Source organism: Vibrio kagoshimensis (genome assembly GCF_050337535.1).
Lineage (GTDB): Bacteria > Pseudomonadota > Gammaproteobacteria > Enterobacterales > Vibrionaceae > Vibrio > Vibrio gallaecicus.
Map to the genome: position 1 here is coordinate 57,672 of NZ_JAKJSZ010000021.1, position 45,225 is coordinate 102,896.

The following is a 45,225-nucleotide window of genomic DNA, read 5'->3' on the forward strand; positions in this document are numbered from 1 at the left end:
TCAGGTATTATTCTTAAAGCTATTGGCATTCCAGTATCTATGTTTACCGTAATCTTTGCGATGTCTCGTACTATCGGTTGGATTGCACACTGGAATGAAATGCATAGTGACCCAACAAACCGTATTGGCCGACCTCGTCAGCTATATACAGGTAAAGAAAAGCGTGAATTCCAGCCTCTTCATGAACGCGAATAGTTGTTTACACAGTAGCTAGAACTAAAAAAGGTTGACGTTATCGTCAACCTTTTTTTTCCATTCTACTCATAGTCACGTTAGTAGAGATAGCGCTGTTAAGATTAGTATGGCTTATACCGGATTATCGATATCAATGAACACAACGTCTAAATCATGCTCTTGAGTTAACCATTCACCTAATGCTTTTACACCATATCTTTCAGTTGCATGATGCCCTGCAGAGAAGTAATGAATATCTTGCTCACGAGCAGAGTAAGTCGTTCGTTCTGAGATTTCTCCAGAGATAAACGCATCTAAACCGTTAGCGGCTGCAAGCTCAATATAGTCTTGCCCGCCACCAGTACACCAGCCAACAGTTGTAATCAGTTTATGCTCATTTTCTGTCGAAATATGGAGCGGATGACGGTTAAGGACTTGGTTAATTTTTTCCGAGAATTCAGCCCCGGTCATTGGCTCTTTTAGCTTACCAAACATAGCGACCGATTGTGGATGCCCTTCTAGCCCGCCTTCAACTTCAATATCTAACAATTCAGCTAATTTTGCGTTATTACCTAGCTCTGGGTGGATATCAAGTGGTAAGTGGTAACCTAGCAAATTAATATCGTTTTTAATCAGAGTGCGAATTCGCTTCCCTTTCATTCCACGGATCGATTCCGGTTCACCTTTCCAAAAAAAACCGTGATGAACAAGCAATGCGTCAGCATTCAGTTCAACCGCTTTATCAATCAACGCTTGTGAAGCTGTAACTCCTGTTACAATCTTTTTAATTTGCTGTACACCTTCGACTTGCAAGCCATTTGGGCAGTAATCCTTAATTTGTTGAGGCTGTAGCTTTTCGTTAAGAATTCTTTCTAATTGTAAGTTATTCATTGCTTGTTCCAACATGCATATTTAATAACGTGGTTATATCAATTTACAGTTAAAATGTCGAAAGCCGATCATTAAACTCAATGAGGAATATATGACACCAATACAACGTTTTTATCAATGGGTCATTGATTCCCCACCCTTGCTAGAACTTCACCCTCCTATATCCGATCTTAGTGTCTTTTCGAGCAGTCAAAGACTGGATGACACACATATCTACCAAGGGAACCCTCGTCTTGGTTTTTTGTATCAACACCTTTGTGAACAAGTAATTATCGCATCTCCAAATCACTCGATTAAACATGACGAGATACAGATTAATGTAGATGGCAGAACATTGGGAGCTATTGACTTTATTGTCGAAAACCAGCAATCGAACTTACTGGAACACTGGGAAGTTGCCATTAAATTCTATTTACTCCATGAAGATATTTGGTTTGGGCCAAACTCTCATGACCAACTTGATAAAAAACTCGAAAGAATGCTCAACCACCAATTGGCGATGTCTTCATCTAGTGCCTTTGTTGAACAATATCCTGAGCTAAAAACCAACTCCGAACATTTGTTGATGCAAGGTCGTTTATACATAAACCCATTCTTAGAACAGAGTATTCCAACAGAGTGTTTAGGCTATAAAATAAACCCAAGTCAAGTTAATGGGTTTTGGTGTTATAAAAGCCAAGTGCATTTAGTTGAAGAAGGTCTCTACCCTATAAATAAAGATCAATGGGCTGCTGGTATTGACAATTTTGACGGAGAACCTATCAAAGAGTTTGATGATCGGTTCATCCATGCTCAAACGAATACAGGACAGTTCTGGTTTGTTATGCCTGAAAGTTGGCCCCACAATTAAAGCTATTGGAGATATATAAGATTTAAGTCATTCTCATCCCAATAAAAAAGGGCTGATGCTTTAACATCAACCCTTTATTGAGGTGACACCTCAATAAGCTACTGAATCAAATTCAACTATAGGCCAGCTGCAGCAAATACTTGATTAACGATCTCTTGAGCTTCTTCTTCGATTGCTTTTAGGTGTTCTTCACCCTTAAAGCTTTCACAGTAGATCTTGTAGATGTCTTCTGTACCTGATGGACGAGCAGCAAACCAACCATTCTCTGTCGTCACTTTAAGTCCACCAATTGCAGCACCATTACCTGGAGCATGCGTTAAGCGAGCAGTGATTGCATCACCAGCAAGCGTCTCAGCTGAAACCATCTCTGGAGATAGCTTCTTAAGTACGTCTTTTTGCGCACCATTAGCAACCGCTTGGATACGGTTGTACTTAGATTCACCGTGTTTAGCAGCAAGATCTTCGTAGTATTCTTGTGGATTCTTACCGGTTACCGCTGTGATTTCAGCAGCAAGTAGACAAAGAATTAGACCATCTTTATCTGTAGACCAAGGTGTACCGTCTTTACGTAGGAAAGATGCACCTGCACTTTCTTCACCGCCAAAACCAAATTGACCGTTATACAAGCCATCAACAAACCATTTGAAACCAACTGGTACTTCACACAATTCGCGACCAAGGTCAGCGACTACACGATCGATTAGAGCACTTGACACTAGTGTTTTACCCACAGCAACGTCTTTCCCCCAACCTTCACGGTTGCGGTATAGGTAATCAATACAAACCGCTAAGAAGTGGTTAGGGTTCATCAATCCTTTTGGTGTAACAATGCCGTGACGGTCGTAATCAGGATCATTACCAAATGCCAAAGCATACTCATCTTTCAGTGCTAACAAACCAGCCATTGCATAAGGTGATGAACAGTCCATACGAACAACACCATCTTTATCTAAAGACATAAATTGGAATGAAGGATCTACAGCTTCACTGACTAAAGTTAAATCTAAGTTATATGCCTTACCAATCTGACGCCAGTAATCAATACCGCTGCCGCCAAGTGGATCAACACCAATCTTAATGTTCGCTTTCTGAATAGCTTCCATATCCACTACGTTTACAAGATCAGCAACGTATGGGGCAACTAGGTCAACTTCTTTAACTAATTCTGATTGCTTAGCTTGTGTAATAGGAGTGCGTTTAACACCTTGCATCTCTTCAGCAATAATAACATTTGCACGGTCTTCAATTGCTTGAGTAAGCGCAGCTTCAGCAGGACCACCGTGTGTTGGGTTATATTTAATGCCGCCATCTTGAGGTGGATTATGAGAGGGTGTAATAACAATACCATCTGCTTTTTTAGTATTAACTAAATTATGCGTAAGAATTGCATGTGACACACCTGGAGTTGGGGTAAAACCGTTATTGTCTTGAATTATAACTTCAACACCATTTGCCACTAACACTTCGATTACTGTAGAAAACGCAGGCTCGGAAAGGGCGTGTGTATCTTTACCTAAGAAAAGTGGGCCAGTTGTGCCCTGCTCTGCTCTAACTTCTGCAACAGCTTGTGCGATTGCAAGAATATGGTTTTCATTAAATGTTGATTTGTCTGCTGTACCACGGTGACCTGAAGTACCAAAGAGTACTCTATGATCTGGGTTAGTCGCATCCGGTTGCTGTAAAAAATAGTTCGCTACTAAAGCCGGTATATTATGAAGATCTTCCTGCTGAGCTTTTTGCCCAGCACGAGGGTGCATAGCCATTTTTTGACATCCTTATATATAAAATTTAAAAACAAAAAAACCTCATAATATCGACTATTTAAGGGACATTATGAGGTTTAAATCAGATTTCTTTAAATTGAACCTGTTACTTTTTCTATCAATTCCGCTTGGAAATTCATACGACTCATTAGCTGATCAACCATTTGTCTCTTACGACTTGTATTATTGTTGGTGATCACCCAAAAATTACTGCATGGGATAGCCTTAGGTTTCGTCGTGTTTCCGTTTGCTAAAAGTGTTTCTTCATTTTCAGCAAAATATACACGCTTTCGACCTTTCACTTGAGATGCTTCAGAAAAGCTACTCGGGTCGATTTTGTATAAAGTTGATAAAACCAACATGAATCGATCAATCGCTTTTTTAAGAGACGCAAATTCATCTGAAATCAAAAGCGAGCGCATTTCTTTTACGCCATCTAGCTTCGCCGGTGTAAAACCAGCGTCTTTGCTAACAATAATTCCTTTAGGCTCAACTACTTCCTCAACAGGATTAAGTTCACCTTGGCTATCAATTTTCAATAAGCGACGCAGAATATCTGAAGCGCTTTCGCCAATATGTTCTGTCTGACCCGCAATATAACGGTATAGGTCCTCATCAACCTCAATTGTTTTCATTCGCTTTTCACAATCTCAATGTTTAAACTCTGAGGGATTATAGCGAGATCCGCGAGGATACTCTACGATAAACCCACCATGAATAAGATAAAATGTCAGCACAGCTCAACTATAAAATTGAAGGTGAAGGTCACACCATTGTATTGATCCACGGTTTATTCGGTAATTTAGACAACCTTGGGCTTCTTGCTAGGGATCTAAGAAGTGATCACCAAGTGCTGAGTATTGATCTAAGAAACCATGGACAATCTTTCCATAGTGACCAACATAATTACCTTGAAATGGCACGTGACGTCGTCAATTTACTCAACACACTTGAGCTGACTGACGTGACGATTATCGGGCACTCGATGGGTGGAAAAGTCGCCATGGCTTTGACCCAACTAACAACAATTAGACAATTAGTTGTGTTAGACATGGCTCCCGTTGCCTACCAACAGCACCGACACGACAACGTCTTTGCCGGCCTTCAAGCTGTGATCGAAGCAAAGCCCGTATCTCGCTCTGGAGCACTAACAGTGCTCGCTAAACATATCGAAATCGACGGAGTTCGCCAATTCTTAACTAAATCGTTATTCAAATCAGAGCAAGGTATCATGGAATGGCGCTTTAACGTGGCGTCATTACTCTCCAATTACTCACGGATCATTGGTTGGGAACCGATCGATAAAACATCGGTCAAAACCTTGCTAATAAAAGGTGGGGATTCTGATTACCTAACAGCTGAGCACCAAGCCGCAGTTCAACAACAATTTTCTAACGCAAAAGCCCATGTAATCGCAAATACCGGTCATTGGCTCCACGCTGAAAAGCCAGCAGAAGTTCTTCGTGCAATTAGAAAGTTTATTGTTTGAGAGCGATCATTTAATGGAAAACTAGGGCGATATTGATGCATGATATTGCGAACTTGGTTACAACAGCGCATTAACTTTATTGTTTAAGAATGATATAGTGCGCGCAAGCAAAATTGGTATATAGGAATCCCATGCTTTACGACTACATAAACGTCATTGAATCTATTGGGTTAGACCTTTTATTCGCCGGGATCTTTTTCTTGATCGGTATGGCGATTAAAGACGTTCTAAAGCAAGGCAATGTTCCCGTTTTTGGGCGTCGAATCGTATGGTTAGTGCTCTTTCTAGGATGTGCCGGATTTATAGCCAAAGGGTTAATCCAGCTCAGTTGGGAAGGGACAGGGATCGGTTGATTATCCTAACTCCTATTATCACCAACAACAGACACAATTAAAGGTAATTATTCTATGGCAAGTGTAGGTCTCTTCTTTGGTAGCGATACAGGTAACACTGAAGCTGTTGCTAAGATGATTCAAAAGCAGTTGGGCAAACAGCTCGTTCAAGTTCAAGACATTGCTAAAAGCAGCAAAGAAGATATTGATAATTTCGATCTGCTACTGCTAGGTATCCCAACGTGGTACTACGGCGAAGCACAATGTGATTGGGACGACTTTTTCCCTGAACTTGAAGCTATTGATTTCTCAACTAAGCTTGTTGCTATTTTTGGTTGTGGTGACCAAGAAGATTACGCTGAGTACTTCTGTGATGCGATGGGCACTATCCGTGATATCGTTGAAGCAAAAGGCGGAACTATCCTAGGTTATACTTCAACTGAAGGTTATGAGTTTGAAGCATCAAAAGGTTTAGTTGAAGGCGATGACAGCCAGTTTGTAGGTCTTTGTATTGATGAAGATCGTCAACCAGAACTTACTGACGAGCGTGTATCTAACTGGGTTAAACAAATCCATGAAGAAATGTGCTTAGCAGAACTTGAAGACTAATTTGTCTTTCTCATTATTTTAAAAGCCTCCTAATTGGGAGGCTTTTTTATATTCAGTGCTTAAACTTCCACAGCTGTATCTGCATCTTGCTCTCTAAACTGAGGTTTCTTTCTTACGTACAGCTTTCTCTGCACCTCAGATACAACATTCCCATCTTTATCTTTTATATGGATGATGAACTCGGGAAAGCATTTATCACCTGAAGTCGTTTTACTGTAAATCTCTTCGAGTTGACCTTGGGTTACCTCAAAGTCTGCATATAAATCGGATTGTCCAGGTTTGATAAAGTTGATACTCGCTTCCTTATCCCAGACGTAGTACTGCTCACCAAGTATCCCCATCAACATGAGTGAGTAAACAGGATCGGTCAGTGAAAAAATACTTCCCCCGTATTGAGTCCGGTTAGCATTTTTATTCCACCAGCGTAATTTTAAACGCATGTTCACAACTCTAAAGTCGTCGCTGATATTTAAGATTTTTATACCAGCTCCCCAAAAAGGAGGCCAGATATTCAGGGCAAAAGTAACTATACTGGGTTTATATATCTTCGCTAATCGCTTGTTCATAACGACATTCCATGTCTATCGAGAGGTAAAATACACCCAGCAAAACTGGTCATACCTCCACTATAAGTGAGATACCTCTATTTTACAAAACCATATTATCAAACTAACTAGTAACCCTTTGAACTTCGTGGTTTATTGTTATCACTGAGTGACCTATAATGTTAGGAATATTGAATTCTGTTAATTGCTGCAGATCATCAACAGGAAAGTATATGTCAGACAATAATCAAGCGCTAAAGGATGCAGGACTTAAGGTCACTCTTCCAAGGCTAAAAATTCTAGAAGTATTACAACAACCAGATTGCCAACATATTAGTGCTGAAGATTTGTATAAAAAGCTGATCGATTTAGGGGAAGAAATCGGTCTAGCGACAGTATATCGCGTCTTAAACCAATTCGATGATGCTGGTATTGTTACCCGTCACCATTTTGAGGGCGGTAAGTCTGTATTTGAACTATCGACTCAGCATCACCATGATCACCTTGTGTGCCTAGACTGTGGCGCTGTAATTGAGTTTTCAGATGATCTTATCGAAGAGCGTCAAAAAGAAATTGCTGAGCGCTACAATGTTCACCTAACGAACCATAGCTTGTACCTTTACGGCAAAAGCTTAGGTGGTGACTGTAAAGGCAACCCAGACGCACACAAACCAAAAAAATAATAACGGTTAGATGCTGATTCAGCTTTAAGCTCAATTCGTCAAATAATAAAAATGCCAGCAATCAATTGCTGGCATTTTTTCTAATAAACATTTGTTTAAGCTAAGGGCTTACCCTTCAGCTTTACCCCAAGTGTCACGTAAACCTACAGTTCGGTTAAATACTAGCTTGTCCGAAGTTGATTCTTTATTATCAACACAGAAGTAGCCAGTACGCTCAAACTGGAAACCTTGCTCCGCTTTCGCTTGCCCTAAACTAGACTCAACAAATCCATTCAGTTTAACTAACGAATCTGGGTTAAGTGTTTCTGCAAAGTTATCCGCAGCTGCAGGGTTAGCTACAGTAAACAGACGATCATATAAGCGGATTTCAGCTGGTAATGATTTATCAGCAGATACCCAGTGAATAACACCTTTCACTTTACGACCGTCAGCAGGATTCTTACCTAAAGTCTCATTATCGTAAGAACAGAAGATAGTCGTGATATTACCATCAGCATCTTTCTCGATACGTTCAGCTTTGATCACGTATGCACCACGTAGACGAACTTCTTTCCCAAGAACCAAACGTTTGTACTTCTTGTTTGCTTCTTCACGGAAGTCATCACGTTCAATCCAAATTTCTCGAGTAAATGGAACTTCACGAGTTCCCATCTCTGGGTTATTTGGGTGGTTAGAAACCGTTAAAGTTTCAACTTGATCTTGTTCAAAGTTTTCAATAACTACTTTAATTGGGTCAAGTACAGCCATTGCACGAGGTGCGTTTTCATTTAGATCATCACGAATGCAAGATTCTAGAGAGCCAAATTCGATCATGTTCTCTTGCTTAGTCACACCAATACGCTTACAAAACTCACGAATTGAAGCTGAAGTGAAACCACGACGACGTAAACCAGAAATAGTAGGCATACGTGGGTCATCCCAGCCTTCAACTAAGTTTTCTACAACTAGTTGATTCAGTTTACGTTTAGACATAACCGTATATTCAAGGTTTAAACGGCTGAACTCGTATTGGCGAGGTTGACATTCAATAGTGATGTTATCCAAAACCCAATCGTATAGGCGACGGTTATCTTGGAACTCTAATGTACAAATAGAATGCGTAATACCTTCTAATGCATCAGAAATACAATGCGTGAAATCGTACATTGGGTAAATGCACCACTTATCACCGGTTTGGTGATGATGTGCAAAACGTACACGATAGATAACTGGATCGCGCATAACCATGAATGAAGAGCTCATGTCGATCTTAGCACGCAGACACGCTTTGCCTTCTTCAAAAGCGCCATCACGCATTTTTTCAAATAACGCTAGGTTCTCTTCAGGGCTACGATCACGATACGGACTCGCTTTACCAGGCTCTTTTAGAGTTCCACGGTATTCACGGATCTGCTCAGGACTTAGCTCATCAACATACGCTAAGCCTTTATTAATTAATTCAACAGCGTAGTTATAAAGCGTATCGAAGTAGTTTGATGAATAACAAATATCACCAGCCCACTCAAAGCCTAACCAGCTCACATCATTCTTAATTGACTCAACGTATTCAACGTCTTCTTTCTCAGGGTTTGTGTCATCGAAACGTAGATTACATTGTCCCTGATAGTCCTGAGCAATACCAAAGTTCAAGCAGATAGACTTAGCGTGACCAATGTGCAGGTAGCCGTTAGGCTCCGGCGGAAAACGAGTATGCACGCTAGTGTGTTTACCATCCGCTAAATCTTTATCAATAATTTGGCGAATAAAATTCGATGGACGAGCCTCAGCTTCACTCATCTATAGCACCTCTATATATGGTTTAGTATTGTCAGAAAATCGGCTTTCGAGCTTCACCCTACCCACGCTGACTTAATGTCATATTCAAAGGAGGTAAAGCCTGAAAGATCATTGTCGCTAATCATCCACAATTCTGCGTGTTTACACAATAAGAACCATCGTATTCTTGTGATTAATTCTTCTATTCGCTGAAGAACACGCCAAATCAGCCTGATCCAGAGATAATAAAAAAGCCTCCCAAGGGAGGCTTTATAATTTAATCTTCTTAAAGTTTACACAGCTTATATTAAGCGTGATTGAAACTAAGGAAGTTTAACATCAGATAGGTCTTCACCAGCACCGATAGCTTTCATTTCGCCAGCAACGATTTCAGCTAGTGGACCAAGGATAACCTGAAGGTTGTTCTCACCTAGTTTAACAACACCTTTAGCGCCTAGTTTCTTAAGTACAGCTTCATCAGCGATTGAACGGTCTTTAAGAGTTAGACGTAGACGAGTGATACATGCGTCAATTGAAGTTAGGTTTTCGTGACCACCTAGAGCTTTCAGGTATTGACGTGCAACTTCGCCTTTTGGAGCGTCACCAGCTGGAGCTGCAACTGCTTCGTCATCATCTTCACGACCTGGCGACTTCAAATTGAAAGCACGGATTGCGAAAGAGAAAGTAAAGAAATATAGAGCACCGAATCCTAGACCAATCAATAGTAGAGTGAATGGTTTAGTTGCTAGACCCCAGTTCAATACGAAGTCGATAAGACCAGCAGAGAAACCGAAACCGTGCAGAGTTCCAAACATGTTTGCCACTACTAGAGACAGACCTGTAAATACAGCGTGCATTGCGTATAGAGCAGGAGCTAGGAATACAAACATGAATTCAAGCGGCTCTGTGATACCTGTAAGGAATGAACAGAATGCAACTGAGAACAATGCGCCACCAACTTGGCTACGTTTTTCAGCAGGAGCAGCTAGGTACATTGCAAGTGCAGCACCAGGTAGACCGAACATCATTACTGGGAAGAAACCGTTCATGAATACGCCAGCGCCTTTATCGCCACCGAAGAAACGGTGTAGGTCGCCAGATTTAACTGTTTCAGTCACTTCTTTAACAACAGTAGTAATCTCTGGTGTTACTGAGTTAGCGAATGTGAATGTGTGCTCTTGACCAACAACTAGAGTTTTAGCTAGAGAAGGGTCAACACAAAGTTGAGTGATGCTAGCGAATGCGCCTTGACCAGCAACGATGATTTCTTGACACGTACCCATACCGAACCAGAAGTATGAGTTTAATACGTGGTGTAGACCTACAGGGATAAGTGCACGGTTAAGAGTACCGTAAACGAATTGACCGATAGCACCAGACGTTGAAACTGCGTGAGCTAGAGCATCTAGACCAGATTGAACACCCGGCCATACCACACCAGACACAGCACCTGCCACTAGAGCAAATAGACCGGCCATAATTGGTACTAAACGTTTACCGGCAAAGAATGCCAACCACTCAGGAAGTCGTGTTGCATGGAAAGCGTTGTATGAGTGACCAGCAATGATACCTGCGAAGATACCACCGAAGAATGACATATTAACGTCTGCGTTAATTGTCGTTGCTGTAGCAGTTAATACGAAGTAAGCAACTGCACCAGCAAGACCTGCTGCGCCGTTACCGTCTTTAGATAAGCCAATCGCGATACCTAGACCAAATAGCAGTGGAAGGTTGCCAAAAATTGCGCCACCAGCTTGTGCCATAAATGGAATATCAAGTAGATCGCCTTGACCCAAACGTAATAGAAGCGCCGCAATTGGAAGCGTTGCGATAGGTAGCATTAATGCCTTACCAAGCTTCTGTGCATATCCTAGAATATTCACTTGTTGTTTCCCCCTATAGGATTTTTAGAATTCGTTTGAGAAACTTATTTTAGTCACTCAATTTAGTCCTATTCAGTGTATTGCATTAATTTTGCTCCGCAAATTAAAAGCTTACCATTTGTGATCCTAATCACCAGTTTTTGCCAAATCCCAAGGTTTTTGCTAGCGAGATCATAAAACTTATTTTATCATTCAAAAAAATGAACATTTGTAGTTAAAATTTCAGTCATGATGTATTGCTCTAACCCAGCTTGAGCCGTGGTAAACCACCGCATCAACGCCTATAGATGATGCCTAAAAATAGAATGCAAACAAATTTTTTCACAATATTTTTCAACAAGTTAAATTGGCGCCCCATTAATTCGGTCGCTTGCTAGAAAGATAAATCGTTACGTAAATGATGTTCGAAAACTAAGTTCCTATTCACGTAATGTATATAAATTTAAAGATCTCTCGAAATAAGGATTAGCTGACTATGTACGCGCTAAGTAACTGTAAAATCTACACTGGTAGTGACATTTTAACGGACCACGCCGTTATCATTGAAAATGAACTTATAAAATCAGTCTGCCCTGTAGCTGATTTACCAAAAAATATCGAAATCCATGACCTTAATGGTGCAAACGTAAGCCCTGGTTTTATTGATCTACAACTGAATGGTTGTGGTGGCGTAATGCTAAACGACGAAATCACAGCTGAAACAATGCAAATTATGCATAAGGCTAACCTTCAATCAGGCTGTACTAGCTTCCTTCCAACACTGATCACATCTTCCGATGAAGACATGCGAGCTGTTATTGCAGCCGCTCGTGAGTACCACAATCAATACCAAAACCAATCTCTTGGCTTGCACCTTGAAGGTCCTTACTTGAATGTTGCAAAAAAAGGCATTCACAGCGTAGACCACATTCGTAAATCTGACAGCGAAATGATCAGTCTTATCTGCGAAAACAGCGATCTGGTAACTAAGGTAACTCTGGCTCCTGAACAGAATGATCCTGAACATATTGAGCGATTAAGAAAAGCTGGAGTTGTGGTATCAATTGGTCATACAAACGCAACTTATGCAGAAGCACGTCAAGGTTTTGAAGCAGGCATCACTTTTGCTACACACCTTTTTAATGCCATGACCCCAATGGTTGGACGCGAGCCTGGTGTTGTCGGTGCTATCTACGACACTCCTGAAGTGTATGCTGGTATTATTGCTGATGGCTTCCACGTTGATTACGCAAACATCCGAATTGCTCATAAAATCAAAGGTGAAAAGCTCGTATTAGTGACCGATGCCACAGCTCCTGCAGGCGCTGACATGGAATACTTTATTTTTGTCGGTAAGAAAGTATATTACCGTGATGGTAAGTGTGTTGATGAAAATGGCACACTAGGCGGCTCAGCTTTGACCATGATCGAAGCAGTACAGAACACTGTCGAGCACGCTGGTATCGCTTTGGACGAAGCTCTACGCATGGCTACTTTATATCCTGCAAAGGCAATCGGTGTGGAAAGTAAATTGGGTCGAATTAAAAAAGGCCTTGTTGCTAACCTAGCTGTTTTTGACCGTGACTTTAATGTTCAAGCGACTGTTGTTAACGGACAATACGAGCACAATTAATAATGAATGGCGGACAAATAGGTAACGTAGATTTAGTTAAACAGCTAAATAGTGCAGCTGTATATCGACTGATTGACCAACAAGGTCCTATCAGTCGCATACAAGTGGCTGATGTAAGTCAACTAGCACCTGCTAGTGTTACAAAAATTACCCGCCAACTATTAGAACGCGGTCTAATAAAAGAGGTCGCGCAGCAAGCGTCTACCGGCGGTAGGCGCGCTATTTCTTTGACTACGGAAGTTGAGCCATTTCACTCAATTGCCGTTAGGCTTGGTCGAGATTACATTCAATTCAGCTTATATAATTTAGGCGGAAAAGAGCTCGCTTTCTCCCAACAAGAACTCGATTACACCAATCAATCTGACCTTACACAAGGTCTGGTTAATCACTTGAAATCATTCATCGATGCAAACCAAATTTACATTGATCAACTGATTGCCATCGGCATTACCCTCCCAGGGCTAGTTAACCCGACAACGGGCGTGGTTGAATACATGCCAAACACTGACATCGATAACCTCGCAATGGGCGATATCATACGTGATACTTTCCATGTAGCTTGTTTTGTTGGGAATGATGTTCGCGGGATGGCTCTAGCTGAACACTACTTTGGTTCAAGCAAAGATTGCCAAGATTCAATTTTAGTGAGTGTTCACCGAGGAACTGGTGCAGGCATTATTGTGAATGGTCAGGTATTTCTTGGGTTTAATCGAAATGTAGGTGAAATTGGTCATATTCAGATAGATCCACTGGGCGAACAATGCCAATGTGGTAATTTTGGCTGTCTAGAAACGGTTGCTGCAAATCCAGCCATCATTGATCGAGTAAGAAAGCTGATTAAACAAGGTTATGAATCTTCATTAACTGAACTGGATACAATAACCATCCACGATGTTTGTGAGCATGCACTAAACGGCGACGAGCTTGCGAAACAAAGCTTAGTACGAGTAGGCAATCAACTCGGAAAAGCAATTGCGATGACCATCAACCTGTTTAACCCTCAAAAGGTTATTATTGCAGGTGATATAACTCACGCTCAAGACATTGTTTTCCCAGCAATAAGACGTAATGTAGAGAATCAATCGTTAACGGCTTTCCATAGCGGATTACCTATTGTAGCATCTGAAATCGACAAGCATCCGACAATGGGCGCTTTTGCTATGATTAAGCGCGCAATGCTCAATGGCGTTTTACTGCAGAAGTTACTCGAAGGCTAGACTATTATCTGATTACTCACGGGTCGTGTTTGTATAAACACGGCCCGTTTTTTTAAGCTAGGGAACAACAATAATAACTTATGGAACTTATTCTTATATCAACAGCGTTTATAGCTGGTTTCATCGCTCTTAAGTGCCACCTCCCTCCACTTGTGGGTTTTTTACTCGCGGGGTTTGGGCTTTATGCTGCGGGTTTTCAAACCAATGACACCATCATCACTCTATCTGACCTAGGTGTTACTCTCCTACTCTTTACCATTGGTTTAAAACTGGACATAAAAACCCTTCTCTCAAAAGAAATTTGGGCTGGTGCCACAGTACATAATCTACTCTCTACCCTCTTTTTTGCCCTGGCTTTATTTGCGTTTAAATTTCTTGGTGTTTCGGCACTGGTCAACATGTCCACCGAACAAATAGTTCTGCTTGGCTTTGCGCTTTCCTTTTCTAGTACAGTTTTCGCAGTCAAATCACTACAAGAAAAAGGTGAAATGAATGCTACCTACGGCACCTTAGCGATTGGTATTCTGGTCATGCAAGATATCTTTGCAGTGGTCTTCCTAACCGCATCCACAGGGAAGATTCCTGAGTGGTACGCTATTGCGCTATTCGCACTTCCGCTTCTTCGCCCTATTTTTTATAAAGTACTAGACTGGGTCGGGCATGGGGAGATGTTAGTTCTCTTCGGGATCTTCTTTGCTTTAGTCGTCGGTGCTGGGTTATTCGAATTGGTAGGAATGAAAGCAGATTTAGGTGCGCTCGTTTTAGGTATGTTACTGGCTGGTCACTCTAAAGCCTCAGAACTGTCTAAATCACTGTTCAACCTCAAAGAGTTGTTCCTTGTTTGTTTCTTCTTAAATATTGGGTTGTCGGATCAACCTACAGTCCAAGGCTTTGCTCTTGCTCTTCTATTTTTATTGCTACTTCCAATTAAAGGCATTTTATACTTTTGGGTTCTCAATAAGTTTAAATTTAGAGTTCGAACATCGCTATTAGCTTCTCTATCCTTATTTAACTACAGCGAATTTGGGTTAATTGTTGGTGGGCTTGCTTTCAAGATGGGATGGATGTCAGGCGATATACTTGTAGCAGTCGCAATTGCGGTCTCCCTTTCCTTCATTATTGCAGCTCCGCTAAATAGGGCAGGTCACAAGCTTTACCAGCAATCAGGCAAATGGTTAAAAGAGCACGCGGCAGAAAACCTTAACCAACGGGATCAATTAATCGATCCAGGTCGCGCTCAAGTTTTAATCTTAGGTATGGGGCGTATCGGCACTGGTGCTTATGACGAATTGAGATCCCGTTACGGAAAAGTAAGCCTAGGAGTTGAAGTCCGTGAAGAAGGTGCCCATGTTCATAGAAGCCATGGTCGAAATGTAATATCAGGCGATGCAACCGATCCAGATTTTTGGGAGCGTATACTTGATACTGCTAATGTAAAGCTCGTTATTCTAGCGATGCCGCACCACCAAGGTAACCAAATTGCCTTAGAGCAGCTTCAAACCCGTCAATTCAAAGGGCAAATTGCTGCCATCGCTGAATACCAAGATCAGCTAGACTCACTGAAAGAACAAGGCGTAGATGCAGCATTTAATATCTATAGTGAAGCTGGTAGTGGTTTTGCTCGACATGTCTGCGATCAACTCCAACCGCAAATCGTTAAGCTTTAGGCTTCAGGCTTCAGGCTTCAGGCTTCAGGCGAAAATACCTCATTAATTTATCTTTTTAGATTAATTTTTGAGGTATTTGGTCAACCTCCGCACAGAAAGTTGATCTCATCTAACAAAATGGCATTTTAATTAAATAAATTCTAATCAAACGTCTTTTAAATAATTATTTTATTGATATTCGGTTGCTTTTTTTAGTCAGAATGGCAAATTGAATACAGTTGATTTAGAAATTATTTAAAAGGAAGTTCTATGTGTTCAGTATTTGGCATTCTTGATATTAAAAGTGATGCTGCAGCACTTCGCCCTGTTGCTCTTGAGATGTCTAAAAAATTACGTCATCGTGGTCCTGATTGGTCTGGTATTTATGCTGGTGAGAAAGCAATTTTAGCTCACGAACGTCTTGCTATCGTAGGCTTAAATAGTGGTGCTCAACCTCTATACAGCCAAGATAAGAAACACATCCTTGCAGTAAATGGTGAAATCTATAATCACAAAGAACTTCGTGCTCGCTATGAAGATAAGTACCATTTCCAAACAGACTCAGATTGTGAAGTTATCTTAGCGCTTTACCAAGAAATGGGCGCCGATCTTCTAGAAGAATTGAATGGTATTTTTGCATTCGTACTTTACGATGAAGAAAAAGATGAGTACCTGGTGGGTCGTGACCACATCGGTATCATCCCTCTTTATCAAGGCTATGATGAAAACGGTAACTACTACGTTGCCTCGGAAATGAAAGCACTAGTACCTGTATGTAAAACAGTGAGTGAATTTCCTCCAGGTAGCTTCTACAGCTCAAAAGATGCTGAACCTCAACGTTACTACACTCGTGATTGGAACGAATATGCCGCCGTTCAAGGTAACAGCACTAGTAAAGAAGAACTTACTGAAGCACTAGAAGCAGCCGTTAAACGCCAGCTAATGACAGATGTACCTTATGGTGTACTTCTTTCTGGTGGTCTTGATTCATCAATCACGTCTGCAGTAGCTAAACGTTATGCCGCTATGCGTATTGAAGACGATGAGCAATCTGAAGCTTGGTGGCCACAATTGCACTCATTTGCTGTCGGTTTAGAAGGCGCTCCAGATCTGATTGCTGCGCGTGAAGTCGCAGATAAGATTGGTACTGTTCACCACGAAATGACTTACACCATTCAAGAAGGTCTGGATGCTATCCGTGATGTTATTTACCACATTGAAACATATGATGTAACAACTATTCGCGCTTCAACTCCAATGTACTTACTTGCTCGTAAAATCAAAGCAATGGGCATCAAAATGGTACTTTCTGGAGAAGGTGCTGATGAAATATTTGGTGGTTACTTATACTTCCACAAAGCACCAAACGCTCAAGAGTTTCATGAAGAAACCGTACGTAAGCTCCTTGCTCTGAACATGTTTGACTGTGCTCGTGCAAACAAATCACTTGCGGCTTGGGGTGTTGAAGGTCGTGTTCCATTCTTGGACAAAGAGTTCATTGATGTGGCAATGCGCCTCAACCCTGAAGACAAAATGTGTGGCAACGGTAAGATGGAGAAACACATTCTACGCGAGTGTTTCGAAGACTATCTGCCAGACTCAATTGCATGGCGTCAAAAAGAGCAGTTCTCTGATGGTGTTGGCTATGAATGGATTGACACATTGAAAGCAACTGCGGAAGCTAAGGTTACAGATCAACAGCTAGAAACGGCAGCTTTCCGATTCCCATACAACACGCCAACGACAAAAGAAGGCTATGCTTATCGTGAAATCTTTGCTGAGCTATTCCCTCTTGAATCTGCAGCAGAGTGTGTTCCTGGCGGCCCTTCAGTAGCTTGCTCATCGGCAAAAGCAATTGAATGGGATGAGTCATTCAAAAACTGTGTTGATCCTTCAGGTCGTGCAGTTCAAGCCGTCCATAACGATGCTTACTAAAGTTTAATTCATTAAAAATACAAAAGGCGCTTATTAAAAGCGCCTTTTTCATATTTAAAAATTACATTGTTAGTAAATATTCATTACGAACGAAATGTTAGCATGCGAACGCCAAATTTTGAGTTTCAACGCTAACGGGAACCACTTGGCTAATCATTTTAACCAGAATAATCGAACGCATTTCACCATCTTTTTCTTGGTATAGCGCTTCCATTCCAGCAAATTGTCCATTAGTCACCTTCACCATATCACCGTAGCTTGGTGATATATTTAATTCCGTACAAGAAAGCTTTTCTTTCTTTTCTAACTGCTTAAGTTCATACAGCAAATCGCCTTGAACTTCATAAGGTACGGAACCAAATTGAATAAAGTCCACAACACCTCTTGTAGAACGAATAGTCGTAAAACTCGGACCGTTCTCATAATCAAAGCGAACAAACATGTAAGAAGGGAATAACGGTTCTTGAACGACCTTTTGCTTTCCTCTTACTGTTTTTTTGACATCAATTTGAGGATAAAAACACTCTATATTTTGATTTTCTAAGTGTAATTTTGCTCTACATTGATCTCCACGCTTACAGTATAGTAAATACCAACGTTTCATATATCTAAGCCATTTATTTATTTATATTCTATTTAACACCACCAACTATACAGAATGACGTATCTGAATAATTTTGGAGATACTAACCCACTGTACTCTCGAATTCTACGGTTAAGTTTTATATTTATCTAATGAAATTATGAAACAAGCTGCTTCATCATATCAATGTGTTGATCGCTATCATTTAAACAACTGATATAACTAAATCTTTCACCACCAGCCTCTAAAAATATTTCTTGGCACTGATCAGAAATCTCTTCTAATGTTTCTAAACAGTCGACTGAAAATGCCGGAGCCATAATATCTAATTTTTTGATTCCACGCTTTGGAAGCTCTTCCAGAGTTTTGTCTGTATAAGGTTTTAACCATTCTTCACGCCCAAAACGCGACTGATACGTCATCCCTATCTGATCCTTATTTAGCCCTAATTCTGCCGCAAGTAACTCGGTCGTTTCTTCACAATGATTAGGGTAGATATCACCTTCATCGGCTAAACGTTTAGGAATACCATGATAAGAGCACAATAAATAATCCCCTCGACCATTACTTTCCCAATGCTCTCTAACACTCGCTGCTAAGGCTTTGATATATAAAGGCTGTGAATAGTAATCACGAATGAACTGATAGCTAGGGAGCACCGGAAGTGTTTTAAAAGCTTTAGTTAAGCCATCAGAAACTGCGGCTGTAGTGGTTCCTGAATATTGAGGATATAGAGGCAAGACAATAACCTCTTCAACCCCTTGAGACATAAGTGTCTCTATACCAGATTTTAAGCTGGGATTCCCGTAAGTCATTCCAAGAGCCACTGGCATATCTAGCTTCGCTTGTAACTTTTCCACCTGACGTAGTGAATATACAAGTAACGGTGAGCCATCATCCATCCAAACTGACTGATACAACTTTGCAACTTTGGGAGAGCGAATAGGTAAGATTACACCATGGAGTATAGGACACCATAACCAACGAGTAAGGTTCACTACACGTTTATCATGTAGGAATTCACCTAAAAACTTCCTAACCGCGGCAGGTGTTGCTTCATCTGGTGTGCCAAGGTTAACAAGCAAGACACCCTGTTTTTTATTATTTTCCATATTTACCTAAGACGATCACTGATGAATATAAAATCCATACAATTTAAAAATAAAAAAGCGACCAAAAGGTCGCTTCTAATATATCAAATTATAAAACTGGCTGTTAGCCAATTATGATAACGCTTTCTCAAGTTCAGCACTAACTTCTGCAACTTGCTTAGTACCGTCAAATTTAAGGTACTTAGTATTGCCAGCTTCCGCTTCTTTACCGTAGTAAGAGATCAGCGGTGCTGTTTGCTCATGGTAAACACCTAAACGAGCACGTACTGTTTCTTCTTTGTCATCATCACGAACAACAAGGTCTTCACCAGTAATGTCATCTTTACCTTCAACCTTAGATGGGTTGAAAACAACATGGTATGTACGACCTGAAGCTAGGTGAGCACGACGACCCGCCATACGCTCAACAATAACGTCATCAGCTACATCAAATTCAACAACGTAGTCAACTGTAATACCCATTTCTTTTAAGCCATCAGCTTGTGGAATGGTGCGAGGGAAACCATCTAAAAGGAAACCTTTCTCACAATCATCTTGAGCGATACGCTCTTTGATAAGACCAAGAATGATTTCATCAGACACTAGTTGACCAGCATCGATCACAGACTTTGCTTGCTTACCAAGCTCAGTGCCCGCTTTGATAGCAGCACGAAGCATGTCACCAGTAGAAATTTGAGGTACACCAAATTTATTCATGATGAAGTTAGCTTGAGTACCTTTACCAGCACCTGGAGCACCTAGAAGGATGATGCGCATGTTGAATCCTCTTATAAAAAATATGATTTATACCGAAGCTCACTATTAGCAAACACTCACAATTAGCATTACTAGTATTCAGTAACACCGGGCAACTCTCAAAAACTGAGAACGCATGAAATGGCTAACAATAAGTTCTAGCGGTAAGTTTCGGTATAATGTTTAAAGTAAAATTGGTTTAACTTGGAAAGAAAAACTTAATCTAAACGTCTATTTAGGTCGGCATTCTACCACATTAATATTCAGTTTTGCTGAATTTAAGACTAAAGAATATATAAGTATGGCAACCTAATAAAGTTGCCAACCAGAATAATCTAAAACAATACAATATCGACGATAATCATCAAAAAAGCCCGTAATAACGAGCTTTTTATTGACCAACTAAAATATTGTATGATTAATTAACCTTTAGTCAATAGGTTATTAATTGCACCTAAAAATTGAGATGGGTCTTCCATTGAGCCTTTTTCAGCTAGCATAGCTTGACCTAGAAGCACTTCAACCCAGCGACCAAATGCTTGCTCGTCAGCTTCATCAGCCATCTGTTTTACCAGCGCGTGTTCAGGGTTAATTTCAAAAATATACTTAACTTCTGGGGCTGCTTGACCTGCAGCTTCAAGAAGCTTAGCCATCTGTGTGCCCATTTCAAAATCATCTGTCACGACAACTGCCGGAGTATTCGCAAGCTTAAACGTAGTTCGAACTTCTTTAACACGCTCACCAAGGTAAGACTGAGTACGTTCAACAACAGATTTAAACTCTTCTTCTGTTTCTTTCTGCTTTTCTTTTTCTTCTTCACCTTCGAACTTACTTAAATCCAAGCCTGCTTTAGTGATAGATTGGAATTGCTTACCATCGAAGTCCGTTAAGTAGTTCATTAGGAATTCATCGATACGATCAAACATAAGAACAACTTCAATACCTTTCGCTTTAAACTGCTCTAAGTGAGGGCTGTTTTTTGCGGCTGCGTAGCTGTCTGCTGTTAAGTAATAAATCTTATCTTGCCCTTCCTTCATACGCTCAACGTAAGAAGCAAGATCGACAGTTTGATCAGAGGAATCAGCATGAGTCGATGCAAAACGTAATAGACCGGCAATCTTCTCTTTGTTACCCATGTCTTCAGCAGGGCCTTCTTTCATGACTAAACCGAATTCTTTCCAAAATTCTAGGTACTTTTCATTGTCATTCTTAGCCATGCGTTCAAGCATAGTAAGTACACGCTTAGTACATGCACCACGAAGCGATTGAGTCACTTTGTTATCTTGTAAAATTTCACGAGATACGTTTAGTGGTAAATCATTTGAATCAATCAAACCACGAACAAAACGCATGTATGAAGGCATGAATTGCTCTGCATCATCCATAATGAATACGCGTTGTACATAAAGTTTTAGACCACTTTTATGATCGCGGTTCATCATATCCCATGGTGCTTTCGCGGGAATATAAAGTAGGCTTGTGTAATCGTTTTTGCCTTCAACTTTATTGTGGCTCCACGTTAGTGGATCAGCAAAGTCATTAGATACATGCTTATAGAACTCTTGGTACTCTTCTTTTTCGATATCAGACTTATTACGAGTCCATAAAGCCTGAGCTTTATTTATCTGCTCCCATTTTTTCTCTTCAGTATCTTTGCCTTCTTCATCCTTTACTGCTGTTAAGATTGAAACAGGAATACCGATGTGATCAGAGTACTTACCAATAACCTCACGTAAGCGCCATTCATTTAAGAACTCTTTACCATCTTCACGCATATGAAGAATGATATCGGTGCCGCGAGACTCTTTAGTAATATCTTCAATCGTGTAATCGCCTTCACCAGCAGAAGACCATTGAACAGCTTGATCATTTGCAGCACCAGCGGCACGAGTACGTACAGTTACCGCGTCAGCAACAATAAATGCAGAATAGAAACCAACACCAAACTGACCAATTAATTGTGAATCTTTGCTCTGGTCATCTGATAGCTTTGAGAAAAAATCAGCCGTTCCTGATTTAGCAATCGTACCTAAATGTTCAATAACATCATCACGGCTCATACCTATGCCATTGTCAGAAATGGTTAAAGTATTGGTTTCAGCACTGAAAGAAAGCTTCACACCTAAATCAGCATCACCTTGGTATAAATCACCATTTGATAAAGCTTGGAAGCGAAGCTTATCGGCAGCATCAGATGCGTTAGAAATCAATTCACGAAGGAAAATCTCTTTATTTGAATACAATGAATGAATCATTAAGTGAAGTAATTGTTTTACTTCAGATTGAAAGCCACGAGTTTCTTTATTTTGCGTTGCTGTTTCGCTCATTTTTACTCCAAAACATCTATACTGATAATAGTAATTCGAGATTCAGCCCACCTTGCAGGGCTGACATATGTTCATTAACATGAGGATGACAAATGTAAATTCAAGGTCAAAAAACATAAAAACACTGTTTTTTTGTTTTGTTTTGATTATGCTTGCCTCGCCAAACTATAAAAGAACATCAAACAAACCTGAATATGAATTCATTTTGAAGCGGTTTTCACTCCAGGTTATGTATGAGCAATTAAGAATCATCTCCAATATAGAAGAATTCAATGAGTAATATAGGCACTAAGTTTATTCTCGCACAACGGTTTGTATTTGACCCAAACAGCAACTCGCTAGTTGATCAAATGAATGACAGTGACGTCGTTCGTCTTGGCAGTAATGAAAGCCGCATTCTACTTATGCTGTCAGAAAGGCCGAACGAAGTCATTACCCGTAATGAACTGCATGAATATGTATGGCGAGATCAAGGCTTTGAAGTGGATGATTCAAGCCTAACTCAAGCCGTATCAACATTACGTAAGATGCTCAAGGATTCGACAAAATCACCTGAATTTGTCAAAACTGTGCCCAAACGAGGCTACCAATTTATTGCGAGTGTTGAACGTTCTGCACCTCTTTCTTCTAGCGACACTCCAATCAATATAGACACCTCTATATTAGGTAAAAGCCTAGATAAAGAAATCGAATTTTCTGAGCCCGAAGCACAGGAAGTTGAACGACCAACAGCCCAACATGAATCACAACACGTAGCAGAAAGCGTTCTAGAGGCACCAAAGGTTGGGACTCCAGCAAAAATAATGGCTCAAGAAAACCCATGGCTTAGCCGTGGTATTATTTTGTTTGCTCTTTTACTGCCTATATTGGTGCTTGCTTTTACCACGCCTGCTCAATCAGATTTTCGAACGTTATCAACCGTGAACTCAGTTGATATTTTATACCCAATGAATCACCCGACTTTAGATTCATGGTTACCTGCGATAGAAAAATGTGTAGTGCATTATACGAATGAGCACCAAGGTGAACTCAAACCATCACAAGTGATTGCTACTGGTGGACAAGGTAATCAGCTAGTGTTGAATTATGTACACTCTCAAGAGCATTCAAGTGAAAATATTACTTTGAGAATTTTTGCTAACCAAACCGATTTAAGCACAATATGCAAAGGAAACCACTAGTATGAAATTGAAAGTATCTCTACTAATGCTTGTGGCTTCAGCAATTCTAAGTGGTTGGTTATATTGGGGAAGCGATGCGAAAGTAGAACAGCTTCTCACATCCCGAGAATGGCAGTCTAAGATGGTTACCTTACTGAATGAAGTCGTTCAAGAAGATGCTATTGGTCCGCTGCGCCGTGTTGAATTACAGTCAAATGCAAAGTATTTACCTAATGGTACTTACATACGTATATCTGTTGTGCACTTGTTTGTAGAGGAAAGCGAAACGCCAAATATCATCAATATTTCAGAAACAGGTCAGTGGGATATTAATGATAATTACCTGCTCATCTCTCCAACTGAATTTAAAGATGTCTCATCTGCACAAAGTAAAGACTTTACTCAAGACCAACTAAAACTGATTACTCAAGTAATTAAAATGGACGCGGAGCAAAGCAGAAGAATTGATATTGTTAACCAGAAGACGTTGTTACTGACTAGCTTAAACCACGGCTCTACCGTGCTCTTTTCAAACTAGTATTAAAGCTTCTAGATAAAATATTAAAAGGTCAGCGATTTGCTGACCTTTTTAGTTTTATTTTTTGGTATTAACTCAATCGTCTAAAGAACATTACGATTAAAGACGCCCTGAAATCAGTGACTCATTTGCTAAACTGAATACTTCAAAGCATCCATCTTGATAAATACCATAGCTTGCTGGATGTCCTTCTCGCGGAAAAGTCACTGAGCTAGGGTTGAATATGAATATTCCAGATTGATATTCCGCTACAGGGATATGAGTATGCCCATGTGCAAGTACATCGCCCTCTTTTAGAGGCGGTCTCTTACCACTATTAAATAAGTGCCCATGTGTTAAAAATAGACGACGACCTGATTCCAACAATACCCACGCATAATCAGACATCATTGGGAACGACAGCAACATTTGATCCACTTCGCTATCACAATTACCGCGCACTGCGATAATTTGATCAGAATACATATTTAACGCTTCTGCCACTTGGGGCGGGTTATACCCTTCAGGAATCGGGTTTCTTGGACCGTGATTAAGCGTATCACCCAATAAAATCAAATGATCACAACCTGACTCAACATATCGCTGAAGTACTTCTTTTGTTGCTGGCAACGAACCATGCAAATCAGAGGCAAAGAACAATTTCACGCTTACTTCTCCCTAAAATTAGTCAGGTCATTGTATTCGTATTCCTGAGAGTAAAAAAGTCAGAGTTTATAGATCACCTTTAGCCATACCATTAATCACAATATTATTGTAACTAACCATTCCAATGATCTTACCCTCAGAAATAACTGGCGCCCGGCTAATACCGAAACGTTCAAATAACCGAGCACAATATTTTACATTCATATCAGCTGAAACAGCCAAAGCTGGCTTAGTCATAATTTCATAAATATTAGTGCGCTTTGATGAACGGTTCTTCGCCAGTACTTTCTTAGCAATGTCATTCATCAGCACAATACCGTATTCATCATCGTCATGACGCTTATCAACAATCAAAGCCTTAACCTTATGATTTCTGGCTAACTCTATTCCTTCATGAACACTTGTTAAGCCATCCACAAGAACATATGTGTTTGCCATTACGTCTCTCACGCGCACTTTTTCATGAGTTGTCATAGCTCCCCCTCAACAACTTTCGTTAACGTTTCTACTTGGTGTGCCACACCAACAGCATCTTCAATATCAATCTGCACGGCAATACCTTGACCTGACTCTTTATCAAATTCACCAACCTCTCCTATTCTCTCTAAAATATGCCGAGATAGGTGCTCTTCCACCACAAACAGCAACACATCTTTTTGTACCTCTAGTGTCAGCCCAAAGAAGGTGCGTTTTTGGTTTAAGCCTTGCCCTCTCGCATGGTTAATGACCGTTGCACCAGTCGCTCCGGCGCTCCGTGCTGCATCAAGTACCATGTCTGTTTTACTGTCTTCTACAAATGCCAAGATAAGTTTAAAGCGCATCTCTTTTCTCCTTAGCGGCTCGAGAGTTGTTTAACCATTGAGTTATCTGTGCGTAACTCATAACGGAAATAATGGGGAATAAACTGGCAAAGGCAATCAAACCAAAGCCATCAATAACAGGATTTCGTCCAGGAACCGTAGAGGCAAGCCCGAGCCCTAAAGCCGTGACAAGAGGAACCGTTACTGTTGATGTTGTGACACCACCTGAATCATAAGCCAGTGGGACAATCAGTTTAGGAGCATAAAATGTTTGTATCACCACAACTACATAGCCAGTAATGATGTAGTAATGAATAGGATCACCTGCCACAATTCGATAACTCCCCAAAGAAATACCAAAAGCCACTCCAAGTGCAACAGCAATTCTCAAGCCATTAACGCTAATACTGCCACCAGAAACTTGGTTGGCTTTTATTGCTACAGCAATTAATGAGGGCTCTGCAATGGTGGTACTAAATCCAATAAAAAAAGCGAATAGATATACCCAGTAGTAATCAAACCAAGTAAGGACTAACCCAGAACTTATTTTAAATTCAGTCAGAAATTCAGGCTCTGTCAACTGCATAGCCATTGTCTCCCCCAGCGGAAACAGTGCTAATTCTAGCCCGAGTAAAAATAGCGAAAGTCCAAGAATCACGTAAAAGAAACCCAGTAAAACCGTGCCTAGGTTCTTAACTGGCTTCCTCAATACAGCAAATTGAAAACCAAAGATAATCGCCGCGATAGGAATTACATCGCTTACAGTGCTAATAAAAGTTGCGATGAACTGATTAAGACTGATCATGTCATCACCATTCCATAAATCATTACAAACATCATTGGCAGTAACGAAGCAAAAGCGATCAACCCAAAGCCGTCAACCATTGGGTTTCTACCTTTAATTGCAGAAGCTAGCCCTACACCTAAAGCAGTGACTAATGGAACAGTAATAGTAGAGGTAGTCACTCCCCCTGAGTCATAAGCAATCCCAATAATATTTTGTGGAGCAAATCCTGTCAGGATCACGACACCTATATAGCCACCTATGATCATGTAATGAATTGGCCACCCTTTTAGAATTCTTAAAACACCAAGTAAAATAGCTAAGCCAACTGAAACAGCGACAGTCAACCTAAGTCCGTCTGCATAATTTTCCATGTCATGCTCATTGTTTGGAATAACACCACCTTCAGCAGCCACCTCTGCTGCTTCTGCAGTAACAGCCGTTAAAGCGGGCTCTGCTATCGTGGTACCAAACCCCAAACAAAAAGCAAAAATTAGTAGCCAAAACACACTTCCTTTTCGAGCAAAGGATTGAGCCATAGATTCCCCTATTGGAAACAGCCCCATTTCAAGCCCAAAAATAAAAAATGTAAGCCCAAGCACCACCAGAATTAATCCAAATAAAATAGACAATAAGTTTGGCAATGGCTCTTGAAGTACCACCAACTGAAAAAATGCAATAACAACAACGATCGGTAGCAGATCCCTAAAACTACCTAACATGGCTTTTAGTAAAGCGAGCACTGCTGACATTCATTCTCCTTAAATGGCTCTACATACTTATAGTAATTACGTGTTTTTATTAGTGAGCCAATTCCTATAACGCAGAGTAATCATGGCAAATAGTCATCAGCAATGGTGTGACGAACCTAAAGCGCTAAGTAACCCCTATTATTTTTTATTGTAAATGTGATGTTTAGAGGGGTTTAAAAAGTGAGCAACCGTTCTAGAAGCCTAATACTGCACTATCACAATAATGAAACTAATTGATCGTTATAGTGAAAGTGACGTATTGAATTAGCCAATCAAAACAAGCCATGTCTATAATTAAAAAGATTGGGAGGGATTTATGAAGATATTGTTGACTGGCGGGACTGGATTTATCGGTTCTGAACTAATAAAAAGCTGGAATACACACGAGGTAACTTTACTCACACGTGATCCAAGTAAAGCTAAGCAAAACCTTAGCCATATAAACCAAAATAATATTCGCTACATTCAATCACTAGATAATTTGAATGATCTCAACGGGTTTACCGCAGTCATCAACTTAGCCGGGGAACCAATAGCCGATAAAAGATGGACCGCTACACAAAAAGAAGAAATTTGTCATAGCCGTTGGAATATTACGGAAAAAATCGTCTCGCTTATTCACGCAAGTACTGAGCCGCCTGAAGTTTTTATCAGTGGTTCTGCCGTCGGTTATTATGGTGACCAACAAGAACACCCTTTTGATGAAAGCCTGCATGTTTATCACATGAACTTTCCTCATCAAGTTTGTTCTCATTGGGAAGATATCGCTAAGCGCGCCCAATCAAACATGACTCGCGTCCTTTTACTCAGAACAGGAATCGTTCTGGGCAAGCATGGCGGAGCACTTCAAAAAATGCTGTTACCTTACAAATTAGGGCTAGGTGGTCCTATAGGCTCTGGAAAGCAATATATGCCGTGGATTCATATACTCGATATGGTAAGGGCCATTAATCACTTACTTGCCACCCAACATGCTCAGGGAGAGTTCAACTTATGTGCTCCTCACCCTGCGACTAATAAACAATTTAGTCAAACCTTAGCCAAACAGCTCAGAAGACCTCATATTTTATTCACACCTAAATGGGCAATGTCACTACTCATGGGTGAGTCTTCTTGCCTACTCTTTGACAGCATAAGAGCAAAACCAAAGAAGCTGACAGAAATGGGGTTTATATTTAGTTACTCAAGAGTTGAACCAGCGTTAAAAAATTTATTACAACACCCTAATTAATTCTTTATTCTAACAAGATGCTTATTACTTGATTTAGGTTCATTTTGTGAAGAAATCCATTTTAATTACAGGTTGTTCAAGCGGTATTGGCTATACCACAGCTCACTACCTCAATAGTCATGGTTTCCATGTTATTGCCTCCTGCAGAAAGTCCGAGGATGTTCAGCGGCTTCAAGAAGAAGGGTTAACTTGCATTCAACTAGACCTTACCTCTGAACAAAGTATTGAAGAAGGTGCGAAACAGGCTATCTCTCTATCTGACAATGGTTTATATGCTCTCTTCAATAATGGAGCGTATGGGCAAGCCGGTGCACTAGAAGATCTTCCTACACAAGGTCTAAGGGAGCAATTCGAAACTAACTTCTTTGGCTGGCATCACCTTGTGCTGCAAATTCTTCCTCATATGCGAGAAAATGATAAAGGACGAATTATCCAAAATAGCTCTGTACTAGGGTTTGCAGCAATGAAATACAGAGGGGCATATAACGCGTCTAAATTTGCTATTGAGGGCTGGACGGATACTTTAAGGCTTGAACTACATAGCTCAAACATACACGTATCAATAATCCAACCCGGTCCGATTGAAACTCAATTCAGGGCAAATGCGCTACTATCTTTCAAACGCTGGATAACCCCATCAGATAGCTATCATAAAGCGGCTTATGAACAACAATTACAAAGGCTTTCAAACACAGGTTCCAACAATGCTTTCGTTCTTCCCCCTGAAAGTTGCATCAAGCCTGTTATGCATGCTCTTACTGCGAGTAAGCCCAAACTAAGGTATCGAATTACGACACCGACAAAAGTGTTTTCAGTATTAAAGCGAATTCTACCAAGTCGCTGGCTCGACCCCTTATTAAGAAAAGCGGCTTAAAATCCATTAAAATAAATTACATTTTTACACGAAGATTCACAGAATTAGATGTAACGATGTAATTTTTCCGTAACAATAAGATGTCAATATCGAACCTGAGCTATCCATGCATCCATTATGTGAATAGAAAGGAAATCAATGACATTAAACTTACTAAATTGGGTTGGCGTGAGCGTTGCTATAACCTTATTTATAATATTTTGAATAGTTTACCGCTTATCTCATCACGCCTCTTTACTGCCGAATTACTTAATCCATTAATAAATCTATCTTTTACGCTACGAAACTTATGAGCTGGAACCCTACTTCCCGCAGAGTTTCGTAGCCTCATCGATTTCATCTCGTTATTTCTTTCACCCTATTATTCATTACCTTCTAGCTCATAGTGATAAGAAATACATAACGTTAAACTTGAAGTTATTGAAAGCTCACCCCATATTTGCAGCGTACCCATAAAATATTCAAGGAACGTCAATGCAATCTCCGCATATTGTTGAACTCAATGAACAGAACTTTCGCCAAATTTTAGAAGGTTCAATGCAGGCACCTGTACTCATTCATTTTTGGGCGCCGATGAGCCAAGAAAGTGCGCAAATCATCCCAGAGCTTCAAACACTCACACAGCAATATAATGGGGCTTTCACACTTGCTTTACTCAACTGCGAACAAGAACAAGCAATTGCGGGACAATTTGGTGTACAAGCTTTACCGACAATCGCATTGTTTGTGAATGGTCAGCCCGTTGATGGTTTAGGTGGTCCTCAATCCATCGAAGCTATAACTGAAATGCTAAATAAACACCTGCCAAGCCAAGATGAACTTGCATTACGCCAATCTCTAGAACTCATGCAAGCTGGAGATTACACTCAGGCACTCGCGGGCATGCAACAATTACCCGAAGAGCTTTCAAAAAAAGGCGAAGTCAAACTTGCGATTGCAGAATGCTTATTAGAAACACAACAATTTGATTTAGCAGATACACAACTTCAAACTATCCCTCTCGAATATCAAGATAATTACTATAAAGGGCTAGTTGCTAAGCTTGAGTTACATAAACAAGCAGCTGATAGCCCAGAAATCCAAGCATTGGAAGCAGCACTTGCGTCTAATCCTACTGATGAGAAATCAGCATCAGAGCTTGCTCTGCAGTATCACCAAGTTAATCGTAGTGAAGAAGCATTAGAGCTGTTATGGGGCTTCTTACAAAAGAACCTCAATGCTCACGATGGCGATATGAAAAAAGCCTTCATGGATATTTTAAGTGCGCTAGGACAAAGTAATGCATCAGCAAGTAAATACCGTCGCCAACTGTATTCACTACTTTATTAATCATCAACCAAGTTAATTACCAACCAAGTTAATCACCAAAAATATGAACTAAGCTTCATTTAAACTTGACCGAATTGTAAACAAGAATATTGGGTCATCTATTCATCGGAATTATGAGTAATGGGTTATAAAATCAATGTTTTATAACCCATTTCTCATTTATAAATTTGCCCATAAAACCAATTTAAGCCAATATCTCTTTAATAACTATTAATTAAAAGGATATTGTATGGCTATTGATACTTTAATAACTATCGGCGGCTTTATTGTCGTCGCGGTTTTATTTATTTTCTCAGGTGTAAAGACGGTACCTCAAGGTAATAATTGGACCGTTGAACGCTTTGGAAGGTATACCGTCACCCTAAAGCCAGGGCTTAATTTAATCATCCCTTTCATTGATCGTATTGGTCAAAAGATCAGTATGATGGAACGTGTTCTTGATATTCCCGCACAAGAAGTTATTTCTAAAGACAATGCAAATGTCGTTATTGATGCTGTATGTTTTGTTCAAGTCATCGATGCACCTAAAGCTGCTTATGAAGTGAATGATCTTGAACATGCGATTCGCAACCTAACTCTGACTAACATCCGTACCGTTCTTGGCTCAATGGAGCTAGATGAAATGTTAAGCCAGCGAGACATGATCAATACGAAACTTTTGACTATCGTCGATAGCGCAACGAACCCATGGGGTGTCAAAGTTACTCGTATCGAAATTAAAGATGTACAACCACCAGCAGATTTAACTGCCGCGATGAATGCACAAATGAAAGCAGAACGTAATAAGCGTGCTGATATTTTAGAAGCGGAAGGCGTTAGACAAGCTGAGATCCTTAAGGCTGAAGGTCATAAACAGTCAGAAATTTTAAAAGCCGAAGGCCAGAAACAGGCTGCAATACTACAAGCTGAAGCCCGTGAACGTGCTGCTGAAGCTGAAGCTAAAGCAACAGAGATGGTATCAACGGCTATTGCTCAAGGTGATATGCAAGCGGTTAATTACTTTATAGCTCAAGGCTATACCGATGCTCTAAAATCTATCGGTCAAGCAGAAAATGGTAAAGTGATAATGCTTCCACTTGAAGCTACCGGTTTAATGGGGTCAATTGCCGGTGTCGCTGAAATGTTTAATCAAAAACCGGACTCTCAAAATAAGGGGTAGGTATGGTCGAACTGTTAGAACAAGTTAACCACTGGCATTGGTTAGCTTTCGGGCTCGCGTTACTTTCTGTCGAGCTTTTAGGAGCCGCGGGCTATTTTCTATGGCTAGGTATTTCAGCCATGCTAGTTGGTGTACTTGTCGCTGTCTTACCTATAGGCTGGCAAGTTCAGTGGCTATCTTTCGGTAGTTTCTCTTTAATAACAACTTGGTTATGGTGGAGAAGGCAACTTTCACAAGACAAAGCTTCGGATAAGTCTCGGGATTTGAACCAAAGAGATAAACAATTAATTGGAAAAACAATCCGGTTAGATGAAGATATCATAAAGGGAAATTGTCGCGTAAAGCTTGGTGATAGCTCTTGGTCTGCAATCTCAAATGAAGATTTAAAAGCTGGTACAGAAGTCGAAATTACCGATGTAGACGGCATTGTGCTTACTATTAAGCGATTAAGCGATTAAGCGATTAAGCGCATTCTCAAGAAAGTGGCACTCAGTGTCACTTTCTTGTTAAAGAATCAATAATTGGGCATTCACTATTTGAGTCACCAGGACATAACTTGACCCATTCATCCAAAGTTTGTTTTATTGCCTGTAAATCTGCAATTTTTTTATTCACTTCCTCTAGTTTCTTCTTAGCTTTTTCTTTCACTTCTGCGCTTTCTCTGCATGGGTTATCCGCAAGTTCAACTAGCGCTTTACATTCATCTAGAGAAAAGCCAGCCCTTCTTGCTTTAGCAATAATACCTAACTGAGTAACGTGCTTTTCATTGTATATGCGATAACCGTTATCTGAACGAAGTGGTGTTGAGATGATCTTTTTATCCTCATACATCCTTATCGACTTTGCTGATAAGCCTGTCTGAGAAGCGATTTCACTGATATTCATGCTCATAAAAACTCTGATTAACTTAGATCTTCTTACTGGTGAATTTAAAACTATGCATACACACAGTCAATTTTTTCTAAGAACTATGAAAAGCGTGCTCAGTTACGAGCTAAATAACAACGAGTTGAAGATTAAAAAGCAAACAACGTTACTTTTTAATAAGTTAAAAATTTAATATGTAAAAATAAGTTCACTATTATTACGGCTCGCTTTCCATCACTAAACAAAAAAACCTATTATCTAAAAGAAACAAGAACAGAAAACAAGAACTTATTAATTCAAAAAAAACAAGAATTGTTATCAATTAATTTGACGATAGCCCCTCCCCCTCTACAATATTTATAACTGACTCGCAAAGTTGCCTTTCAGAAAATTAAACTAAAGGGGAAAATTATGACTAAGTTTCTAATTATTTTAGCTAGCGTATTATTTTCATTCCATGTCAGCGCTTCAAATAATACGAATTCAGTCGGTGGGACTCAACTTGGTCCACTAGTAAACTGTGAGCTAGAAAGTGGCGACATGAAATATATTCCAACAGAAATGTGCCGTATTAGTAAAGGTAAGGCTAAATAACACGACTCTAATATTAAAAAAGGCAAGCTCTCTGAGCTTGCCTTTAGAATACTGATACCGTTTTAAACTTATTGAACAATAGCCCATGACAGGAATGCTTTTCTTTTCGATTCAGATAGCTTGCTATACATCTTCTTTATACTCTCTACATCATCAGTATCAGCTAGCGAGAATTGAACAGATTTAGTACTGCTTTCTACTGTTGACACAGCTTTATCAGCGCTAGAAGTCGCTGCCACTGCACTATCCGCATAGCTAAAAGAGTACTCTCTTTCACTGTTGTACTGCACAAGCTCTTCGTCAAAATCTCTTATGAGACCTTTACCCGCGACTAAATAGCCCATATGGAAATCAATTTTATTTCCTTTACTATCTAATAGATTCACTGTTGGTTTTTTATCAAAATCACCAACTTGTTCAACTGAATCAAACTTTTTGCCAGCTTGAACTGTTAATTTTTCATCATGAGCTTCAAATGTTATCACGACAGGTTGTGACTTAAACTTAATAAATTTTCCTTGCTCTCTTATCAGTTTAGAAATGCGGACAACAAATTGATTAGCTCCATCTTTTAGCTCTGTCGTTTCTAGTTGGGTCGCTAAGTTATTAACACCATCACCATTAATAATTAAAGCTTCAATTCCCTGTTCAAAATACACATCGACAGCAGAAAAAGCACTAAATGATGTCATCATCGTTACGGCAAGAATTGATTTTTTTAATAATTTCATTATTTAGTCCTTTTAGAGAAAATGCGAGCACCACAATTGGTGCTCGCAAAGGCAGAAATTTAAATTTACTTCAAGGCAAGATTAGAAGTAGTATTCTGCACCTAACAATAGGCGAGTGTTATCAGCACTTTCATCGCTACCATTAAAATCATAGTTACGAATATCCATGTACAAGTACGTGCTTGGTAGTAAGTAACCTAGACGACCTGTAATTGCTGTATCACCAGTATCACCAGCTACACCGTCAGCTTCATCTGTAGAAGCGTAACCTAGTTTAACAAGCATCTTATCTGTCAGCATGTATTGACCAGTTGCAGAAATTGCATTTTGACCATTACCATCGTAATCCATCATCTTATATGCACCTGTAAGTGTCAGCTTACCTAGGTAAAGGCTACCACCAACAATTGCATAAGAGTGCTCTTTAAATGCATCAGCTGCTGTTTGATCTTCTGAGTCACCACGCATGTAGTAACCAGCGTGTAAAGCATACTTATCTTGAGTGAAATACGCTGCAAACGATGAAATCATTTCAGATGTAGAGCTTTCCATACCAGAGAAAGTTGCGTTTACTTTAACAGGACCGAAAGCTGCAGATTCTAAACGAATCATATTATCTGCACGATCTTGGTAACCTGCACCTAGGTCATTGTTCCAATCGAAAACGTTACCTAGACCTGGGTTTGAGTGTGGCCAATCGACAAGGTCAAATGCAGCGTGCGTTTGGCGACCAAACTTAAGTGTACCAACATCGTTGAAAACTAGACCCATGAATGTATCACGACCACCAAGGATACCTTTTGAATCATCCCAAGAGCGGTCAGCATTTGATGCCCAACCAGATTCGATTTGCCAGATTAGGTCTGGACCGAAATCTTCATAAACGTGCTTGCCTTTAAAGCCAATTTTTGATTCAACGCCTACAGTGTTATTTGTATCAGTTGCAGAATCCTTGCTATCAATCGTCATATTGTAAACTGCGGCAGTACCGTAGATTTCAAAGTTTTCGCCAGCTAATTGAACTGCTGCACTAGCAGAGCCGATTGAAGATGCTGCAATTACTGCACCTAGTAGAGTACGTTTAAAAAATTTGTGTTCCATGGAAAAACTCCTAAAAAATTGGATATAGCTATTTTTATATTTCTCACCTTAAGTTGGCCGCCGAAGGGAGAAACATTATCTCTTTCATTTTGAGAACCTATTATCTTAATTCATAAATTCTCTAACTCTGTCCTGCATACACCTCGTGCATCCATGAAACCCAGACTAACTTTGCGACAAAAAATATCAACCAGAACTTAATTCACATCTAAAAAAATATGAGCAACTCCAAATTTTCATCAACTTAGTGATCCAAGTACACAATAAACAGAGCGATGTACTTTAAATATATATAAACCTTAAAAAACAACAATTTAGATATATGCAAAGCTAAAATTCAATTGAAGTGCGTCGCATTATTTTTATTTTATTTATTGATTATCCTTAACATAGATAGTGATCACGTAATAAAAAGCTCACGTATTATATGGCTTAATTTATTGAGCGAATTTTGTACTTTTATTTTAAGTCTAAAAATAAAAAAGGCACCACTAAGTGGTGCCTTTTTAGAAGCATGGAAAATGTATTAATTAATCATATCGAGCAAGTCTTGCTCAGTTTTAATGTCTATTCCTAGCTCCTGAGCTTTAGCCAGTTTCGAACCCGCAGCTTCACCAGCAAATAAAATATCCGTTTTCTTTGAAACGCTGCCCGTTACTTTGGCACCCAAACTCTGCAATGCCGCTTTGGCTTCTGAGCGACCGAGTTGGGATAATGAACCAGTAAGTACCACCACTTTACCTTCTAATGGTAGTTCAACACCTTCATCAAGCGATACGATTTCAGGCCAGCGAACACCAAGCTCAATCAGCTCATTGACTACATTTTTATTTTTTTCTTGCGAGAAAAAAGATGTGATATGCTTCGCAACAATATTACCTATATCTGAAACTTCGAGTAAAGAATCGTGTGTCGCCAATGAAACAGCATCTAGGGACTTATAGTGTTGAGCTAAATTCATCGCTGTTGCTTCCCCGACTTCACGAATGCCGAGTGAATAGATAAATCTTGCCAATGTAGTTTCTTTAGCGGTATTCAGCGCATTAACAACATTTTGAGCAGATTTAGGTCCCATACGATCCAATACAGTTAGTAGACCTGCACTTAATTTGAATAAATCCGCGGGAGTCTCAACCATTTCACGATCAACAAGCTGCTCTATTACTTTTACTCCTAAACCATCCACGTCTAATGCTTTTCGTGAAACAAAATGCTTAAGGGCTTCTTTGCGTTGAGCTTGGCACACTAATCCACCACTACAACGGGCAACAGCTTCCCCCTCCACTCTTTCCACCGAAGAGGAACATACAGGACAGGCACTTGGAAATACGATGTCTTGAGCATTTTCCGGTCTACGTTCAACATTAACAGATACAATTTGGGGAATAACATCTCCCGCTCTTCGGATAATAACGCTATCACCAATCTTAACGCCAAGTCGTTCAATCTCATCAGCATTATGCAGGGTTGCGTTGCTAACGGTTACGCCACCTACAAAAATAGGCTCTAACTTCGCCACAGGAGTAATCGCACCGGTTCGACCAACCTGAAACTCCACATCATTTAAAAGCGTGATCTCTTCTTGCGCTGGAAATTTGTAAGCAATAGCCCATCTAGGAGCTCTTGCCACAAACCCTAAAGTTTCTTGCGCTTTAATACTGTCAATTTTAATCACTACACCATCAATTTCATAAGCTAAAGCATCACGACGGGTCATGATATCTTGATAGTAAGCCTTCACATCATCGAGAGAGCTTAGTTGCTTAGTTTCAGGGCACATTGGGAGTCCCCAACTTTTAAGTTGCAGAAATCGATTGTAGTGGCTTCCAGATAACTCCGCGCCTTCTACGACTCCGACGCTATAAGCATAAAAGCTTAAAGGGCGAGTCGCGGTAATTCTTGAATCTAGCTGCCTTAGACTACCTGCGGCAGCATTCCTTGGGTTTACAAACGCTTTCTCACCTTTTTTAATTGCAAGCTCATTTAACTTATCGAACCCAGCTTTAGGCATGAAGACTTCCCCCCTAACTTCGATTCGTTCGGGCCAACCTTCACCTTGCAGTTTTAAAGGGATTGCGCTTATTGTTCGGACATTTTCGGTAATGTTCTCACCTGTCGCTCCATCACCACGTGTCGCAGCTTGAACCAATGTACCCTGTTCATATAGAAGGCTAACGGCTAAACCATCCAGTTTTGGTTCGCAACAGAATGTACTTAAGTCTGAAGTCGGAGCGCGGTCAGACATTCGCTTATAGAATGAATCCAGATCACTATCATCAAATGCATTATCCAGTGACAGCATTGGAATCTCATGGCTTACTTGACTAAAGCCATCAAGTGGCTGCCCGCCAACACGCTGGCTAGGAGAGTCAATGCTGATGAGCTGCGGATTCTGCTTTTCAATTTCAAGTAACTGCTGCATTAACCGATCATACTCTGCATCAGGTATTTCAGGACTATCTTCCACGTAATAACGGACAGCATGGTAGTGCAGTGTTTCTTTGAGCTGTTCTAAGGTAGCTTGAATGGATTCTTTCATAATATTCTCGGTATATATCTAAACATCAAAAAGGGCTCCCTGAGGAACCCTTTTCTCTTTATGAATTTTACAGCGATTATTTTCTAGACTGTGTACCAGTATAGTCACTATGTACTGATATTGGAGGTAATATGGCTTAACAATACGAAACTACTTAGTCATAAAGTCTCGAATCTGTTTTCTGTAATCTGATAAACGATTTGGTGTCATCAAATTACGAGATTCATCTAACACATTCCCACCCATGTCATCTGCAATTTTTTGAGCAGCACGTAACATTACGTTGAAATTTTGGTCCGCTTCTCCGAAGCAAGGTAAGGTCATAAAGAATGAAATACCTTTCGTAGAGAAGTCTGCTCGATTGCCATGCTCTAAAGTACCTGGCTGCATCATATTCGCCACACTAAAAATCACTTTAGGTGAATCAGCATTTCCTGCATAACAATGATAAATAGCCATCTCACCATAAGTCAGGCCATTATTTTCCATGCTACGGAACAATTCAGTTCCAATAAATGGTGCCTCACCCGCGCAATGAACATTTAAGATAATGACTTCTAATTCCGGTTCTTCGTCTTTAACCGCACTTTCTTGAATGGTGCCTTCTTCTGCATCACTCACTTGGTTTTCGTGTGCCAGCGGAGTACTCACTATATGAGGAGACTCTGAACCGAATACATCTGCAGGCTGAGGTTGCTCTGTTTGCTTAATTCCACTCTCAACCATTTCAGACGAAGGGCTGGCAACCGATTGAGATGGTACTACATCGTAAATGCTCTCAGATGCGTTATCTTCGAAGGTTTCAGGAGTATCTGTAACACTAAATGAAGGTACTTCATCAGGTTCAAATGATTTTTTAGCATCAACGCTTTGAGGGCTCATTAATACATCTGAATCAATAAGAGGATCTGCTGTAAACTCAGGCGTAGCAAAATCAGGTTCTTTACGCTCTTTCCTTATTATTTCAAAATCATCTTCAGGAGCAAATGAACGGCTAGGTAAGTCTTCTTGGCTGTCAAGTTCACCGTTATCAAGCTTACCCAACGGTTTATCACCAAACTTTGCTTTTCCTTCTTTCTTACTCGTCCATAAGCCATGGAACAATAATGCGGCGATAGCTAAAGCGCCTACAATAATGAGTACAAATCGCAATTCCTGCATTTTTCGCTCTCAGCTGCCCCAGTTAACTAGCTTATTAAAGCTGTTACTGAGTTAAGTTAATTTGGCTAATCTCACTACTCTACCAAATGTAGTGACTGTTTTAGAACAATTTAATGAAAGAAGTTCATCAGATGATGTGATTTTCACCACGCTTTTTTTCTTAATTCTGGTCGAGTACACTATATCTGTCCGCAAATTAACCAACATATTGAATATGCATACTGAATCTAAACGACATTCTGGCTTCGGCTACTTTATATATGGCCTTAAAATAGCCTTATCCCCAAGTATTCGTAAGTTTGTGCTCCTGCCACTACTTGCTAACGTCTTACTTGTAGGTGGTGCTCTATTTTATATATTTTCCAACTTGAATATCTGGATAGAAAGTTGGATTGGTGGGTTACCTGAATTTCTTTCATGGTTATCTTATATATTATGGCCATTACTGACTTTAACTATCTTAGCTACTTTCTCTTACTTCTTTAGCACACTCGCTAATTTTGTCGCCGCCCCATTCAATGGGCTTCTAGCAGAAAAAGTAGAAGAGATGCTTAGCGGAAAAAAAGTAAATGATGATGGTTTGCTCGACGTCCTAAAAGATACACCAAGGATCCTAGCGCGTGAGTGGAGAAAACTTGTCTATGTGTTACCTAAAGCTATTGGTCTCTTCCTTCTATTACTGATTCCAGCTTTAGGTCAAACTGTCGCGCCATTTCTATGGTTTATTTTTACTGCATGGATTTTAGCGATTCAGTATGCTGATTATCCATTTGATAACCATAAAATTAGCTTTGATGACATGAGAAACAATTTGAAACAAAAACAAGGAAAAGCCTATAGCTTTGGTATGTTGGTTTCATTATTTACAACCATCCCAATTCTTAATCTAATTGTTATGCCTGTTGCTGTTTGTGGTGCAACTGCAATGTGGGTGGGTGAATTCAAAGATCAAATTAAGCGTTAATCTACCTTCCCTAGATGTCCAACATCTAGGGATAATCCTGCGTCTTCGCACCACATCTCTATATGATATAACTTTTTAATCCTTTTACCTTTTTTTCATCTATTCTAATCTCTTTTCAAGATCAAAAAACATTAAGAGACACTAGACGGTATTCCGATTGATATACTACGTTTAGTTCTATCATTAAATGAAGGAACATCAGATGAGCAAAATCTACGAAGACAACACTCAAACAATTGGCAATACTCCCCTAGTCCGCTTAAATAAAGTAAGTAAAGGTAAAGTATTAGCAAAAATTGAAGCTCGTAACCCTAGCTTTAGTGTTAAATGCCGTATTGGCGCAAATATGATTTGGGAAGCAGAAAAAGCAGGTACTTTAAAAGAAGGTATCGAGCTGGTTGAGCCGACAAGTGGTAATACAGGTGTTGCTCTAGCTTTCGTTGCTGCTGCTCGTGGTTACAAGCTAACACTAACAATGCCTGAGTCTATGAGCTTAGAGCGTCGTAAACTACTAAAAGCTTTAGGTGCTAACCTTGTGCTGACTGAAGCTCCAAAAGGTATGAATGGCGCTATCGCAAAAGCAGAAGAAATCGTTGCAGCAGATCCAGACAAATACTTACTACTACAACAATTCAACAACCCAGCAAACCCTCAAATTCATGAACAGACTACTGGCCCTGAAATTTGGGAAGCTACTGACGGCGAAATTGACGTGTTTGTAGCCGGTGTTGGTACTGGCGGTACAATCACAGGTACAAGCCGATTCATCAAAGGTGAAAAAGGCAAAGCAATCACTTCAGTTGCAGTTGAGCCAGCTGAATCTCCAGTGATTGCACAAGCTCTAGCGGGTGAAGAAATTAAGCCTGCTCCTCATAAGATTCAAGGTATCGGTGCTGGATTTATTCCTGGAAACCTTGATTTAGAGATTATTGACCGCGTTGAATCTGTAACATCTGATGAAGCAATTGAAATGGCTCGTCGCTTGATGGAAGAAGAAGGTATCCTGGCTGGCATATCTTCTGGCGCAGCCGTTGTTGCAGCTAACAGACTAGCGGAACTTCCTGAATTTGAAGGAAAAACTATCGTTACCGTATTGCCAAGCTCTGGTGAGCGTTACCTAAGTACAGCCCTATTTGCTGGCATTTTCACGGAGAAAGAGAACCAGCAGTAATATGTGGTCAAATCAATTTTTACTCCAAAAAAGCCCCTATTAGGGGCTTTTTTGTTGATCCCTGCCTCACCTTTGGTAATATCACATCTGTTTTATTTTTCGCTTCAAAATAAAAGAAGCAATAAACAGATTTTCGAAGGTTGTGAGTATTCAAAAAAGAACACCATAGCTGGAAAACTTTTAACCAGTTTCATTTCTGACACGAACAAAACTCTTCGGCTCTAGCAGAATTGAGTCAAAGAAGTTAAGCTGAACTGGTTACAAACTTACAAAAAATAAATTAATTGGGGTATATAAAATGTACGAGAAGCAAGTAGAAATCACAGCAGAAAATGGTCTTCACACTCGTCCTGCTGCACAGTTCGTTAAAGAAGCAAAATCTTTCGATGCAGACATCACTGTGACTTCGAACGGCAAAAGCGCTAGCGCAAAAAGCCTTTTCAAGCTACAAACTTTAGGCCTAGTAAAAGGTACTAACGTAACTATTTCTGCTGAAGGTCCTCAAGCTCAGCAAGCTGTAGACCACCTAGTTGCTCTTATGGATCAACTACACTAATCCGGTCTCCTCTTTTCAAAGCCATTTTGCATAGCAAAGTGGCTTTGTTCGAAATAGAGACGAATAAGCACGACTTATTGTCAGCAGCTTAAAGTCACACATTCTCCCGTTTACAGTTGAACAACTAAGGTAAGGCTATGATTTCAGGCATCCTAGCATCTCCTGGTATTGCTTTCGGTAAAGCACTACTACTTCAAGAAGATGAAATTGTCCTAAACACTCAATCTATCTCAGACGATCAAGTTGAAGCAGAAGTTCAGCGTTTTTTTGACGCTCGTAACAAATCTTCTCAACAACTTGAAGTTGTAAAGCAAAAAGCACTTGAAACTTTTGGCGAAGAAAAAGAAGCAATCTTTGAAGGCCACATCATGCTGCTTGAAGATGAAGAGCTAGAAGAAGAGATTTTAGCACTCATCAAGAAAGACAAAATGCACGCAGACAACGCGATCTACACAGTGATCGAAGAGCAAGCTGTTGCACTTGAGTCACTTGATGATGAGTACCTAAAAGAACGTGCGACTGATATCCGTGATATCGGTACTCGCTTCGTTAAAAATGCACTAGGCATCAACATTGTGTCTCTAGCAGATATCAATGAACAAGTTATCCTAGTTGCTTACGACCTAACGCCATCTGAAACTGCGCAAATCAACCTAGACTACGTTCTTGGTTTCGCTTGTGACATCGGCGGTCGTACATCTCATACTTCAATCATGGCACGTTCACTTGAGCTTCCAGCTATCGTTGGTACTAACGATATCACTAAGCAAGTTAAGAACGGCGACATGCTTGTGCTAGACGCGATGAACAACAAGATCATCATCAACCCTTCTGACGCTGAATTAGCAGAAGCTAAGAAAATCAAATCTGATTTTGAAGCAGAAGCGGCTGAACTAGCAAAACTTAAAGACCTACCAGCTATCACTCTTGATAACCATCAAGTAGAAGTTTGCGGCAACATCGGTACAGTTAAAGACTGTGACGGTATCCTGCGCAACGGTGGCGAAGGTGTTGGTCTGTACCGTACTGAATTCCTATTCATGGACCGTACTGCACTTCCTACTGAAGAAGAGCAATATATTGCTTACAAAGAAGTAGCGGAAGCAATGCACGGTGAGTCAGTGATTATCCGTACAATGGATATCGGTGGCGATAAAGATCTTCCATACATGGATCTTCCAGAAGAAATGAACCCGTTCCTAGGCTGGCGTGCAGTACGTATCAGCTTGGATCGCCGTGAAATCTTACGTGACCAACTACGCGGCATTCTTCGTGCATCTGCACACGGTAAGCTACGTATCATGTTCCCAATGATCATTTCTATTGAAGAGATCCGTGAACTGAAAAAAGCAATCGAAGAGTACAAAGTTGAACTTCGCGCTGAAGGTCACGCATTCGATGAAGACATCGAAATTGGCGTAATGGTTGAGACTCCAGCAGCAGCAGCAATCGCCCACCACCTTGCTAAAGAAGTAGCTTTCTTCTCTATCGGTACTAACGATCTAACGCAATACACTCTTGCAGTTGACCGTGGTAACGAGATGATTTCTCACCTTTACAACCCACTATCTCCAGCGGTTCTTCTTGTAATCAAGCAAGTAATCGATGCTTCTCATAAAGAAGGCAAATGGACAGGTATGTGTGGCGAGCTAGCAGGCGATGAGCGTGCAACTCTACTTCTTCTTGGTATGGGTCTAGATGAGTTCTCTATGAGCGGTATCTCTATCCCTAAAGTTAAGAAAGTAATCCGTAACTCTAACTTCGCAGAAGTTAAAGCTATGGCTGACGAAGCACTATCTCTACCTACAGCTGCAGAAATTGAAGCTTGCGTAGAAAAATTCATCGCTGAGAAAACTCAGTAATCACCAAGAGCTTAATAAAGTTAGACGGCTTAAAAATAGTCGTCTAATTTGTTAGATTGGTATAGTATATTCTACAGAATAAAACTAAACGTTAGGAGCATGACACAATGGGTCTGTTTGACAAACTGAAAAAGCTTGTATCTGATGACAGCGCTGATGCTGGTGCAATCGAAATCATCGCACCTCTTTCTGGCGAAATCGTAAACATCGAAGATGTGCCAGATGTAGTTTTCGCTGAAAAAATTGTTGGTGACGGCATCGCAATTAAACCAGCAGGCGACAAAATGGTAGCTCCTGTAAACGGTACTATCGGTAAAATCTTCGAAACTAACCACGCATTCTCTATTGAGTCTGACGATGGCGTTGAGCTTTTCGTTCACTTCGGTATCGATACTGTTGAGCTAAAAGGTGAAGGCTTCACTCGTGTAGCTGAAGAAGGTCAATCTGTTAAAGCTGGTGACACAATCATCACTTTCGACCTAGCGCTTCTAGAAGAGAAAGCTAAATCAACTCTTACTCCTGTTGTTATTTCTAACATGGACGAAATCAAAGAGTTAAACAAACTTTCTGGTTCTGTAACTGTTGGTGAAACTCCAGTTCTTAAAGTAACTAAATAATCTAGTTCCTTTAAAATAAAACGCTGCCCTGAGCAGCGTTTTTTGTTTCTAGAGCAATCTAACCCAATAACTAACCTAGTAAGCTTAAAGCTGCTGTCGGATTTTGATTCGCTTGGGCATAAAGTGCAGAAGTCGCTTGCCCTAAAATTTGCGATTTCACTAACCGAGTCGACGCTCTTGCATAGTCAGTATCTCGGATACTACCTTCCGCTACCGATATATTGCTGTCCATGCTAGTCAAGTTATCTATTGTTCTGCTTACTCCATTTTGAAATCCACCAATTTCACTACGGTGACCATCGACATACTTTAAGGACGCATCTACAACCGCGATCCCTAACTGAGCATCTCCTACATTTGATAGGTCTAAGTCATCTAGCCCAATAGGCTCTGTATCTCCTATTGCTAGGCTATTAGCAAAACTACCAGAAACCTCAAACCCCTCAGGAGCAAGCTTCGTAGAAGCAAAAAACTGTAATTCGAAATCCTCTGTAACCGAAGCTTTCATCACATCTTGCTGCCCGTTGATATAACTTGCCACCTGATGAACATCATCACCTGTTTTAAGCCTAATATCTAGTTGCTCTGATTTACCTTGCCTATCAATATAATCAAATTTCAGCTCATTTTCATTCTCAGTCACAGACCAATTTTCATCAGTAGAATCCGATGCACGAACAAAATTACCCCCCATTTCAGAGTGATCTGTTCGCATATTTTTCAAATTCAGTGAGACTCCATTAGCATCAGGACCAAGATAAAAACTTTTTTTCCCAAAATATCCATCGAATAACTCTTCACCAGCAAAAGTGGTTGTTAAAGCAATCCTATCTAAATCATCTTTCAACATTTCAGCTTCTAGATGAATGCTCTCTCTATCGTTTTGCGTATTCGCACCGTTCGCTGATTGCAACGCAAGTTCACGTAGCTTTTGCAGCATATTAGTACTTTCATGCAATGCACCTTCAGCTGTTTGAGCTATAGAATAAGCATTATTTGCATTGCTTTGCGCAGTGTCTATTCCGCGGGTTTGTGCATATAATCGATTAGCTATCTGCAAACCTGCAGCATCATCACTAGCTTTAACAATTCGAGAACCAGAACTCAGTTTACTTTGGGCGTCGACAACATCCGCTTGAGCATCTCCCATATATTTTTGGGCGATCATGGCAGACATGTTGGTCTTCAATGACACCATGTATTTAAAATCCCTCTCCTCTTCAGTTGTCTATTTTAAAGCTCTGGATTCAATACGTTCATATAACTGAATTATTCAAAATTCTATTTGGTATATTCTCCACAAAAAAATAAAGCCAGGTGAGGACACCTGGCTTTATTCATAATTTTACTTTTTTAGCCTAGTAGGCTCAACGCTGAGTTAGGCGCTTGTTTCGCTTGTGCAAGAATCGAACTTGATGCTTGAGAAAGGATCTGAGTCTTAGTCATCTGAGTCGTTTCTTTCGCGAAGTCGGTATCTTTAATACGGCTCTTAGAAGCATTTACGTTTTCGTTAATGTTGTCTAAGTTGCTGATAGCGTGGTCGAAACGGTTCTGGAATGCACCCAGTTCAGCTCGGTGGCTATCTACGTATTTAAGTGCCGCATCAATAATAGCTACTGATTCTTGAGCACCGCCTACCGATGTTACAT

Annotated in this window: 45 protein-coding genes (1 of these 45 cut by a window edge); 23 read left to right on the forward strand and 22 right to left on the reverse strand. The window is 40.3% G+C overall.

Features of this window, described 5'->3' with window-relative positions; translation table 11 throughout:
- Positions 1–195 carry the 3' portion of a citrate synthase gene (locus tag L4C37_RS18285; protein ID WP_137374749.1) on the forward strand. Its footprint begins 1,095 nt before the window's first position, so only the last 195 of its 1,290 coding nucleotides appear in the window; its start codon lies off the left edge, out of view; its stop codon occupies positions 193–195.
- 111 nt (positions 196–306) lie between these two features.
- Here the strand turns inward: L4C37_RS18285 and L4C37_RS18290 are convergent, their stop codons facing one another.
- Positions 307–1,065: a Nif3-like dinuclear metal center hexameric protein gene (locus L4C37_RS18290; protein WP_429769381.1), complete on the reverse strand. Its 759-nt coding sequence runs from the start codon at positions 1,063–1,065 to the stop codon at positions 307–309.
- 91 nt (positions 1,066–1,156) lie between these two features.
- On the opposite strand from L4C37_RS18290, the gene L4C37_RS18295 reads away from it, so the two are divergent.
- Positions 1,157–1,915 carry a DUF1853 family protein gene (locus L4C37_RS18295; RefSeq protein WP_429769382.1) on the forward strand — a complete coding sequence of 253 codons (759 nt, stop codon included), beginning with the start codon at positions 1,157–1,159 and terminating at the stop codon, positions 1,913–1,915.
- 116 nt (positions 1,916–2,031) lie between these two features.
- Here L4C37_RS18295 and pgm read toward each other — a convergent pair whose 3' ends face one another.
- Together pgm and seqA are read right to left on the reverse strand one after the other, a co-directional pair.
- Positions 2,032–3,678: a phosphoglucomutase (alpha-D-glucose-1,6-bisphosphate-dependent) gene (gene pgm, locus L4C37_RS18300; RefSeq protein WP_429769383.1), complete on the reverse strand. Its 1,647-nt coding sequence runs from the start codon at positions 3,676–3,678 to the stop codon at positions 2,032–2,034.
- A gap of 92 nt (positions 3,679–3,770) precedes the next feature.
- Positions 3,771–4,313 (reverse strand): replication initiation negative regulator SeqA, encoded by a 543-nt coding sequence (gene seqA, locus L4C37_RS18305; RefSeq protein ID WP_137374753.1) that lies wholly within the window; start codon positions 4,311–4,313, stop codon positions 3,771–3,773.
- Between the two features lie 92 nt (positions 4,314–4,405).
- Here seqA and L4C37_RS18310 point away from each other — a divergent pair, with 92 nt between their 5' ends.
- The 3 genes from L4C37_RS18310 (at position 4,406) to fldA (ending at position 6,108) form a co-directional block, all read left to right on the forward strand.
- Positions 4,406–5,167 carry an alpha/beta fold hydrolase gene (locus tag L4C37_RS18310; RefSeq protein WP_429769384.1) on the forward strand — a complete coding sequence of 254 codons (762 nt, stop codon included), beginning with the start codon at positions 4,406–4,408 and terminating at the stop codon, positions 5,165–5,167.
- 131 nt (positions 5,168–5,298) lie between these two features.
- The gene (locus tag L4C37_RS18315; RefSeq protein ID WP_137374755.1) at positions 5,299–5,520 is read left to right on the forward strand and encodes a DUF2788 domain-containing protein; all 222 of its coding nucleotides are present in this window, start codon (positions 5,299–5,301) and stop codon (positions 5,518–5,520) included.
- A gap of 54 nt (positions 5,521–5,574) precedes the next feature.
- A complete protein-coding gene (gene fldA, locus L4C37_RS18320; protein ID WP_137374756.1) occupies positions 5,575–6,108 on the forward strand; it encodes a flavodoxin FldA in 534 nt (177 codons plus the stop codon).
- A gap of 59 nt (positions 6,109–6,167) precedes the next feature.
- On the opposite strand, the gene L4C37_RS18325 is transcribed toward fldA, so the two are convergent.
- A complete protein-coding gene (locus L4C37_RS18325; RefSeq protein ID WP_273294332.1) occupies positions 6,168–6,674 on the reverse strand; it encodes a DUF4442 domain-containing protein in 507 nt (168 codons plus the stop codon).
- A 212-nt stretch (positions 6,675–6,886) separates the two neighbouring features.
- On the opposite strand from L4C37_RS18325, the gene fcrX reads away from it, so the two are divergent.
- A complete protein-coding gene (gene fcrX, locus L4C37_RS18330) occupies positions 6,887–7,336 on the forward strand; it encodes a ferric iron uptake transcriptional regulator FcrX (RefSeq protein WP_137374758.1) in 450 nt (149 codons plus the stop codon).
- Between the two features lie 108 nt (positions 7,337–7,444).
- On the opposite strand, the gene glnS is transcribed toward fcrX, so the two are convergent.
- Together glnS and nagE are read right to left on the reverse strand one after the other, a co-directional pair.
- Positions 7,445–9,112, reverse strand: coding sequence for a glutamine--tRNA ligase (glnS, locus tag L4C37_RS18335; RefSeq protein WP_429769385.1), 1,668 nt, complete (start codon positions 9,110–9,112; stop codon positions 7,445–7,447).
- A gap of 302 nt (positions 9,113–9,414) precedes the next feature.
- A complete protein-coding gene (nagE, locus tag L4C37_RS18340; RefSeq protein ID WP_137374760.1) occupies positions 9,415–10,974 on the reverse strand; it encodes an N-acetylglucosamine-specific PTS transporter subunit IIBC in 1,560 nt (519 codons plus the stop codon).
- 475 nt (positions 10,975–11,449) lie between these two features.
- Here nagE and nagA point away from each other — a divergent pair, with 475 nt between their 5' ends.
- The 4 genes from nagA to asnB all read left to right on the forward strand — a co-directional run bounded on the left by nagA (position 11,450) and on the right by asnB (position 17,384).
- Entirely contained in the window at positions 11,450–12,586 is a 1,137-nt protein-coding gene (gene nagA / locus L4C37_RS18345) for an N-acetylglucosamine-6-phosphate deacetylase (protein WP_273294724.1), read from the forward strand.
- Between the two features lie 2 nt (positions 12,587–12,588).
- On the forward strand, positions 12,589–13,803 hold the full coding sequence (nagC, locus tag L4C37_RS18350; RefSeq protein WP_137374762.1) for a DNA-binding transcriptional regulator NagC: 1,215 nt from the start codon (positions 12,589–12,591) through the stop codon (positions 13,801–13,803).
- An 80-nt stretch (positions 13,804–13,883) separates the two neighbouring features.
- Positions 13,884–15,470 carry a cation:proton antiporter domain-containing protein gene (locus L4C37_RS18355; protein ID WP_429769386.1) on the forward strand — a complete coding sequence of 529 codons (1,587 nt, stop codon included), beginning with the start codon at positions 13,884–13,886 and terminating at the stop codon, positions 15,468–15,470.
- A gap of 249 nt (positions 15,471–15,719) precedes the next feature.
- Positions 15,720–17,384, forward strand: coding sequence for an asparagine synthase B (asnB, locus tag L4C37_RS18360; RefSeq protein WP_372266041.1), 1,665 nt, complete (start codon positions 15,720–15,722; stop codon positions 17,382–17,384).
- A 97-nt stretch (positions 17,385–17,481) separates the two neighbouring features.
- Here the strand turns inward: asnB and rfaH are convergent, their stop codons facing one another.
- The 4 genes from rfaH to htpG form a co-directional block, all read right to left on the reverse strand.
- Positions 17,482–17,988, reverse strand: coding sequence for a transcription/translation regulatory transformer protein RfaH (gene rfaH / locus L4C37_RS18365; RefSeq protein ID WP_273294730.1), 507 nt, complete (start codon positions 17,986–17,988; stop codon positions 17,482–17,484).
- A 137-nt stretch (positions 17,989–18,125) separates the two neighbouring features.
- A complete protein-coding gene (gene hemH, locus L4C37_RS18370; protein WP_273294732.1) occupies positions 18,126–19,079 on the reverse strand; it encodes a ferrochelatase in 954 nt (317 codons plus the stop codon).
- Positions 19,080–19,190: 111 nt separating this feature from the next.
- Positions 19,191–19,835, reverse strand: coding sequence for an adenylate kinase (gene adk, locus L4C37_RS18375; protein ID WP_137374767.1), 645 nt, complete (start codon positions 19,833–19,835; stop codon positions 19,191–19,193).
- A 401-nt stretch (positions 19,836–20,236) separates the two neighbouring features.
- Positions 20,237–22,141: a molecular chaperone HtpG gene (htpG, locus tag L4C37_RS18380; RefSeq protein WP_429769387.1), complete on the reverse strand. Its 1,905-nt coding sequence runs from the start codon at positions 22,139–22,141 to the stop codon at positions 20,237–20,239.
- Between the two features lie 272 nt (positions 22,142–22,413).
- Here htpG and L4C37_RS18385 point away from each other — a divergent pair, with 272 nt between their 5' ends.
- The gene (locus L4C37_RS18385; RefSeq protein ID WP_429769388.1) at positions 22,414–23,322 is read left to right on the forward strand and encodes a winged helix-turn-helix domain-containing protein; all 909 of its coding nucleotides are present in this window, start codon (positions 22,414–22,416) and stop codon (positions 23,320–23,322) included.
- A gap of 1 nt (position 23,323) precedes the next feature.
- The gene (locus L4C37_RS18390; RefSeq protein ID WP_137374770.1) at positions 23,324–23,839 is read left to right on the forward strand and encodes a regulatory protein ToxS; all 516 of its coding nucleotides are present in this window, start codon (positions 23,324–23,326) and stop codon (positions 23,837–23,839) included.
- A gap of 99 nt (positions 23,840–23,938) precedes the next feature.
- Here the strand turns inward: L4C37_RS18390 and yfcE are convergent, their stop codons facing one another.
- The 5 genes from yfcE to L4C37_RS18415 form a co-directional block, all read right to left on the reverse strand.
- Entirely contained in the window at positions 23,939–24,484 is a 546-nt protein-coding gene (gene yfcE / locus L4C37_RS18395) for a phosphodiesterase (RefSeq protein ID WP_429769389.1), read from the reverse strand.
- A gap of 66 nt (positions 24,485–24,550) precedes the next feature.
- Positions 24,551–24,958, reverse strand: coding sequence for a CBS domain-containing protein (locus L4C37_RS18400; RefSeq protein ID WP_137374772.1), 408 nt, complete (start codon positions 24,956–24,958; stop codon positions 24,551–24,553).
- A complete protein-coding gene (locus tag L4C37_RS18405; RefSeq protein WP_137374773.1) occupies positions 24,955–25,305 on the reverse strand; it encodes a P-II family nitrogen regulator in 351 nt (116 codons plus the stop codon). The genes L4C37_RS18400 and L4C37_RS18405 overlap by 4 nt, the downstream gene beginning before the upstream one ends.
- Complete coding sequence (locus L4C37_RS18410; RefSeq protein ID WP_273296024.1) at positions 25,295–26,089, reverse strand: DUF1538 domain-containing protein; 795 nt, start codon at positions 26,087–26,089, stop codon at positions 25,295–25,297. Before L4C37_RS18410 ends, L4C37_RS18405 begins: the two co-directional genes overlap by 11 nt.
- Complete coding sequence (locus L4C37_RS18415; RefSeq protein WP_429769390.1) at positions 26,086–26,820, reverse strand: DUF1538 family protein; 735 nt, start codon at positions 26,818–26,820, stop codon at positions 26,086–26,088. The genes L4C37_RS18410 and L4C37_RS18415 overlap by 4 nt, the downstream gene beginning before the upstream one ends.
- A gap of 316 nt (positions 26,821–27,136) precedes the next feature.
- Between L4C37_RS18415 and L4C37_RS18420 the strand changes: the two genes are divergently transcribed.
- The 5 genes from L4C37_RS18420 to L4C37_RS18440 all read left to right on the forward strand — a co-directional run bounded on the left by L4C37_RS18420 (position 27,137) and on the right by L4C37_RS18440 (position 31,871).
- A complete protein-coding gene (locus L4C37_RS18420) occupies positions 27,137–28,051 on the forward strand; it encodes a TIGR01777 family oxidoreductase (RefSeq protein ID WP_137374776.1) in 915 nt (304 codons plus the stop codon).
- A gap of 46 nt (positions 28,052–28,097) precedes the next feature.
- The gene (locus tag L4C37_RS18425) at positions 28,098–28,925 is read left to right on the forward strand and encodes an SDR family oxidoreductase (RefSeq protein ID WP_429769391.1); all 828 of its coding nucleotides are present in this window, start codon (positions 28,098–28,100) and stop codon (positions 28,923–28,925) included.
- A 474-nt stretch (positions 28,926–29,399) separates the two neighbouring features.
- Positions 29,400–30,254, forward strand: coding sequence for a co-chaperone YbbN (locus L4C37_RS18430; RefSeq protein WP_429769392.1), 855 nt, complete (start codon positions 29,400–29,402; stop codon positions 30,252–30,254).
- 229 nt (positions 30,255–30,483) lie between these two features.
- Positions 30,484–31,413, forward strand: coding sequence for an SPFH domain-containing protein (locus L4C37_RS18435; protein WP_137374779.1), 930 nt, complete (start codon positions 30,484–30,486; stop codon positions 31,411–31,413).
- A 2-nt stretch (positions 31,414–31,415) separates the two neighbouring features.
- Positions 31,416–31,871, forward strand: coding sequence for an NfeD family protein (locus tag L4C37_RS18440; RefSeq protein ID WP_273296028.1), 456 nt, complete (start codon positions 31,416–31,418; stop codon positions 31,869–31,871).
- A gap of 37 nt (positions 31,872–31,908) precedes the next feature.
- On the opposite strand, the gene cueR is transcribed toward L4C37_RS18440, so the two are convergent.
- Complete coding sequence (cueR, locus tag L4C37_RS18445; protein WP_429769400.1) at positions 31,909–32,298, reverse strand: Cu(I)-responsive transcriptional regulator; 390 nt, start codon at positions 32,296–32,298, stop codon at positions 31,909–31,911.
- A 393-nt stretch (positions 32,299–32,691) separates the two neighbouring features.
- On the opposite strand from cueR, the gene L4C37_RS18450 reads away from it, so the two are divergent.
- The gene (locus L4C37_RS18450) at positions 32,692–32,874 is read left to right on the forward strand and encodes a hypothetical protein (protein ID WP_273296029.1); all 183 of its coding nucleotides are present in this window, start codon (positions 32,692–32,694) and stop codon (positions 32,872–32,874) included.
- A 68-nt stretch (positions 32,875–32,942) separates the two neighbouring features.
- Here L4C37_RS18450 and L4C37_RS18455 read toward each other — a convergent pair whose 3' ends face one another.
- The 4 genes from L4C37_RS18455 to zipA all read right to left on the reverse strand — a co-directional run bounded on the left by L4C37_RS18455 (position 32,943) and on the right by zipA (position 38,406).
- On the reverse strand, positions 32,943–33,605 hold the full coding sequence (locus L4C37_RS18455) for a YccT family protein (RefSeq protein WP_273296030.1): 663 nt from the start codon (positions 33,603–33,605) through the stop codon (positions 32,943–32,945).
- An 81-nt stretch (positions 33,606–33,686) separates the two neighbouring features.
- Positions 33,687–34,706, reverse strand: a complete 1,020-nt coding sequence (locus L4C37_RS18460; protein ID WP_273296031.1) for a porin — start codon at positions 34,704–34,706, stop codon at positions 33,687–33,689.
- Between the two features lie 526 nt (positions 34,707–35,232).
- A complete protein-coding gene (gene ligA, locus L4C37_RS18465; protein WP_429769393.1) occupies positions 35,233–37,245 on the reverse strand; it encodes an NAD-dependent DNA ligase LigA in 2,013 nt (670 codons plus the stop codon).
- Between the two features lie 150 nt (positions 37,246–37,395).
- Entirely contained in the window at positions 37,396–38,406 is a 1,011-nt protein-coding gene (zipA, locus tag L4C37_RS18470) for a cell division protein ZipA (RefSeq protein WP_429769394.1), read from the reverse strand.
- 214 nt (positions 38,407–38,620) lie between these two features.
- Between zipA and cysZ the strand changes: the two genes are divergently transcribed.
- From cysZ to crr, 5 genes are all read left to right on the forward strand, one after another.
- Complete coding sequence (cysZ, locus tag L4C37_RS18475; protein ID WP_137374799.1) at positions 38,621–39,370, forward strand: sulfate transporter CysZ; 750 nt, start codon at positions 38,621–38,623, stop codon at positions 39,368–39,370.
- A gap of 202 nt (positions 39,371–39,572) precedes the next feature.
- Complete coding sequence (cysK, locus tag L4C37_RS18480; RefSeq protein ID WP_137374786.1) at positions 39,573–40,541, forward strand: cysteine synthase A; 969 nt, start codon at positions 39,573–39,575, stop codon at positions 40,539–40,541.
- A 298-nt stretch (positions 40,542–40,839) separates the two neighbouring features.
- Entirely contained in the window at positions 40,840–41,097 is a 258-nt protein-coding gene (locus tag L4C37_RS18485; protein ID WP_004734263.1) for an HPr family phosphocarrier protein, read from the forward strand.
- Between the two features lie 137 nt (positions 41,098–41,234).
- Positions 41,235–42,959 carry a phosphoenolpyruvate-protein phosphotransferase PtsI gene (ptsI, locus tag L4C37_RS18490; protein ID WP_429769395.1) on the forward strand — a complete coding sequence of 575 codons (1,725 nt, stop codon included), beginning with the start codon at positions 41,235–41,237 and terminating at the stop codon, positions 42,957–42,959.
- Between the two features lie 107 nt (positions 42,960–43,066).
- Positions 43,067–43,576, forward strand: a complete 510-nt coding sequence (gene crr, locus L4C37_RS18495) for a PTS glucose transporter subunit IIA (RefSeq protein WP_004737851.1) — start codon at positions 43,067–43,069, stop codon at positions 43,574–43,576.
- 70 nt (positions 43,577–43,646) lie between these two features.
- Here the strand turns inward: crr and L4C37_RS18500 are convergent, their stop codons facing one another.
- Positions 43,647–44,774, reverse strand: coding sequence for a flagellin (locus tag L4C37_RS18500; protein ID WP_429769396.1), 1,128 nt, complete (start codon positions 44,772–44,774; stop codon positions 43,647–43,649).
- Positions 44,775–44,929: 155 nt separating this feature from the next.
- On the reverse strand, positions 44,930–45,225 hold a 296-nt coding region (locus tag L4C37_RS18505; RefSeq protein ID WP_429769397.1), incomplete at its 5' end, for a flagellin.

Excerpts from the sequence above, each read along its gene's own strand:
- L4C37_RS18290 (WP_429769381.1), bottom strand. The coding sequence starts at position 1,065 with ATGAATAACTTACAATTAGAAAGAATTCTTAACGAAAAGCTACAGCCT.
- L4C37_RS18295 (WP_429769382.1), top strand. The coding sequence starts at position 1,157 with ATGACACCAATACAACGTTTTTATCAATGGGTCATTGATTCCCCACCC.
- pgm (WP_429769383.1), bottom strand. The coding sequence starts at position 3,678 with ATGGCTATGCACCCTCGTGCTGGGCAAAAAGCTCAGCAGGAAGATCTT.
- seqA (WP_137374753.1), bottom strand. The coding sequence starts at position 4,313 with ATGAAAACAATTGAGGTTGATGAGGACCTATACCGTTATATTGCGGGT.
- L4C37_RS18310 (WP_429769384.1), top strand. The coding sequence starts at position 4,406 with ATGTCAGCACAGCTCAACTATAAAATTGAAGGTGAAGGTCACACCATT.
- L4C37_RS18315 (WP_137374755.1), top strand. The coding sequence starts at position 5,299 with ATGCTTTACGACTACATAAACGTCATTGAATCTATTGGGTTAGACCTT.
- fldA (WP_137374756.1), top strand. The coding sequence starts at position 5,575 with ATGGCAAGTGTAGGTCTCTTCTTTGGTAGCGATACAGGTAACACTGAA.
- L4C37_RS18325 (WP_273294332.1), bottom strand. The coding sequence starts at position 6,674 with ATGAACAAGCGATTAGCGAAGATATATAAACCCAGTATAGTTACTTTT.
- fcrX (WP_137374758.1), top strand. The coding sequence starts at position 6,887 with ATGTCAGACAATAATCAAGCGCTAAAGGATGCAGGACTTAAGGTCACT.
- glnS (WP_429769385.1), bottom strand. The coding sequence starts at position 9,112 with ATGAGTGAAGCTGAGGCTCGTCCATCGAATTTTATTCGCCAAATTATT.
- nagA (WP_273294724.1), top strand. The coding sequence starts at position 11,450 with ATGTACGCGCTAAGTAACTGTAAAATCTACACTGGTAGTGACATTTTA.
- nagC (WP_137374762.1), top strand. The coding sequence starts at position 12,589 with ATGAATGGCGGACAAATAGGTAACGTAGATTTAGTTAAACAGCTAAAT.
- L4C37_RS18355 (WP_429769386.1), top strand. The coding sequence starts at position 13,884 with ATGGAACTTATTCTTATATCAACAGCGTTTATAGCTGGTTTCATCGCT.
- asnB (WP_372266041.1), top strand. The coding sequence starts at position 15,720 with ATGTGTTCAGTATTTGGCATTCTTGATATTAAAAGTGATGCTGCAGCA.
- rfaH (WP_273294730.1), bottom strand. The coding sequence starts at position 17,988 with ATGAAACGTTGGTATTTACTATACTGTAAGCGTGGAGATCAATGTAGA.
- hemH (WP_273294732.1), bottom strand. The coding sequence starts at position 19,079 with ATGGAAAATAATAAAAAACAGGGTGTCTTGCTTGTTAACCTTGGCACA.
- adk (WP_137374767.1), bottom strand. The coding sequence starts at position 19,835 with ATGCGCATCATCCTTCTAGGTGCTCCAGGTGCTGGTAAAGGTACTCAA.
- htpG (WP_429769387.1), bottom strand. The coding sequence starts at position 22,141 with ATGAGCGAAACAGCAACGCAAAATAAAGAAACTCGTGGCTTTCAATCT.
- L4C37_RS18385 (WP_429769388.1), top strand. The coding sequence starts at position 22,414 with ATGAGTAATATAGGCACTAAGTTTATTCTCGCACAACGGTTTGTATTT.
- L4C37_RS18390 (WP_137374770.1), top strand. The coding sequence starts at position 23,324 with ATGAAATTGAAAGTATCTCTACTAATGCTTGTGGCTTCAGCAATTCTA.
- L4C37_RS18400 (WP_137374772.1), bottom strand. The coding sequence starts at position 24,958 with ATGACAACTCATGAAAAAGTGCGCGTGAGAGACGTAATGGCAAACACA.
- L4C37_RS18405 (WP_137374773.1), bottom strand. The coding sequence starts at position 25,305 with ATGCGCTTTAAACTTATCTTGGCATTTGTAGAAGACAGTAAAACAGAC.
- L4C37_RS18410 (WP_273296024.1), bottom strand. The coding sequence starts at position 26,089 with ATGATCAGTCTTAATCAGTTCATCGCAACTTTTATTAGCACTGTAAGC.
- L4C37_RS18415 (WP_429769390.1), bottom strand. The coding sequence starts at position 26,820 with ATGTCAGCAGTGCTCGCTTTACTAAAAGCCATGTTAGGTAGTTTTAGG.
- L4C37_RS18420 (WP_137374776.1), top strand. The coding sequence starts at position 27,137 with ATGAAGATATTGTTGACTGGCGGGACTGGATTTATCGGTTCTGAACTA.
- L4C37_RS18430 (WP_429769392.1), top strand. The coding sequence starts at position 29,400 with ATGCAATCTCCGCATATTGTTGAACTCAATGAACAGAACTTTCGCCAA.
- L4C37_RS18435 (WP_137374779.1), top strand. The coding sequence starts at position 30,484 with ATGGCTATTGATACTTTAATAACTATCGGCGGCTTTATTGTCGTCGCG.
- L4C37_RS18440 (WP_273296028.1), top strand. The coding sequence starts at position 31,416 with ATGGTCGAACTGTTAGAACAAGTTAACCACTGGCATTGGTTAGCTTTC.
- cueR (WP_429769400.1), bottom strand. The coding sequence starts at position 32,298 with ATGAATATCAGTGAAATCGCTTCTCAGACAGGCTTATCAGCAAAGTCG.
- L4C37_RS18450 (WP_273296029.1), top strand. The coding sequence starts at position 32,692 with ATGACTAAGTTTCTAATTATTTTAGCTAGCGTATTATTTTCATTCCAT.
- L4C37_RS18455 (WP_273296030.1), bottom strand. The coding sequence starts at position 33,605 with ATGAAATTATTAAAAAAATCAATTCTTGCCGTAACGATGATGACATCA.
- L4C37_RS18460 (WP_273296031.1), bottom strand. The coding sequence starts at position 34,706 with ATGGAACACAAATTTTTTAAACGTACTCTACTAGGTGCAGTAATTGCA.
- ligA (WP_429769393.1), bottom strand. The coding sequence starts at position 37,245 with ATGAAAGAATCCATTCAAGCTACCTTAGAACAGCTCAAAGAAACACTG.
- zipA (WP_429769394.1), bottom strand. The coding sequence starts at position 38,406 with ATGCAGGAATTGCGATTTGTACTCATTATTGTAGGCGCTTTAGCTATC.
- cysZ (WP_137374799.1), top strand. The coding sequence starts at position 38,621 with ATGCATACTGAATCTAAACGACATTCTGGCTTCGGCTACTTTATATAT.
- cysK (WP_137374786.1), top strand. The coding sequence starts at position 39,573 with ATGAGCAAAATCTACGAAGACAACACTCAAACAATTGGCAATACTCCC.
- L4C37_RS18485 (WP_004734263.1), top strand. The coding sequence starts at position 40,840 with ATGTACGAGAAGCAAGTAGAAATCACAGCAGAAAATGGTCTTCACACT.
- ptsI (WP_429769395.1), top strand. The coding sequence starts at position 41,235 with ATGATTTCAGGCATCCTAGCATCTCCTGGTATTGCTTTCGGTAAAGCA.
- crr (WP_004737851.1), top strand. The coding sequence starts at position 43,067 with ATGGGTCTGTTTGACAAACTGAAAAAGCTTGTATCTGATGACAGCGCT.
- L4C37_RS18500 (WP_429769396.1), bottom strand. The coding sequence starts at position 44,774 with ATGGTGTCATTGAAGACCAACATGTCTGCCATGATCGCCCAAAAATAT.